Below are 57,671 nucleotides of genomic sequence, written 5' to 3' on the forward strand. Positions count from 1 at the left end.
TTTTTAAGAACAGTTTCTAGTTTAGGCTTCGGTATTTGATTAAAGTGCTGCAGCTATTTAAAGACCAGTTCAATGCTATTTCTTTAATTCAAAATTCTATATTCATTAGGTGTACTGCCAACATGCTGTTTGAAAAAACGAGTGAAATGCTGCGGATATTTAAACCCTAATTCATAAGCTACTTCATTAATAGTTTTTGAAGAATCAAATATTTTGTTTTTGGCTGCATCAATAATTTTATTTTGAATGTATTCCTGAGCCGATTTTCCCGTTTCTTTTTTAATTAAGTCCCCAAAATAATTTGGAGATAAATTAAGTTCTCCAGCATAATAGGCAACAGAAGGCAGTCCTATGATATTAGGCTTGTCAGAAGAAAAATAACTGTTTAGCAATTCCTCAAATTTTTCAACAATTCCTTTGTTGGTAGTATCTCTGGTAATAAATTGGCGGTCATAAAATCTTTCGCAATAATTCAAAAACAGCTCAATATTTGAAGTAATAAGTTTTTTGCTATGCTTATCAATAGATTGCTTTAATTCAGTTTCAATTTTAGAAAAGCAGTCGAAAACAAGCTGTTTTTCTTTTTCTGACAAATGCAGTGCTTCACTGGTGTTATAACTGAAAAAATTGTATTCATTAATATTTTTTGCTAGCGATGTACCGCGAATTAAATCAGGGTGAAAGATCAATCCATGTCCTGCTGGCTGATAGTAGTCGGTTTTGTTTTCAACATCAATTGTCTGACCAGGTGAAATAAACACTAATGTTCCTTCCTGATAATCGTAATAATTACGGCCGTATTTTAAATCACCGCAATTCACTTGCTTTAAAAATATACAGTAAAGTCCAAAGTTCATTTTACAACCGGTTCTTTCCTTTGCTTTTGAAAAATCAATAACACTAACTAATGGGTGTAATGTTTCATGATTGTTGAAAGTATTGTATTCACTAATGGTTTCAAAGTTAAATACCTTATCCATGTCTTTATTGTTTGTTAAACAAATTTAGGTATTTAAGTATAGGTATAACAGTAATTTGTTATTAATCAGTAATCTTGGTAGGAGATTCAGTAATCCGTATACCAATGCCGTCGTATTTTGTTTGGAAATTTGTATTAACCAGTTGGGTGTAATTCATAAAATTTTCATTTAACACATAGAAACATAGATTTTACTTTAAAAAAGAGTGCAAAAAAGAAATACATTTCTTTCACATAGTGAGCTATGTGTCTTTTAAAAAAGTGAAACGCCTATTTTTGAGCTTATAAAATCTATGTTTCTATGTGTTGAAAATAATTACGCCAACGGGTTTGTATTAATAAAATATGACTATCCGCAACTTGTACCTTTTGTTTAATTACCTTATATTCGTGGCAGAATAAAAACTAAACAGTTATGAATTTGCGTAAATTCTTTGAAAAATATCCTGATGAAGCTTCTTGTATTGAAGGCTTCAAGAAAAAACGTCTTGAAATGGGTATTGTCTGCAAAAAATGCCAACACACAGAGCATTCTTTTCGTAAAACTGATTTAAAATTTCAATGTAAAAAGTGTGGTAGCCGAATTAGTCTTCGCTCAGGAACGGTAATGGAAAATTCGAATTTACCTTTCCAATATTGGATGCTTTGCATTGAACTTATGACGCTCTCAAAAAAGAGTTTTTCAGCATTAGAAATGCAACGTATCTTGGGGCACAAGCGTTATGAACCAATTTGGTTAATGATGCACAAAATACGCAGAGTAATGAGTAAACGTGATGAGAAATATAAATTGGAGGGTTGCATTGAATTTGACGAAGGATTCTTTGAAAGAGTTGACAACAAAGATGTTATAGACGACAAAGATGATAACAATGGTGACAATCCTAAACAAGGCAAAAGAGGTCGTGGGAGTGAAAGACAAGCAAAAGTGCTAGTGATGGTAGAATCTGAACCTAGTATTTCTGCGCCAAAAAAAGGAAAACCAAACAGGAAAGTAGGCTACTTGAAAATGGTTGTCATGGAGGATTTGAAGTCCGAAACAATTAATAAAGAGGTTCAGAAGTCAGTAGAAAAAACAGCTTCTGTACTCTCCGATGGCTATACAGGATATTCTAAACTAAAAGAAGTAATAGCAAAACATCAGGTTGTTGTAGAGCCTGACAAGAAGAAATCTGCAAAAGTTTTTCCTTGGGTAAATAGAACAATCAGTAATGCAAAGAAAGTGATTTTAGGAATCCACCACAATTGTATAAATCAACAATATGTACAAAATTATCTCGACGAGTTCTGTTACAAATTTAACAGAAGATATTTTGGAGATAGACTATCTCAGAGGCTTATGATTGCTGCCTTAGAAACAACTTGGTATTAGTTACGGATAGTCATGTAATAAAATTATTAGAAACTTTAATTACAAAATTACTATGTACAATGTAAAATTAAATAACGGTGTTGAAATGCCTATTTTAGGTTTTGGCGTATTCCAAATGCAGGACATGGCTGAATGTGAACAAGCTGTAACAGATGCAATTGAAACAGGATATAGATTAATTGATACTGCAGCTTCTTATATGAATGAACAGGCTGTTGGGAATGCTGTTAAAAGAAGCGGTATTGCAAGAGAAGAACTTTTTATAACTACAAAACTCTGGGTAAGTGATGCAGGTTATGAAAACACAAAAGAAGCTTTTCAAAAATCTTTAGAATTACTGCAGTTGGATTATCTGGATTTATATTTAATACATCAGCCTTATGGTGATATTTATGGTTCTTGGCGAGCCATGCAGGAGTTGTATCATGAAGGAAAAGTTAAGGCGATTGGTGTTTCTAATTTTCATCCCGACAGAGTGATGGATCTAGTAGTCAATACTGGTTTCATTCCTGCAGTAAACCAAATTGAAACACACCCTTTTCACCAGCAGAATGAAACACAAAAATTTCTTAAGGAAAACAACATACAAATTGAATCTTGGGGGCCTTTTGCAGAAGGAAAGAATGGTATTTTTAAAAATGAAATTCTAACTGCAATTGCCCAAAAACATGATAAATCAACAGCACAGGTCATCCTGAGATGGTTAACCCAAAGAGGAGTAGCAGCTATTCCAAAATCAGTTCGTAAAGAAAGAATGGCAGAGAACTTCAACATTTTTGATTTTGAATTATCTCAAGAAGATATGAGTGCTATTCAAACTTTAGATACTAATGCAAGCCTGTTTTTTGATCACAGAGATCCTAATATGGTAAAAAGGCTCAGCGAACATAAATTGAGCAGATAAATCATAAAATAAAAATATTCCAAAATGAATAGACGATCAATATTAAAAACAGCAGGTTTAGCATTAGCTGGAAGCGCATTGCTGCCATTTCGCTCTCTTGCTCAATCTGGCATTCAGGAAAACTCAGAAGAAAAAAATAAATTTCCATTACTTGCATCTGATAAACGAAAACTGGGTAACTTAGAAGTTTCCAGCATCGGCATCGGTGTGCAGAATATGAGCCGTACCTATCAGACCACAATTCCTTCACGTTCTGAAATGCACCGAATCATCCGCACAGCTTTTGATAATGGCGTTACTTTTTTTGATGCAGCAGAAGCCTATGGACCTCTAGAGGTTGAAAAAATTCTTGGCGAGGGTGTTCAATCTTTTCGTGATAAGATTGTCATCGCTACAAAATTTGGATGGAATATCGATCAGGAAACAGGAAAGCGGTTACCGGGTTTAAACAGCCGTCCTGAACATATTAAAGTAGTGGTTGAAGGAATGCTGAAACGCCTTCGCACTGACCGAATTGATCTGTTGTATCAGCATCGCGTAGATCCAAATGTACCGATTGAAGATGTTGCTGGTGCAATCCAGGATTTGATAAAAGAAGGTAAGCTGCTTCATTACGGACTCAGTGAGCCTGGTCTGCAGACTGTAAGGCGTGCACACGCTATTCATCCAATAACTGCCATTCAAAATGAATATTCATTATTGTGGCGCGGTCTTGAAAAAGGAATTCTTCCTTTATGCGAAGAACTCGGCATTGGTTTTGTGCCATGGAGTCCGCTTGGTGTTGGTTTTTTAACAGGATCTATTGACAGCAATACACGATTTGCATCTGGTGATATTCGTGGTATGGAATCAAGATTTTCACCTGAAAACCTTCCTGTCAATATGGCTCTGGTTGATTTGATCAAGAAATGGAGTGAGCTGAAGAAAGCTGCACCTGCCCAAATTTCTTTGGCTTGGCTTCTTGCACAAAAACCTTGGATTGTACCAATTCCTGGGACGACCCAAATGGCACACATGCTGGAAAATACAGGAGCATCTCAAATAAAATTTTCCTCAAAAGAAATGCAGGAATTCAATGCAGCATTAAATGGTATTAAGATTGTTGGGGAAAGATTACCTGCTGGAGTACTGGCTTTCTCTGATGTTGAAGCTCCGGAAAAAAAGAAGTAATTTTAATGATTAAAAATTAATAAAATGGAAAAAAGAATTTTAGGGAATAAAGGACTTGAAGTGTCTGCAATAGGATTGGGCTGTATGGGATTGAGCTTTGCTTATGGTCCCGCAATGGACAAAGCGGAAGCGATAAAATTAATCAGAGAAGCCTACGAACAGGGAATTACTTTTTTTGATACCGCAGAAGCTTATGGTATTGCTAATGAAGAATTGGTGGGAGAAGCACTTAATCCGTTTCGGAAAGAAGTTGTAATTGCTACTAAATTTGGCTTTAAAGACGGAATTGCTTTTAACGGACAAGACAGCCGGCCAGAAAACATTAGAGCTGTCGCTGAAGAATCTTTAAGACGGCTAAAAACAGATGTTATTGATTTATTTTATCAGCATCGAGTTGACCCAAATGTTCCTATGGAAGATGTTGCAGGAACCGTTAAAGAGCTTATTAAAGAGGGAAAAGTAAAACACTTCGGACTATCAGAAGCAGGTGTAGAGTCTATTCGGAAAGCACATGCAGTACAGCCTGTTACGGCTTTACAAAGTGAATATTCTATTTGGTGGCGGGAACCAGAATTGGAAATATTACCAGCACTTGAAGAATTAGGAATTGGTTTTGTTCCGTTTAGTCCATTAGGCAGAGGATTTTTAACTGGTGCAATCACTGAAAACACAAAATTTGACAGTACAGATTTTAGAAATACTTTACCTCGTTTTAGTGAAGAAAACAGAACGGCAAATCAAAAACTGATTGATTTACTTGGTGGAATAGCTTCTCAAAAAGAGGCAACACCTGCGCAGATTGCCTTGGGCTGGCTGTTGGCACAGAAACCATGGATAGCACCAATTCCCGGCACAACAAAATCACACCGTTTGACAGAAAATATTGGAGGAGCATCCATTCATTTAACCGCTTCTGATATTAAAAAAATTGACGATGCTTTTGCTCAAACTGCCATACAAGGTGACCGCTATCCTGCTCATTTACAAAAAGCGGTAGGGAAATAAAAAAGAGAGGAATCATAAAAAATTGTTTTTATGATTCCTCTCTTTTTAAATTTTTTGCAATCTGCTTAAAATTTTAGCTGATTGAGATTGATGCAGTACATCGGATTTATTTATTTGATGATGTTTTGATTGTTATACTGGATCCAGTTAGACCGGATGAGCTGGCTTTTAGGGTAATGGCACCTGTTTTATGAGTGCTTTTAATAACAACCTGTGCACGTCCATTCCATGCTTTACAAGTATTCCCAGCATATTGATCGATATCTTTTATGTTTGCATTTCCCACACCGGCAATAGTTCCTTCGCCCTGTATATCAAACTGCAGTTTATTTGCAGCATTGGGTACAGTATTTCCGTTTTTATCAATTACTTCAACGGTTAAATAGGATAAATCCTGACCATTTGCCATTATGGTTTTACGGTCAGCAGTAAGTTTAATTGTAACTGGATTATCAGCTGTTTTCAGTGTTTTGAATTCCACTTCCTTATCATTAATTACACCGGCAGCTCTCAATACCCCTGAGGAGTAAGGCACTGCAAATTTAGCCTTAAACTGCTGTTCTTGGCTTGTTTTTTCTTGACCAATGAGTTTGTCATTTAAATACAGTCTGACTTCAGGATATTTGGAATACACTTCTACTTCAATGTTTTTATGTTCAAAACCAGACCAGTTCCAGCTTTCCCATGTGGGCCAGACTGACCACATTGTCTCTTTGATCTCCAAATTTTCTACATTCGGTTCACGAACTGCCATGTACAATTTTTCATTTTCGTTGTACAGCATGCTTCTATAATGTGATATCGGTTTTCTCCATCCGGTTAAATCAACATCACCGCAATAAGCACCATGCCAAGGGAACAATTCACCTTCCCAGTGTTCGCCTGTTTTTTCACCATTATAAAACCAGCGCCCAATGCCGGACTCGCCTAAATAATCCAAAGCTGTCCATACAAAATCGCCAATGATATAATTGTTTTGCTGTACCAGTTTCCAGTTCTCGAAGGCGTCTCTTGGATAGGATTCTGTTTGTACAATAACTCGCGAAGGAACTCTGGCATGATCCGATGGAGCACGCTGCAGCTGATAATTATAACCGCCAATATCCTGAGCAGCAAATAAAGGGTCGAATATTTCCCAATCCTTATCCCAAGTGGTCATAGCAGAAGTTATAGGGCGGGTAGTATCTATTTTTCGGATACATGCTGCCATCATCTTAGCAGTCAGGACTGCATCTGGACTTTTTCTTTCAATTATTTCATTTCCTATGCTCCACATAATAATGGAGGGATGGTTACGGTCTCTTAGTATCATTGATTCCAGATCACGCTGCCACCAGTCATTAAAAATTGATGCATAGTCATGTGTTGTTTTGCTTTCTTTCCATCCGTCAAATGACTCATCTATTATTAATATGCCTAATCTGTCGCAGGCATTCAAAAAAGCTTCAGAAGGAGGGTTATGAGAAGTTCTTATTGCATTGAATCCTGCCGATTTCATCATTTCTGCTTTTCTTTCTTCGGCTCTGTCATAAGCGACAGCACCTAAGATTCCATTATCGTGATGTACGCAGCCTCCGTTAAGTTTCATAGTTTTGCCATTGAGCTGAAAACCATTCTCAACAGTAAATTTTATTGAGCGTATTCCAAAGGTTGCAGCTGTCTGGTCAATTATTTTATTTTCTTTCAGAATTTGTATCTGAGCCTGATATAAATGCGGTTTGTGTAAATCCCAAAGCTGCGGTTTTGAAACCACAATCATTTGTTCAACTTCTTTTTCACCTCCGGCTGCAAGATCAATTTTTAATTCAGCATTTCCAGATTTTCGGGTTTTATCATCAAATAACTGTGTGTTAAGTGTTAACTGCTGTGCGGTATTGGATTCATTCTTAATTTTTACTTTTACTGCTACTGTTGCTTTTTCGGCAGTTATTTCTGGAGTGCTGATTCCAATTCCTTGATGTGCAATGTGCAGTTCATCTGTAACTGTCAGCCAGACATGGCGGTAGATTCCTGAGCCGCTATACCATCGGCAATTTTGCTGCTGCGAATTATCAACTTTGACCGAAATAATATTTTCTTTAGAAAAATCCAAATAGGGAGTAAGGTCATAAAGGAAAGAGGAGTAACCATAAGGATATATGCCAAGTGATTTTCCATTGATAAAAACCTCCGAATTCATATACACACCTTCAAAGTATATCGAAACCTGTTTTCCTTTTAACGAAGAAGGAATGTTGAATGTCTTGCGGTACCAGCCAATTCCCGCCGGAAAGTAACCACCGGCACCGCGGGTTGGATTGTCGCTGCTTATTTTTCCCTCAATGCTCCAATCATGAGGCAAATCCAGTGAACGCCAAGTTTTATCATCAAAATTCAGGTTTTTTGCCTGTGGCATATCGCCTAATGAAAATTTCCAATTGTCATCAAAAAGTAATTTTCGCTGCTTGTTTTCCTGTGCTGTAAGATTGAAAGAAAAATAAAGAAGCAGGATTGATAAGAATTTTAAAGTAGTCGGCATTTGACAAAGTTAGGATTGTTGAACTAAGTTTTTTATCTCAAAATATTAAGTGTCAAATATACACTTTTAAAATAAAACAAGATAATTTTTTAAAGACAATCTTAATTTAACTGTTCAGTGCTTTTCATTCTTAAACATTGTTCAGTTCCTAAGTAGAGTGGGTTTCCATGTTTTTCGGACCAAAAACCATCCAAAAAGTCTTTGGTTATGCATCGATAAACAGCGACTCCTTTATACGTTTTGTTGTCTTCTCCCTTATAACTGAAATTGATTACCAGAATGTTGTTTTTAAAGAAACCGCAGCCTTTTTGTTCGTCTGTGTTGTTAATAACCCATTTAGCTATAATTCGGTTGTTTTTATCTAAGGATAAATTCAAAATACCTTTGTAGGTTATTTCATGGCAGTCATCTTGATTTTTTCCAGAAATTGAATAATCACCTATTAAATCTTGTATAATCATTTTTTTCGATACAAAAATTAGCATCCAGTGTTTACTGGTATTAACAGATTATGGCGTACCAATAAAGTACAAATCTGAAAAAATAATAGCACAAAGTAAAAAATAAACTTTTATCTATTATTTTAATTGAAGGATATTATTTTGTTAGTCTGTGGTACTATATTTTTTAAAGAACACATTAAATCTGTAGTTGAAACAAAGGTATAAAATTCATTTGATAGAGAAAGGCAGTGTATTTATATTTCGAGGTGATCCTGAGATACAAATTTCAAGCCATTTTCTCCATGATTTGAAGAAACTAGCACATTATAAAGTTAATTCTATAAGATAGATTTTGAAAATATTCAAAAAGGCGGTTTGATGTACTGTTGAGGTTAAAACGTTAAAAAGTCTCAACTCTGTAAAATATTTTATGGTTCGAATTCCTTATCGTCGACCAAAATTTAGAAACCTTTAATGTCATTTATAGTATTCTTAAATAATCCGCATCCTAAATATAATATGGTTATATTTTTAATAATATACTCACTCAGTTTTTACGATGCCAACTGGTTTTGGCATTAGTAAATTATTTTACATTTTGTTACCGTTTGGTAATGGCTTGAGTTCCATATTTCTTAAACTTTGTTCTGGATTCTAATGTGAAATAGAAGCTGCTCATCAAATAATTTTTTCAACGGAAATGAAATTGTCTTCATAAATCGGATAGTTTTTAAACTGTCATTTAAATCCTGTTATTTATAAAAACAGCATTGTTTTACCGGCTCAGCACATTTTTTATTCTTTATGTAACGTAGTGTAAAGTATCTGTAACGTAGAGATAGCTGATATCTGTTTTTAACAAATACTTTTGAATCATCTAATTTTTTTATTGATATGATAATAATTCAGTATTTATTTTTTGATACCATAATTATATTGTTAAATCCTAAATACTAAATAATGAACACTATTCTTATTCTTTCTAAAGACTGATTTTATTAGAATAAATCTTTTTAAAATGAAAAACAGAATCAAATGTTTAAATTTTAAATAAGTGCTGCAGTGAAAAAATTGCATTAAGGAATTAAAAAAATAACCAAAACAATTAACCAAGACTTTATTAACCATTATGATCAAAATTTTACTTTTTCGGAAAACTTTTTTAAGAGAAGGTTTTTTTAGACAGTCTTTAGCCCTCAAATCTTATGAGGAATACAAAAGCAATAAGGCACAAAAAACATTCAGGAATCTTTTACTTAACAACTGGTGTCTGGCCGTAGGCAGCTTTGTCAAGACAATTTATCATTCACGAATTCAAATGATTTTACTTAAGCAGTTACAGGTTTGAATATGGCAATATAAATAGCAGCCTGAATTAAAGTAAATGCATTATCAATTTCCGGCTGGAAAAAATATAAAATTAGTTTAATCAAGTCTGTATCTGTTTATCGGCAGTATTGATAACAGTATAAAGTATAGATCAAGTTCAAAATATTTAAATAACATGAAAATAAAATTATCTAAAATTCTAAACGGAGCTATGTATCTGCCTTTAGGAATTTTGTTTCAATTTTTGTTTACGGGTGAGCTGTCAGCTGCTGAGAAAAATATCCCAGTTTCTGTGACAGATGTAAGCGTTAAAATTAAACAGCAAATTAAAATTTCTGGAAGGGTAACATCGTCAGAAGACGGCAATGGAGTGCCGGGAACTACAGTTTCAGTCAAAGGGGTAGCTAATTCAAGTGTTTCCACTGATTTCGATGGAAGATATACCATTAATGTGCCTTCGGATGCTGTTTTGGTATTCACCTTTGTTGGGTTTAAAACTGTTGAAAAGCAAGTTGGCGGTAACAAAGAGATTAACGTGGTGCTGACACCTGAGAAAACATCATTAGATGAGGTTATTGTAGTTGGATATGGCAAGCAGAAAAAAGCAAGTTTAGTAGCAGCAATTACCCAAGTTTCCGGAAAAATTCTGGAACGTGCCGGCGGTGTTCAAAGTATAGGTTCCGCATTGACTGGTAATGTGCCAGGTTTGATAACATCGGCTAGTTCAGGTATGCCTGGTGAGGAAGATCCTCAGCTTTTTATACGCGGTGCAAGTACCTGGAATAATGCACAGCCACTTATTCTTGTTGACGGTGTAGAGCGGCCAATAAACAGTGTTGAGATTACTTCTGTTGAATCTGTTTCGGTATTAAAAGATGCATCAGCGACTGCAGTTTATGGAGTTAGAGGTGCAAATGGAGTAATCCTTATTACTACTAAACGAGGCCAATCTGGTAAAGCACTAATAAGGACTACTTTTAATACGACTGTGAAAACTCTTTCTAAACTGCCTGCTAAGCTAGATTCTTATGACGGGTTAATGGTTAAAAACAGTGTCATCGAAAACGAGCTGGCATTAAGTCCATCGAGCTGGGCTGATTATGTTCCTCAGGCTATTATTGATAAGTACAGATATCCAGCAAATGTACAAGAATCTGAGCGCTATCCTAATGTAGACTGGCAGAAGGCTTTATTTAATGACTATGCAATGTCTTATAATGCGAGTTTAAATGTAAGCGGCGGCACTAAATCTGTAAAATATTTTGCAAGTGCTGATTTTTTAAGTGAAGGCGATATGTTTAAAAAATATAACAATAATAGAGGATATGATCCTGGATATGGTTATAACCGTCTGAATGTTAGAAGTAATTTAGATTTCCAAGTTACCTCTAGTACAGTGTTTAAAGTAGGTCTTGCTGGTTCCCGTGGCGTGAAAAAAAGCCCTTGGGGTGCTTCAGGAGGCGAATATACTATATGGGATGCAGCATATTCAACAGCTCCAGATGTTTTCCTGCCTTATTATGAGGATGGTTCTTGGGGGTATTATGCTCCAAATCAAGGAAAAGCATCAAATTCTGTAAGGAATCTTGCGATAAGCGGTGTTCAATTTGTAACAACAACAAGACTAAACACCGATTTTACACTCGAACAAAATTTTGACAAATGGCTGAAAGGGCTAAGTTTTAAAGGAATGGTTGCCTTAGACAACTCATTTGTAGAAGGAGACAGAGGAATAAGTGATTTATTTAATGATGTGCAGGAAAAGTATATTGATCCCGTTACTGGCGTAGTCCTTTTCAAAAAAGCTTATGATTCTAATAACAGGTTTGATTTTCAAGAAGGCGTAAAGTGGAGTACTACAGGAGGATCTGTGCGGGATTGGAATACTTACCGTAAACTTTTTTATCAATTACAGTTAAATTATCAAACAAAAATTGCTGATAATCATCATGTAACCGCTTTGGGACTTTTTAGCAGAGATCAGCAGGCTATGGGAAGCGAGATTCCTCATTATAGAGAAGACTGGGTATTCCGTACTACTTATAATTATGCCGATAAATATTTTATAGAATATAATGGGGCATACAATGGATCTGAAAAGTTTAGCGCGGCCAATCGTTTTGCATTTTTCTCTTCTGGTGGTCTAAGCTGGATTGTTTCCAAAGAAAATTTTATGAAGAGTACTGAATCGTTCCTTGATTTATTAAAGATTAGAGCTACTTATGGCGAGATTGGTGATGATAATATTAACGGGAGATTTCTTTATCAATCCCAATGGGCATACGGCGGTAATTCTGTTTTAGGAACAACTGGAGAGGCAGCAGAGGGAAGCCCTTATACTTGGTATAAGCAGGCAACCGTTGGTAATGAGGATGTGCACTGGGAAAAAGCAAAGAAAAGCGACATAGGTGTTGATTTTGCTTTCTTTAAAGGATTTGTCACTGGCACTTTTGATTATTATAAAGAAGACCGAACAGATATTTTATTAGCTGGCGGCAGCAGGGCAATTCCTTCTTATTATGGAGCTGTGGCACCGGTTGCAAATTTAGGTCAAGTTCAAAATAAAGGTTATGAATTAGAATTAAAGTTCAATCATACTTTTGGGAATGACTTGAATTTATGGTGGACAACTAATTTCACTCATTCAAAAAATAAAATTATAAGCGCTGATAATCCTGAATTACTGCCAGATTATCAAAAAAGTGAAGGATATTCTATTGGTCAGGCTCATTCGTATGTAAGTCAAGGTTATTACAATACTTGGGATGAGTTATATGCCAGTACAGTTCATAGTACAAATGATGCTGCAAAGCTTCCTGGTAATTATAATATACTAGATTATAATGGTGACGGTGTCATTGATTCTAAAGATAATATCCCTTTTGGCTATACAGGAACACCACAAAATACTTACAATAATACTGTTGGTATTAATTGGAAAGGTTTCAGTGCGTTTGTGCAGTTTTATGGTGTAAATAATGTTACCAGACAAGTTGTTCTTACAAGTTTATCAGGACAAAATCATGTTGTATATGATCAAGGTTCATACTGGTCACAAGATAACACGAACGCAGATCAGCCAATGCCTCGCTGGCTTGCTACAGCTAGTGAATATAACAACGGGAGCAGGTATATGTATGACGGATCCTACCTTCGTTTGAAAAATGCCGAGATTGCTTATACTTTCGACGGAAAAACAAATTGGATAAAATCGTCAGGGCTACAAAGCATTCGATTTTATTTAAATGGAAATAATTTGTTTTTATGGTCTAATATGCCCGATGATAGAGAAGCAAATTATGCTGGAACGGGCTGGGCATCACAAGGTGCTTATCCAACTGTAAAAAGGTTCAATTTGGGGGCTAACATTATATTCTAAAAATTTAACTATGAAGAATTATATTAAAATAATATCAAAGTACAGCTTAATTATAGGCTTGCTTTTACTTTCAGGATCCTGCAATGAATATCTTGAAAAATCTCCTGATTCAGATATATCTCCTGAAGAGGCTTTCAAAAATTTTGAAAATTTTCAAGGATTCACTGAGGAATTGTACCAAAGCATTCCAGATTTTACCAATGGATATTGGACAAATTCATGGAATTGGGGAGAAGATGAAATTCAGTCTACAGCCCGTGATTTTCACTTTATATGTAAGATAGATAAAGGGGATTTTTGGGGCTGGCAAAGAGAGTATGACGGATGGCAGGCTGGCTGGATGAACAGAAACAATGTCAGCACCGATAATGACCGTATGCATAAGGATTTGTGGACATTAGGCTGGGCTGGTATTCGTAAGGCAAATATTGGTCTTGCCAATATTGATAAAATGACCGAGTATACCCAAGAAGAAAAGGATTTAATCAAAGGGCAATTGCTGTTTTTTAGAGGATGGTTTCATTTTGAGTTTATGCAGTATTTCGGCGGGCTTCCTTACATTGATGAAGTGCTTCCAAGTGATCAGCCGCTTAAATTGCCAAGACTTAGCTATCAAGTATGTGCTGATAAAGCCGCTGCTGATTTTAGAGCCGCTGCAGACTTGCTTCCTGTTAATTGGGATAATACTGTTATCGGAAAAAGAACATTAGGGAAGAATGAGCTTCGTATTAATAAAATAATGGCTCTTGGGTATTTAGGTAAAAATTATTTATGGGCAGGAAGTCCGCTTATGAATAAAGTGTCTACAGGAAATGCTTCTTATAATGCTGAATACTGTAAAAAAGCAGCTGCAGCTTTTGCAGAATTATTAAATATTACTGAAAGCGGTACTTCACAATATAAATTAATGCCGTTTGCAAAATACAGTGATAATTTTTATACAACAGGAAGTAACTGGAAAATGCCAGGCGGAACTGAAGCTATTTTTAGAGGTCCTTACTGGGGAGCAAACGGATCTAACTGGGGTACTTCTAAGCAGTATCAGCCTGCACCTCAAATATGCGATGGGGATGTGAAATTCCTGCCTACAGCTAATTATGTTGATAATTATGGAATGGCGAATGGAAAACCTATTAAAGATATAACTAAAGCAGATGCAGATTCAGGATATGATCCAAGATATCCTTGGAAAGGCCGTGATCCCCGTTTTTACAATGATATTGTATATGATGGTGTAAAATGCGTTACAGGTTCTATTCCGGCTGCTGAAGAAAGTAATCGTTATGCAAATCTTTATACTAACGGTAGCTACCGAAATATAAGCACAGGAAGCCGAACTGGTTATTTGCTTTATAAGTTTATTCCGAGAAGTGCAAATAAGTTTGATGATGGTTTTGGTTATGGCAACAATTTAAATATTCATCTTCCTTGGATGCGTTTGTCTGATATCTACATTATGTATGCTGAAGCTGCCGCGCAGGGTTACGGTACTGCAACAGGAAAAGATCCAAAATATACAGGAACTGCTGTCGATGCTATAAATATTATTCGTGATAGAGCCGGAGTTGGACACGTCGCAGCGGAGTACTTGGGTTCATTAGATTCTTTCATGAACGAGGTTAGACGTGAACGTGCTGTTGAGTTGAGCTTTGAGGGACACCGCTTTAATGATTTACGCCGCTGGTTATTATTGATTCAAAGTCCATATACGATTAAAAAATCTATAGAATTTGACCGTGCTTCTACATTTGATGCAACAAAACCAAGCGAAAATAGAGTTATTAATATTCGTGAGGAAGTAATTTTGGTGAGAAATTTTAGCGAAAAGCATTATTGGCTTCCGTTAAAAAATGCAGATGTAAATATGTATTTAGAATTTTCACAAAATCCTGGATGGTAATTAAAATGATTATTTTAAAAAATTTAAAAATAAAATTATAGAATAATGAGATATATACAACTTAAAATAGTGTTATGTTTTGTGCTATTTGCTTTCTTACCTGCCAAGATTTTCGCTCAAATTGATCAGAAATTAAATTTAGCTGGAATTGTTATTGGAGCAGGCGGGAAGCCACTTGAGAATGTAACTGTTGTCAGTAAAAAAGATAATATTACAACTGCTACCGATAATAAAGGAAGCTACTCAATAAGCGTAACAGCAAACACAGACATCGAGTTTAGCGTTGCTGGCTATACTACATTGGTAGTAAAAGCAACAGCTGCTGTAAGTGACGTAAATTTAAATAAAGAAAATTCAAATTTAGTTCAGGTTGCTTTCAAGAAAGAAGAAAGCAGGGATTTAATGGGAGGTATTTCTTTTGTAAACCTGCCAGAAATTTTAGAAAAAAACTATACAACGTATAGTTTAGATGGAGTACAGGCTTTAATCGGTGGACTTAATGGTAACATCTGGGGAATGAACGGCATTTTAGTGCTAGTAGATGGAGTTCCCCGCGATATTAATTCGGTATTGTCTACCGAGGTTGAGCAAATCACTTTTCTAAAAGGGGTTTCTGCGGTAGCACTTTACGGTAGCCGTGCTGCAAAAGGAGTAGTTTATATTACAACAAAAAAAGGTAAAGTACAAAAACAGCAAATTACAACAAGATTTGATAATGGAGTATTCGTGCCTAAGAGCCTTCCAAAATATTTAGGTTCTGCAGAATACATGCATTATTATAACCAAGCTCGTGTTAATGATGGTTTGGATCCAACATATTCTGATGAAACCATTTATAATTATGCAGCTGGCAAAAATCCATATAGATATGCTGATGTTAATTATTATGCACCAAAATACGTGAAGGAGTTTTATTTTAATTATGATGCAAATGTTGAGATAACAGGAGGAAATAAATCGGCAAAATACTATACAGTAGTTAATTTTTCGTCTCAGCAGGATCCTCTGCAAAGTTTTGGAGAGGCGGCAAATAACAACAGTAATAGATTTAATGTTAGAGGAAATGTAGATCTTCAGATTAATGACCGCTTTTCAGCAACAATTGGTGCAAATGCTATTTATAGTACTTCCAGAGGAGTAAATACAGATTACTGGGGCAGCGCTGCTACATTGAGACCATATTTATTTAGTCCATTAGTGCCAATCAGTATGATTGAATCTAGTGATGATGCATCAATGGCTCTTGTAAATAACAGTAATTATATAGTTGACGGACAGTATTTATTAGGTGGTACACAGCTTAATCCTACTAATCCTTTTGCAGCTATATATGCTGGAGGACATAACACTTATTCAAGCCGTCAGTTTCAGTTTAATACGGGGATTAATGTAGAGTTAGGCGACGTCATTGACGGGCTGACATTTCGTACTGATTTTGCGGTTGATTATTCTAATGCGTACAGTCAATCCTATAATAACAGTTATGCGACTTATGAGGCATCTTGGAATAACTATGCAGGCATTGACCAGATTACTTCTTTAACGAAGTATGGAAAAGATTCAAAAACAGGTATTGAGAATTTAAGCGGAAGCTCTCTTTTTCAGACGGTTGCTTTTTCCGGGCAATTTAATTATGTAAAAAAAATAAAAGAACAGCATAATTTATCGGCAATGCTTATTGGTTCAGGATATCAGCAAAGTCAGTCTGCTGTTTATCATAAAACAAGCAATGCTAATTTAGGTCTAAATTTATCTTATAATTTTGATCAAAAATACTACGCAGAATTTAATGGAGCATATGTACATTCTGCCAAATTTGCAGAAGGTAACCGTGAAGGATTTTCTCCTACAATGTCTATTGGATGGAAATTATCTGAAGAAGATTTTATGAAGGATGTGACAGCTGTCAATAATTTAAAATTAAGTATTTCAGGAGGTATCTTAAATACAGATTTAGATGTTTCAAATTATTATTTATATGAAAGTATATATACTCAAACTGACGGACAATGGTTCAGCTGGAGAGACGGTGCTCTTAACAGAAGTACTGACGTTAGAAGAGGTGAGAATTTAGATTTAAGCTTTGCAAAAAGAAATGAGCTGAATGTTGGATTAGAAGGAGCATTCTTTAAAAACCTGATTACCTTAAATACTAACTTTTTTGTTAATGAAATTACAGGAAATGTTATTCAGGCTTCAAGTTTATATCCAAATTATTTTGTTACGGGCTTTCCTAACACTTCATTCCTACCTTATATTAATTATAATAATGATAAACGTATTGGATTTGATTATGATGTAAGATTCAATAAAAAAATTGGAAATGTTGATTTAGCTCTTGGATTAACAGGGACTTATGTGGATTCAGAAGCAACTAAAAGAGCTGAATTATTTGATGACAGTTATCAAAACAGACAAGGCAGACCTTTAGATGCACTTTGGGGTCTAAGAAGCAATGGCTTTTTTATGGATGCGCTTGATATTACGAATTCACCTTCACAGACTTTTGGACAGGTTAAACCAGGAGATATAAAATACATTGATCAGAATGGTGATGGCATTATCGACAATAAAGACGAAGTTTATTTAGGTAAAGCAGGCTGGTATGGAGCTCCATTTACATTTGGTATTAATTTTACTTCAAAATGGAATAATTTCACATTTTTCACAATTTTCACAGGACAAACAGGTGCTAATGCAATGAAAAACAACACCTATTTTCAAATGGATGGAGAAGATAAATATTCTATTAACGTAAGAGACAGCTGGACAGAAGAAACTAAAGAAACAGCAATTTATCCAAGGGTATCTTCATTGAGCAGTGATAATAATTTCCGTTCGTCAGATTTCTGGATGTATAGTACTAACAGAGTAAATCTTTCGAAAGTGCAGCTTACTTATGATTTTCCTAAAAAGATGCTTCAAAAAACTTTTTTTACTGAGCTTAGTGTTTATGCACTTGGATCTAATCTGTTGACTATTTCTGAAAACAGAGATGTTATGGAATTAAACATCGGAGGCGAACCACTAACCAGATATTATAATCTGGGTGTTAAAGCATTATTTTAAATTTAAAACACACACTTAATTTAATTATTATGAAACTAAAAATAGTATTATTTCTATCCGTTCTGTTTGTTTTTTACAGCTGTGATGATTTGATTGATCCGGCAATAGAAAACAATAGAGGGCTTGAAGATATGTATGCAGAGGCTGAATACGCACAAGGAATTCTTCTTAATGCTTATACAAGACTGCCTGGGAATAGCTGGTCATTTAATGATGTAGCAACGGATGATGCTGTAACAAATAATATATCCAGCAATTATCTTAAGGTAGCAACAGGTCAATGGACTTCAAACTTTAACCCGTTAGATCAATGGTCAAATTCAAGAGCAGCCATTCAGTATTTGAATATTTTTCTTTCTGAAGCTGGTAAAGTGCAATGGGCAAAAGATGAAAAAGTAAGTCTTTTGTTTAGAGACCGTTTGATGGGAGAGGCTTATGGGCTAAGAGCTTTATACATGTATTATCTGCTGCAGGCTCATGCAGGTACAGCTACTAATGACCAGCTATTGGGAGTGCCAATCCTTTTGGAGCCGGAAACGGCTAGTTCAAACTATAATGTTGGACGTTCCTCTTTTGAAGATTGTATGAAACAATTGTACAGTGATGTAAAAAAAGCTACGGAATTGCTTCCATTAGATTTTGAAGATGCTTCAACGTTACCTCCTGGATACGATAATTTAAGTGATTATAACCGTGTGTTTGGTCAATATGCCAGACAAAGAATGTCTTCTAGAATTGCACAAGTGGTAAGAGCACAAGCGGCCTTATTAGCAGCTAGTCCAGCTTTTAGTGCAGGAAACACAACAACTTGGGAAGTTGCGGCTAAATATGCCGGCGAATTGCTGAACCTGAATGGTGGAGTTTCTGGTATTGCTTCTAATGGATTGAACTGGTACAGCGATGTCGAAGAGTTAAAAGCAATGGGCGCTGGGATCAATCCGCCGGAGATTCTTTGGAGAGGCGATATAGCTGATAGTAATACTTTAGAAAGCGATAATTTTCCTCCAACTCTTTTTGGAAAAGGACGTGTCAATCCAACACAGAATTTAGTGGATTCTTTCCCAATGGCAAATGGTTATCCTATTACTGCTGCGGGCAGTAATTATGATGCTGCAAAGCCTTATGATAACCGTGATCCTCGTTTGAAAAAATTTATTTTAGTAAACCAGTCAACTGCCGGAGTGAGTAATACTGTAATTACTACAGCTAGTGATGGTACTACAAATGACGCATTAAACAAGGTTGGTACATCGACTCGTACGGGTTATTATATGAGAAAATTATTGAGACAGGATGTGAATTTGAATCCAACGTCTATTAATAATCAGAGACATTATAAACCAAGAATGAGATATACTGAATTGTATCTTATTTATGCAGAAGCTGCAAATGAAGCATGGGGACCAACAGCTACAGGATCTATAGGATTCTCTGCCTATGATGTTGTTAAAGCGTTAAGAAAAAGAGCTGGAATAGTACAGCCTGATCCTTACTTGGAGTCAATTAAAGCAGACAAAACGGAAATGCGCAACTTAATTAGAAACGAGCGTCGTTTGGAACTATGTTTTGAAGGATTTAGATTTTGGGATTTACGCAGATGGAATTCAAATTTAAATGTTTCAGCTGATGGGGATAAGATCCAAGGAGGTATTCATCAAAAAATCACTGTTGAAAGCAGACTTTATAAAGACTATATGAAATTTGGACCAATTCCATATTCAGAAGCCCTTAAGTTTAACGCTTTACTGCAGAACAAGGGATGGTAGAACATTAAGATTCTACTTAATGTATTAGGAAATTTAATAATTAAAGAAAATGAAAAACAAAATATTTTTAATGCTAACAGCTGTACTTGTCTCTATGGTTTCATGTACTAATCAAGATGCTGAGTTTGATAATTTTGATCATCAGTCGGTTTATTTTGCTTATCAATACCCTGTCAGAACTATAACATTGGGAGAAGACATATTTGATACTACTTTGGATAATCAGCACAAGTGTAAAATAATGGGGACTTTAGGCGGTGTTTATAGTAATGATAAAGATGTAACCATTGATATCGCAGTTGCAAATTCGCTGCCTGCCGGTTTCTTATTTAATGCTGGCGAAAATGAAATTGTTGCTATGCCAAGCAGCTATTATACACTTTCAAGCAATCAGATTGTTATTCCAAAAGGCCAGATTACTGGAGGTGTAGAGGTACAATTGTCTGATGCTTTTTTTGCAGATCCTCTTTCAATAAAAAAGACCTATGTTATTCCTATTGAAATGAAAAAAGTAGTTAATGCTGATACTATTCTTTCTGGAAAGGCTCTAGTGTCTAATCCATTAAAACTATTAAGTACAGACTGGAGTGTTGCACCAAAAGATTATGTTTTATATGCTGTAAAGTATGTAAATCCTTGGGATGGCAATTATTTAAGAAGAGGTAAAGATGTCATTGTTGGAAATAATGGAAATACGGCTCTTAATAAAACACTTGTAAGACATACAACTTATGTAGAAACTGATCAAGTTTCTAAAATTAATACTCGATCATTAAATACTATTGATTTTCCAGTTACTGTAAAAGATGCTTTTGGGGTTAATATCAATTTTAATCTGACACTAACATTTGATAACGAAAATAAATGCATAGTCTCCGGAAGCAGTGCATTGTTTACAGCAAGCGGAACAGGTAAATTTGTGAAAAAAGGAGAAAAAAATAGTTGGGGAAGTAAGGACAGAGATGCCCTTTATCTTGATTATAAAGTAAATTTCCAAGATTTTAATGTAGCTACAAAAGACACATTAGTATTGCGTGATAGAGGAGTAACTGCAGCTGTTTACAGCCCGGTTAAAAAATAATTGAAAATTTTATTAAAAATTAAAGATTTAAAGAAGATGAATAAATTATATAAAATATCGCTATTGTCTTCAGTTTTGATGATGGCTGCATCCTGTACAAACGATAATGCTTTAAAGTACGATTATGAAAAACCCGCCAGCATTGCCAATCAGGAAGGAATTGATGTCTATTCTGATTTAAAAACCTATGTAGACAGAACGGCTAATCCTAATTTTAAATTAGGTGCTGGTATTTCATTGAATGATTATACAAGTAAAAGCTTGATGTATAGATTAGTTAACAAGAATTTTGATGAGATTACTTTGGGCTATGAAATGAAACATGGCGCAATAGTACAGGCAGATGGGAGTCTTGCTCTTGACAATGTCAATAAATTGCTAACCACAGCCAAAGAAGCTAATGTTTCTGTTTTTGGTCATACACTCTGCTGGCATGCGAATCAAAATGCAGCATATCTTAAAAAACTAATTGCTCCAGATGTTCTGTCATCAACAGGTCCAGGCTGGGATGTGATAACTGCAAATGATTTTGAGACTGCTGATGCATCAAATTATCAGTTCAATGGAAATGTAACATCATCGTTTACAGCAGCAGGGCAGGGTGCTAAGGGAGTGGGAAGAGCACTTAAATTAACAAATGCCAGTGTGCGTGCTAATGAATGGGATGCACAGTTTTACGTTAAGTTTTCTCCAGGGGTACAAATAGGCGAAAAATATAGGCTTACTATGGATATTCGTGCTGATGCTCCAGCAACTTCTCCGACACAGGCACAATTAAATGTAGGAGGTTATAAGCATTGGGATTTCTTTGGTAACCTTTCTTATACTACCGCATGGACAACTTATATTAAAGAGATTACCGTTTCTACAGAAATGGCAACTTGTAATACAATCGCCTTTAATCTTGGGAAAACTGCCACTAGTTTTTACTATGATAATCTCAAAATAGAAAAGTATAGCGCAACCGGCAGTATTCAGACAAAAGATAAAACACCGGAACAGAAGAAAACTATCATTGGTGATGCACTGGATAAGTGGATAACGGGTATGGTTAAAAATTGTGCTCCGTATGTCAATGCATGGGATGTTGTCAATGAGCCAATGGATGACGGAAAACCGTATGAATTAAAAACAGGTGTGGGTAGAACAAATATGGCCGCCGATGAATTCTACTGGCAGGATTATCTAGGGAAGGATTATGCAGTTGAGGCATTTAGACTTGCCAGAAAGAGTGGCAATCCAACCGATAAATTATTCATCAATGACTACAACCTTGAGTATAGTATGGATAAATGTAAAGGCCTTATTCAGTTTGTAAATTATATTGAAAGCAAAGGACAAAAAGTGGATGGAATAGGTACGCAGATGCATATTACGATCAATTCAGATAAAGCCAAAATTGAAACAATGTTTCAATTACTTGCCGCTACTGGCAAACTTATAAAAGTTTCTGAACTGGATGTGGCAGCAGGTCTTAAACCTACAAAACTGGATCTTCAATTGCAGTCGGATATGTATAAATATGTTGTGGATATGTACATGAAATACATTCCGGCAAATCAGAGATATGGTATTACTGTTTGGGGATTAACAGATAGTAAAGCTGATTCTTCATGGCTGCCTGGTCAAAATCAAGGTTTATGGGATCTTAAGTTTACTCGTAAAGCATCTTACGCTGGTTTTGCTAATGGTCTTAAAGGGAGTAAATAGTAGTATATGAAATTCAATTTAATAATTACAGGAATAATTTTACTTGTATTTTTAAGTTGCGGAAAGGACGATGTTCCTGCAAAAGAAACATCTCCAACTGAGGCTGCGGTATCGTGGCCTCAAAAAACGCCGCGGCTAAAAGTAGAAGGCAGGTTTTTGAAAGATCCTTGCGGCAATAAAGTTATATTGCATGGAGTAGCAATTACGCCCAGCCCTTGGTTTAATGGTGGTGCTGTAGGTGAATGGCGCTGGAATAATTATGATGTTGCAGGCTGCTTGCAATATAATAATGCAATAATGGATAAATTATCTGATGCAAAACAAGGTTGGTATCTTAATTATGTAAGATTGCATATAGATCCTTATTGGACAAACAATTTAGGAGTTTCTGGAATATCTGAAAATGATATTTCTCAATTTAATTTTGATAGATTTAAGCAAGCTGTTGATAAAGTTATTCTGCCGCTTATTGCACATGCAAAAACAAGAGGAATGTATGTTATTTTACGTCCGCCCGGTGTTTGTCCAGAACAGATTGCGGTTGGCGGAGCGTATCAGGATTATCTAAAATTAGTTTGGGATTATGTATCGAAACACCCATCGCTGAAAAATGCTGAAAATGTAATGTTCGAACTAGCTAATGAACCAATAAAGATTAAGTTGACCGATGGTTCAGTTGGTGCAAATACTCAGGCTCATTTTGATCAATTAAAATTGTTTTTCCAGCCAATTGTTAATATGATTAGGACTAATGGAGCCAATAATATTCTTTGGATCCCAGGTTCAGGCTGGCAGTCTCAGTATAAAGGTTATGCAGTTAATCCTATTGAAGGGACAAATATTGGTTATGCAGTACATATCTATCCGGGATACTGGGGCAGAGACAATAATGATCCTATGGTTTTTAGAGCAAATTGGAACGAAAATATTAAGCCAGTTGAAAACTTCGCCCCTATAGCAGTTACAGAAATTGATTGGGCTCCTGAGCAATATGCAGTATGGGGCAAAGGCGGGGTTACTGGAAAAGCCGGACAAAGGGGATTTGGTGCTAATTTTAAAGTTTTAGTCGATGAGTCAGGAAATGTAAGCTGGAATTTATTGTCTCCAGAAAATCTTATCGATAAAGGATCTTTGAATGGCGGTATTGCTTACAATAGTGATCCTGAAGCTTGTGCATTTCCAGTTCATAATTGGTTTAAAGAATATGCAAAGAGCTTAGCCATTTGTAATTCAGGCAAATAATAATTCTATTTGCTTTTCCAATTGTATTCAGAAATAATGATTTAGAGATTCCATATTAAATCCAATTATTGAATTTGAATACTAGTAGAATCAAAAAAGAACTGCGTTTTTATTTTTTTAACGCAGTTCTTTTTAATTTAGAACTAACATTTTTTCTCTATTTTTTTTACCACTATAACTCACAACTTTTTTCAAACTGGTTGGCAGTACAATAGTAAACTTTCGGTTCAGTAACATCCTTTAATATATCACTCCTTTCTATTTGAAAGAATTAATTTCTTTGATGCATCTTTCTTTCCATAGAAAATCATTTATGGATAGAAAGCTTTTTCATTGCTGTAGGTAGGTATTAAACTCATTTTCATAAAGGGTAAAAGACCTGTTTGCACCAAGGCATATTTTTATCTCTAGATTTTCCAGTTTTTTTAGTAGCAAATTGTACTTGGTAGTCAATAGCAATAATTGTTCCTGATAGATGAACAATGCTCTCATAAATCTGTGCAATAAATAGATAGTAAATTGTTTTCGTTTATTAGATATTTGATGAGGATGAAAAAACAGACTTGTTTTAGAAAATAAAATTAAGTAAAGAATTCAGACAGATAGTTGGTTCCGATACCCACTGAAACTGAGATTACCATGGCTGCTATTAAATACCATCATCTTCAGCATCATCTTGATTATCTTCATTTTTTTTAAGATTTTTTACCATGTATGATTTTGGAGACAGACCATAAAATTGCTTAAAACATGTCGAAAATTTTGAGATACTCGAAAAACCAACAAGGTAAGCCACTTCAGAAATATTAGTCTGTTTCGAAGCCAATAATTCACCTGCTTGTTTTAATCTTATATTGCGAATAAGATCCCGTGATGATTGATTCGTCAGTTCTTTTAATTTTCTATGTAGATGGACACGGCTAATACCAATTTCAGCAGCAATCATTTCTACATTCAGACTGGAATTATTTAGGTTATTATTGATAAAATGCATTATTTTATGGATAAGCTTTTCATCGACTGATTCCATTGTTATTTTTTTTATTTTGTCTTCCTGTGCCTGATTGCCACTATAATTGTTTTTTAATAATTCTCTTGTTCGGATAAGATTAAGAGCAGTCTTTTTCAAAATTTCCATATTAAATGGTTTAGTGATATAAGCATCTGCACCAATATTAAGACCTTCCAATTGATCGTGTTCGTGCGATTTTGCAGTTAACAAAATAACGGGAATATGATTCAGATTAATGTTTTTCTTTACTTTTCGGCAAAATGTGACCCCATCCATTTTTGGCATTTTGACATCACTGATAATTAAGTCCAAAGGTTCTTTTAGAACTATATCCAGAGCATCTTTTCCATTGGAGCTGGTAAGTACCCTGTAGTGAGTTGATAATTCTTTATAGATATACTCTCTGATTTCTTCATTGTCATCAACAATCAATACTTTTCGTTTACTGGTTGTATTATTGACAAGCAGTTTATTTTCCTCTTCTAGTGTAATAGTCTCTATACCAGACTCGAAAGAATTGTCGTTAATTTCTTGACTATCTGTTATTATTTCTTCTTTTATATGTTCTTTTTGCACTGGTATGCTAATGATAAAACGGCATCCCGGGGCTTCAGTATTGTTTTCGGCTGTGATGCTTCCGTTATGAAGCTCAACTATGGATCTCGTTAAGTGTAAACCAATACCAGTACCTTCTGAGTATTGAGGTTTATTGTGTTTAACCTGATAAAACCTGTCGAATATTTTGGATATTTCTTTCTCAGCGATGCCTATTCCATTATCGGCAATGGTAATGACAAAATTAGACACATGATCATCTATGAAAATATCAATCTTTCCGCCATTATGAACAAACTTAATGGCATTGGAGAGTACATTTTGTATTATACGATCAAAATATTTCGGATCTACGCAAGCATATAAATTTGGCTTTAGATAATGTAATTCTAATTGGATGCTTTTTGCTTGAACCTGATCTTCAAATAATAAGCAGAGTTCTTCAATGGAACCAATAATATCTGTTCTTTCAAAGTGTAAAGAAATTTGTCCCTGATCAATTTTACGAACATCCATAGCTTGATTTACAAGTTGAAGAATTTTCTCTGAATTTCGGCGCATTACTTGATAATATTTTTGCCTTGCAGTATCCTGATCTGAATTTATTAATTTAATCAAGGGGTTAATAACCAGTGATATTGGAGATTTTATATCATGTGAAATGTTTGTTAAGAATTGAAGCTTAGCTTCATTTATCTGCTTATTTTGTAAATGCTCCTGTATTTTCTTTTTAGTTTTTTCCCTTTGTCTGGCTTGATGGACTACTGCATATATGACAGCTAGAAGCAGAATCCAATAGATGCATTTTGCCCAAAACGAAAAATACCAAACTGGATGTATTGTGATGACAAGCTGACGCACATCTGAATATTTACCGTAGATTTCTGCTTTGACCTGAAAATTATAGGTTCCTGGTTCAAGATTATCGAATGTTACATTATTAACACCTTGTTGTAATTTGTTCCATTTGTTATGTTCCAAAGAATAAAAATAGGTGATGTGCTGCTGCGTATTAAAATCCATGGTTGAAAACTCAATACTAAAAGAATTGTCGTCATAACCCAGATCTACTGTTTTAGCATCAATAAGAGCGCTGTTGACAATATTAAACTGATCCGATTTCATTCCTTTCTTTACAGACTTGTCTTGAATATAAAATCCTGTAATATAAACAGTAGTACATTTAGCGTTGTCTTTTATTTTAGCGGGATAAAAAGAAGTAACGCCTTTCATTCCGCCAAATATAATTTGGTCCTCTTTATCTATAAATGAAGCATTTTTACTGAACTCATTCCCCTGAAGTCCGTCATCAAAATAAAAATTAAAAAATTTCTTGCTGTGCAGATTGAATTTCGAGATACCGTGGTTAGTGCTAATCCATAAATTATCACTTTTATCTTTTTCTATTGCACAAATTATGTTGCTGGGTAAATTATTTTCTGTCGTATAGAGAGTGGCAGGCGACCCTCCCTTTGGCTGATATATTAAGCCTTCAGATGAACCGATCCATAAATTACCCTGATCATCTTCCTCTAAAGCATAAATAACTTTGTTTTCTAAAGTATGATTTAATCCGTTTTTTTTAATATAACTTTTGGTTTTAAGATCTAGGCAATAAAGTCCGTCATAGGTTCCAACATATAATGTATTGTTTTTAGCAAATAAGAGACAGTTGACATACCAATTTGTTAGTACGTTGTCATTATTTTTTGGCTTTGAATCATTATTAATCACCTGATGTGTTTTCAAATCCATTGTATAGAGACCTGAGCCTAATGTCCCAATCCATAAATGCTTGTCACGGTCTTCGGTAATGCTGTATATACTCTCTACAGGTTTGTTTTCTTTGTCCAATATATTGTGGATAAAATCAAACTTATTAGTGCTTCGATTGAGTTTTGCCATTCCATGCAAATAAGTTCCGATCCACAGGTCATTATTAGAATCCTCAAAAATGCACATAATAGTCAATCGTCCGAAACCGTTTTTTTCAATATTATAATGATATTCTTTTTTGTTTTTTGATGAAATGCCATACAAACCATCACCATCCGTTCCTACCCATAAAATGCCTTTTTTATCCTTGTAAACTGACATAACACAGCTGGAACCAATAATATTATTGGCCACGGATTGGAATCCTAAATAATTAAAATTATTCTCTTTGGGAGGTAATAACAATACTCCTTTTTGAAATAAACCCATCCAAAGATTCCCAGCTCTATCTTCCAAAATTGTATGTACTTTGGACATTGAGAAATCAAAATTTGGAACATTATAATTCACAAAGGAGAGTTTCTTCTTTATCGGATCATAAGAATACAGCCCCATTCCGTCTGTACCAACTAATATTTTATTATTTTTATCCAGAAACAATTTTTTTATAGGAAGGGGAATTGAAGGATTAAAAGAATCAAATTTTTGTTCAGACTTGCTGTAAATAAAAAGCCCGGAGTTTAGTGTGCCAACAAAAAGATTCCCTGCTTTATCTTCACAAATGCTGGTAACATTCGTCAAGTGTTCTTTTGAAAGGAAAAACTGTTTTACATTATTGTTGATATCAATTCTCCACAGTCCTTTATCTTGTGTCAAAATCCAAAGATTCTGATCTCTATCCTCATAAAGTTCATAAATAAGCGTACTTGATATACCGACAGATAATGGTTTAGCGATGGGTTTAGCTTTTTTTAAATCAGCTTTGAAAATTCCAAAACCAGAAGTACCTATTAAAATATCTCCATTTCTTTTCTGAAGCATGCAGCTTACATGAGGATTAAATTTTCTGTTTATAGAGCCTGTTATCGGGACATCACTGAAGGAATCCGTTGCATGATTATAGATTTGTAATCCATTAATGAAACCAAAAAATAAATTTTTGTCTTTATCTTCAAAGATTGATTTTATGTAATTGTTGAGGGGAGAACCGGGCGTGTTTTTTTTGCTTTTGTAAATAACAAATTTTGCTCCGTCATATCTGTTTAATCCATCCTCTGTAGCAACCCAAATATATCCTTTACTATCCTGAAATATAGAGTTAATTAAACTGCTTGACAGCTGTAAATCAGATGTGTATAACTTACCTGATTGAGATCTTGCAGTATAAGATATCAAAAGGAGGATAGCTGTTATTATTTTTAAGTTTTTCAAAATGAAACACAATTAATTAAAATAATTTTGATCTAAAAAAGCAACTAACAGCGATTTTAAAAATGATATTTGGAGTATTTTTAAATATAGTGCAGTTGACTACAAGTTTAAGAGATATATTTTATTCCAACAAATTTTTTCTAAAAAAAATAGTTACATATTTTATATTTCATTCATTATTTTGACATTTAAATTTTATTTTAAATAGTAAAATAGTAAAAACTTTAAATTTTATTCAAATTTAATTATTAAATGTGTAAAGCACATTTAATTTATGCGATAACTTTATTAATTTATTAAAAATTGTGTAATTCTCTACAAAATATCTTTTTTGTAAGGTAGATTATGTTTAAAATTGTCTTTATGACTATAATGAAGTTCTTTGTAATAGCAGACTAAATTTTAGAGGCGGGTAATATTGTGAAATCAAAAATTTTGAAGTAAAATTTGTTAATGGGATTTAGTATAAACACTTGAAAGTGCAGGATCATGTATTATCAAATGACAATATGATCTCCTGTGGTGTCAATACTGCGCTGGTATCTTTTGATAAATCTTATTTTGGTAAACGTGTGAAGAGGGGGTGTATGGAGAAAGCTCAATTCTTAAATTTAATTTTTATTATTGTCATGATGACTATAATATATTGGTTAGCATGTTAAAATTCGAAACTGAATCCTTTTTTAGTCAGCTTTTGATAAATCTCAGGGTCAAATTCATAAAGCTGGGCAGCTCTGTATTTAACATTTTGCTGTTTTTCAGACAGAGGCTTTAGCAGTTTCATGTTAAGAAATTTACGCCTGAAATTAGGTTTGTCCATTTCGTATCCTAAAATTTCTTCATATAAACGCATAAGTTCAAGCAAAGTGAATTTTTTTGGAAGCAATGAAAAACCTATAGGTGTTTTTTTAACTTTTTTCCGAAGTCTTTTGAGGGCATATTTCAATATTTTACTGTGATCGAAAGCTAGTTCAGGCACATCATTAATACTATACCATTGCGCGTCAGAGGCGCTGCCACCTGCTGTGATGCTGTAGTCAGTGCGTTTGATTATGGCATAGTAGCCTATTGTGACAATTCGGGCTGCGGGATAACGATCAGGAGCACCGAAAGCTTTTAGCTGCTTGAGATAAATGTTATCAAGTCCTGTGACTTTTTTTAGCAGTCTGTAAGCGGCTCCTTTTATATGTTCTTTCTCCGTAATCCAACCTCCAGGAAGCCCCCATTGGTTCATTGATACTCCTTCGCCATGCTGGACTAAGAGTATTTTAAGGCTTCCATTGTCATATCCAAATACTGCACAGTCAATGGTTATGTCTCTCATTACCCATGTAGTATCATTGCTCACAAACTTGTTTTTAATTTTATTTTCTGCCACAATATGCTTTTTTAAAGATATAATCGGTATTTTCTCTCAATTTATTTCGCAAAAATATTAAAAATGATACATGTATTGTCATAATGACTATTTTATTATTCAAATTCGTTTTTTTTCTGCTGAGAATATAGTAATTGTAAAAAAATACACTTAATTTTTTTATTTTTATAGAAAATACGATGTTTTTACACAAACGATTGTGTGAAGAATATTTTTTTTGAAATATTTTATACAGAGTTTTTTATTGATTTGTCTACTGAATGTTTTAAGTCAAGAAAATTTTGTTAGTGAATTGTAAGAAAATTAATTAAATAAAATTTATGAAATCAAAAATTATTTTAGTTCTAGTTGTTATATTTTGTTCTGGTTTTTCTTGGTCACAAAAAGCAGTACTGCAATCCCCCAATCAAAAAATTGTGGCAGCATTGTATGCTATCAATACTAATAATAATGGGGAATGGTATTTGAAAGTGTCATATCATGCAGATAAAAACACATCCGAGATTCTTCCCAAAGTAAAACTTGGGCTTTCTCGAAGCGATCAAGATTTTTCGAAAGAACTCATTTTTTTAAAAGCCAGTAAGCCAAAAATAATAAAGGAACATTATATGCTTCCTTTTGGTAAAAAGTCATTACGGGACAATACAGCAAATGAAATAACGATTTCATTTGAAAATCCAAATAAAGCAAAATTGAACCTTATTATTAGAGCCTATAACGACGGGCTTACTTTTCGATATGAATTTCCAGAAAAACAAGGCTCGTTTAGTATAATAGATGAATTTACTGCTTATCAAATACCAAAAGGAAGCGAGCGATGGCTGGAAAAATGGAATACTGCAAATGAAGGTTTATATGCTGCTTCCAGCGACGATAAAATACTTCAGCAAGAATGGTGTTATCCTGCACTATTCAACTCTGCCGACAAAGCATGCTGGTATTTGCTTCATGAGGCAGATTTAAGCCGAACGTATTGCGGAACAAAGTTAAGTAATACTCAAGATATAAATACTTATAAGCTTACTTTTCCAGACCCTAAAGATGGTAGAGGCACTGGAGAATCAAATCCAAGTATTTCGCTTCCATGGCAATCGCCTTGGAGGGTAATCAGCATTGGCAGTTTAGCCGATATTGTGGAAAGCACTTTGGTTGAAGATGTGTCAGCTCCCACTAGTTTCAAAAGCGTTGATTGGATAAAACCTGGTAAAGTGTCTTGGAATTATTGGTCAAGTAATCACGGAACCAAAGATTATAAAACCGTATGCGAATTTACCGATTTGGCTGTAAAAATGAATTGGCCTTATACTCTTTTAGATTGGGAATGGGATGCTATGGCAAATGGCGGAAATCTTGAAGATGCTTTAAAATACATACATTCCAAAGGAATAAAACCTCTGATGTGGTACAACTCTGGAGGTAATCACACCTGGGTTTCATCTACTCCAAAAGATCGTATGCTTACTCATGAAAACAGGGTTGAAGAATTTACCAAACTCAAAAAAATGGGAGTTGCTGGGGTCAAAATTGATTTTTTTGAAAGCGAAAAACAGGATATGATTAAATATTATCTTGACATTTTAGAAGATGCAGCACAATTCGAAATGATGGTATATTTTCATGGCTGTATTGTACCGCGCGGATGGTCACGCACTTATCCTAATTTAATGACTTATGAAGCAGTGCGAGGAGCAGAATGGTATAATAACGGTCCGGAATTTTCGATTACAGCACCAGAGCATAATACAGTTTTGCCTTTTACAAGAAATGCAGTTGGAGCAATGGATTATACTCCAGTTACCTTTACCAATTCTCAATTTCCACATCATACCTCTTATGGACATGAGCTGGCTCTTTCCGTGATTTTCGAGTCTCCTTTACAGCATTTGGCAGACAGACCGGAAGGTTATTATGAACTGCCAGATGAAGCTAAAACTTTTTTGAAAGAAGTACCGACAGCTTGGGATAATACAAAACTTATTGATGGTTATCCAGGACTGGAAGTTACTATGGCACGCCAAAAAGGTGATTCATGGTTTGTTGGAGGCATTAATGCCTCAGAGCGCCAAGAAAAGACAAAAAAAATCAAGCTAGATTTTTTGAAAGAAGGGGTTAACTATCGTGCAGTGATCATTGCCGATGGTAATCATGATAAGGATTTTAATTCACAAGTAATGGCAGTAAATAAAAATAGCACTATTGAGGTAAAACTGCTTCGCAGAGGAGGTTTTGTCATTTCTTTAAACCCAATATATAAATAGCTCATAATTTTTAAAAACAATTTATATGCGGAGATTCATATACATTTTATTCTTAGGATTGCTGTCTGCATCCATTAGTGCACAGCAATATAAAAATTATGTTTTAATGAAAGATAGATTATCTATAGATTTATCAGAAGAAGTGCTAAGTATAATTCCTCTTACCAACAAATCAATAGGGGTACAATATCAAATTGGAGATGTAAAAGAAGTAAGAGTTTGTCTTAATAAACAAACCTAATGCCCCCAGTTTTACATTGAAAGAAAGCGCAGCAAATTTACAGCTTATCACAATAATCCACATCCTGCTGGATAGTAACGCTTTTTTGCTTATTATATTTATGTTTCTAAGACAGTTGTTTCATTTATTCTTTAAAAACTCACAAAATATTCAATTTAAGATAATATAGTATTTGGTTAGGATAAAATATGGTTGTCCAAATTATAATAATTGCCTTTAAATTTACATATATTAATAATGTAAAAAACACACTCATTGAATATTAGGTGACAAGTATTAATTTATGAGGTTTTAAAAATAAAAAACAAAGACTGCAAGGTTTTATAAATATTGAAAATTAATTAATTATGAAATTACACAAGCTTTTTATATGTGCAATGTTAGGTTTTGGTTCTCTGAATACAGCATCCGTTTGGGCACAAGATGGTGACCAGATTTTAGATGGTATTGGCGAAACTGGATTAATTGCCCGTTATGTGTTTGATGGAGATGCAAAGGATTGGTCACGAAATAATTTACACGGCAAATCGGAATCGAAATTAAATTTTATAAATGACGATCTGTTTGGTAAAGTACTTTCCTTAACACCAGATAATAAAACTTTTGTTGCAATTCCGGGAGAGGCGTTTGCTGGTGAAGAATCACTTAGTATCTCAGGATGGATATATTTGCGTTCGGTGCAGCGCAATCAGCATTTTTTTGATTTTGGAAAAAATGCTAAATCACATTTTTTTGTTGTACCAGCGGGAATCAATAATGATGCTGGCTTTCATTCTGAAATTATCACAGGTTCAGGAGGAAAATATAAAACGGATTCACCAATTTTAGAAGCTAATAAGTGGAATCATGTAGCAATTGTTATTGATATTCCTTCACAATCATTAAATGCTTATGTAAATGGTGTCCTTGTAAGTACAACTAAGAATGTAAATCTCAAATTAGAACAATTATTCGATAGTAATGCGGGTAAAAATAATATGCTTTATATAGGGAAATCGTTTTTATCTGAGGGTTCTTATCTAAATGCAAAATTGCATGATTTCAGATTGTATAGAGTTCCTTTAAATGAAAAACAAATTGGAAAAATTTACCATAATTCCTTGAAAGAAGAAGGGGAAGAGGAAGAAGAAACAGAAGAGGCTGTAGGCGATTTACCAAAGTTCTCCAAAACTACTCCTCAATTATATAATCAATATCTCACTAGTGTGTCCGACGTTAAAATAGAGACAGTAGTTGGCAGTCTTCCAAGATTACCGCGATATGTTAAGGGGGTTTATCGAAATGGAATTGAGGGACCAGAAGTACGGGTTATTTGGCCAGCTCCAACAGATAACAATTCAGTGCTTAATGCTGGGCAATATACGGTAATAGGGAGTGTAGCAGGTACTGATTTAAAGCCGAAAGCCGTTGTTACAGTAAAAGTTGCCAAAGAATCTGCCACACCAGAACTTAAGCTGAAAGCTTTCCATTTGGATGAAGTATCATTGGACTCAGATCTCCATGGGCACAATACAAAATTTATTGAAAATCGTAATAAGTTCATAAAAAATCTCGCTAAGACAAATCCGGATTCTTTTCTCTATATGTTTCGAAATGCCTTTGGACAAAAACAGCCCGAAGGAGCAGATGCATTAGGAGTATGGGATACTCAAGATACCAAATTACGTGGACATGCCACAGGACATTACTTGACAGCAATTGCTCAGGCCTATGCCAGTACTGGATATGACAAGGAATTACATGCTAATTTTGCTAATAAGATGGAGTATATGGTCAATACGCTTTATCAATTGGCACAGATGTCTGGACAACCGCAAACCGCTGGAGGAACTTATGTATCTGACCCTACCGCAGTTCCTAAAGGACCAGGCAAAGCAGATTATGATTCGGATTTGAGTAATGAGGGTATTCGTACTGATTACTGGAATTGGGGAAAAGGTTTCATTAGTGCCTACCCGCCAGATCAGTTTATAATGCTGGAAAAAGGCGCAACTTATGGTGGTCAGAAAATACAAATTTGGGCACCTTACTATACTTTGCATAAAATTCTTGCGGGTCTAATGGATATTTATGAGGTGAGTGGCAATAAAAAAGCCCTTGAAACGGCCAAAGGCATGGGAGATTGGGTTCACGCAAGAATGAAACAGTTGCCAAATGAAACGCTTATCAGTATGTGGAATCGATACATTGCGGGAGAGTTTGGAGGAATGAATGAAGCTATGGCACGTCTTTACAGAATAACAAATGAACATCGCTATCTGGAAGTAGCCCAATTATTTGACAATATTAAAGTGTTTTATGGAGATGCTAAGCATTCCCACGGGTTGGCCAAAAATGTTGACACTTTCCGTGGATTGCATGCTAATCAGCATATACCCCAAATTATGGGAGCACTGGAAATGTATCAGGATTCTAATGCTCCTGATTATTACCGCATAGCTGACAATTTTTGGTACAAAACCACAAATGATTATATGTACAGCATTGGGGGAGTTGCCGGAGCAAGCAATCCCGCAAATGCCGAATGCTTTATCAGTCAGCCTGCTACAATTTATGAAAACGGTTTTTCGGCAGGGGGGCAAAATGAAACTTGTGCAACGTATAACATGCTGAAATTGACCAGTAACTTGTTTCTTTATGAACAGCGCGGGGAATTAATGGATTACTATGAGCGCGGGCTGTATAATGACATTCTTGCTTCTGTAGCAGAAAATACGGCTGCAAATACGTATCATATACCATTGCGTCCAGGTTCGATAAAACAGTTTGGTAATGCAAAAATGAATGGTTTTACGTGCTGTAATGGAACGGCTTTAGAAAGCAACACGAAATTCCAGAATTCAATTTATTTTAAAAGCATTGATAACCAGGTTCTCTATGTTAATCTGTATGTACCCTCAACACTAAAATGGACTGAAAGGAATGTGACAATTGTGCAAAAGACAGATTTTCCAAATGAAGACCATACACTTTTAACAATAAAAGGCGAAGGAAAATTTGATGTTAATGTGCGTGTCCCAAATTGGGCCACTAAAGGTTTTTTCGTAAAAATAAATGGTAAGGAAGAAAAAGTAAAAGCTGTTCCGGGAAGCTACCTTACATTAAGCCGTAAATGGAAAGATGGGGATACAATTGAGCTGCGTATGCCATTTCAATTTCATTTGGATCCAGTAATGGATCAGCAAAATATTGCCAGTTTATTTTACGGACCTATTTTGCTGGCGGCTCAAGAATCAGAACCATTAAAAGAATGGAGAAAAGTAACATTAGATGCTAAAGACATAAGTAAATCGATAAATGGTGATCCAGAGAAATTACAATTTGTTATTGATGGAGTTATTTTTAAGCCTTTTTATAACACCTATGGACGTCATTCGGTTTATTTGGATGTTACGCTAAAATAATTAGCGATAAAACTTCTAAGAAGTTATTACGATATTAACCAAAAACTAAAAAGTATATAAACACAATGAAAATGCAAATCACAAAAAAGTTTAGTTTATTATTGATTTTGATAGGAACCATGAGTGTTCAAGCTCAAGATTACTGGAGCAGAATTGAAAAAAAAGAACCCACTTTGGGTATTGCCGAGGTGTATCAAAAATTCAGCACACCCACTTTTCAATTAAAATTAGTGAAAGCATCACAAACGGTCGCAGGTTTAAGATCTAATAAAAACCTGAATTTTGATTTTACGCCTAGTGACAGACTTGAAATTAGAGACAAAGATGGTTTGTATCATTTAGGTGATATAAATTTAAGAATTAAAGAAACTAACAGTGATTGGAAAAGTTATTCAACGGCTGCAAAACGTGGAGTAATTACACCTTTAGAAACTTCTCAAAAAATTTTAGCGGCTGCTGATCTAGCCAATACATTGCCTGCAGATATTCCGGTTACGATTAAAAGATATTATGAAACCAATGGAAATGATTTAATATTAAGATTTGTAATTACTAATAAAACTGCTAATAATATTGAGATAGGAGCTTTAGGTATTCCTATGATATTCAATAATATTTTAGAAGGGAGATCACTTAATGAAACGCATGCTCAAAATGTGTTTTTCGATCCATACATTGGAATGGATGCTGGGTATTTAGAGGTTAAAAGATTAAGCGGAGAAGGACCAGCATTAGTTGTTATGCCTGAAGAAAATATGGCTTTTGAAGCGTATCGTCCCCTAAATGATGATCCAACACCAAGAAGCATCGTTTTTGAAGGATTTCATGAATGGATGGTGTATAGCAAAGCCTATGCTGATAATGAATGGAAAGGTGCGGAGCAATGGAACAAGCCGACATCATTAATTTTGAAACCTAACGAATCCAAAAGTTTTGCTTTAAAAATGGCATTGTCAGAAGGGATTGAGGATATCCAAAATACGCTTGTAAAAGAAGAAATTCCTGTAGCGACAAGTATACCTGGATATGTTCTTCCTCAAGATATCAAATCGCAGTTATTTTTAAATTACAAAAGCGATGTAAGCTCATTTGAAATTGAACCTAAAGGCACACTTCAAATAAAAGAAGATGGAAAAACGGCTAAAGGTCTAAAAAAATATACAGTTAGTGGTGTAAAATGGGGAAGAGTTAGATTAACTGTCAATTATAAAAATGGAGTAAAACAAACCATAAATTATAAAGTTATCAAGCCTGAAACCGAAGTTATTAAAGATTTTGGACATTTCTTGACAACGGCACAATGGTTTGACCAGCCCGATCCAATTTTTAAAAGAAATCCTTCGGTAATCAGTTACGATTACGAAACCAAAAAACAATTAACTCAAGACAGCCGAGCTTGGGTTGCAGGTTTAAGTGACGAAGGCGGAGCAGGAGGCTGGTTAGCGGCTATAATGAAACAGCTTATCCAACCAGATAAAGAAGAAATTAAAAAGTTAGAGCAATTTGTAGATAAAACGCTTTGGGGTAATATTCAATACAGCGAAGGCAAAAATAAATACGGAGTTAAGAAAAGCGTATTTTATTATGAGCCAGATTCATTGCCAAAAGGTACTTACAGCAAAGATATAGATTATTCTACTTGGGCGGCTTGGAAGCATAAAGATGCAAATGATCCGGGAAGATCGTATAATTATCCCCACGTCGCTGCTGCCTATTGGACATTGTATCGTTTAGCACGATATAATACAGGTTTAGTCAATAGTAAATCTTGGGATTGGTATTTAAAGCAAGCGTATTATACATCGATAGCAATGACTGAGCAAGCTCCATATTATGCTCAGTTTGGTCAAATGGAAGGTTCTGTGTTTTTATTGATTTTAGAGGATTTGAAAAATGAAAACCTTACTGATATGTCATCCAGCTTAGAATCAAAGATGAAAGAAAGAGCGAATCACTGGAGAGCACTCGAATATCCTTTTGGCAGTGAGATGCCATGGGACTCAACAGGTCAGGAAGAAGTATATATGTGGTCTGATTATTTTGGTTATGAAGAAAAGGCAGATGTAACTTTAAACGCAATTTTGGCTTATATGCCTACAATGCCGCACTGGGCTTATAATGGCAATGCCCGCAGATATTGGGATTTTTTATATGGAGGAAAATTATCAAGAGTAGAACGCCAGATTCATCATTACGGGTCTTCATTAAATGCTATTCCAGTGTTGAAACAATACAGAAAAAAACCGGAAGATTTGTATCTGTTAAAAGTGGGTTACGGAGGTCTTTTGGGCGGTATTTCAAACATTACCGAAGATGGATTTGGTCCAGCAGCATTTCACTCTTATCCTTCAGAGTTAAGAATTGACTATATATCTGGAGATTATGGTTCTGGTTTTTATGGCTATGCAGTCAATACAGCTACCTATATTACAAAAGAAGATGATTTAGGATGGTTGGCTTTTGGCGGTAATATCACTGCAAAAGGAGATATAGTGGAAGTAAAATTAACAACTGCGGCAAAATCTAAAGTATTTATTGGTCCAAAACAGTTGTGGTTAACATTGGATGCAGGAACTTTTGAAAAAGTAACTTATAATACTAAAACAGATGAGGTAGAGATTACCTTAAATAGTGAAAATGAATTTACTCCAAATGCCTATTTGAGAATTAACAAAGATATCACGTTGCCTTATGCTAAAGTGCGAGGTGCATACGAAATACCTTTGCAAAAGAAAAGTATTCAAATAAAATTACAGCAAAAATAATTCTTAGTGGTTTGAGAGTTATACTGAAGCAAAGGCAATTTTAATATTAATTGCCTTTGTTATTTTTAAGAATAAAAATTGACCAAATGGCTAGGGCTTTAAAAATTAATAATAAAATGATTAAAAAGAACACGTTATTCATCTGCTTTTTACTCTTTTTTATAGTAAGCAGTTATGCTCAAGAAAAAGTAAATGTTAACTTAGTTAATGCTGGAAATCCAATTTTACCAGGCTATTTTGCTGATCCCACTATTAAAAAATTTGGTGATATTTATTATATCTATGCTACTACCGATAATGAAATGCTGGCTTCTGGAACTCCAACGGTTTGGTACAGCAAAGATTTAAAAAACTGGTATAATTATACGATGGAAATTCCTCCGTTTACATCAAAGCCAATTACTAATTTTTGGGCTCCGGATATTTTAGTAGGCAATGACGGTAAATATTATTTGTATTTTGGCAACTGCGAAATTGGCTGTAATATATATGGTTACGTATCTGATACGCCGATTGGGCCATGGAAAAAATTAGACGAAAATGATAAGCCAGTAATTTCTAATGGATACCCAAGAGAAGGTTTTCCATCATTAGACGCACAGTTTTTTACAGATACCGATGGTAAAATATATGGCTATTGGGGGACTTGGGTGCACTATAATGGAGGATATGCTGTGGGCGAGCTAAATGGTGCTACGATGAAAGACATGGTGAATTCAAAAAATATTCCTTTGAGCCAGACTCCTAAGCCTTTTGAAGCGGCTTATATGATGAAAAAGGGCAGTAAGTATATCCTAATGTATTCTGGTGATTCCTGCCACGATGAAACCTATAATGTGAGATATTCTTATGCAGATACACCTTACGGGCCTTTTACAGAAGGCGCTAATAACCCAATTTTAAGTACAACCGAAGATAAAACCACGCATGGTCCCGGACATCATTCGGTTTTACAAGATGGTAATGATTATTATATTGTTTACCATAAACACGATTACCCGATGACTCGTGGCGGTCTTGCAAGGCAGGTTTGTATTGATAAAATGATTTTTGAAAATGACTCTACTATAAAAGCGGTAGTTCCTACTTCTAAGGGGATTGACAATATTGTAAAATCAAATGTGCCTGAAAACATTGCTTTAAACGCAAGTGCAGCCGCATCATCTTATTATCATTTGCAATCTTTACAATACGATTATAAGTACGAACCCAACTTTGCTGTTGATAATAATAATGCAACAATGTGGAAAGCAGGTAATAATACATTTCCACAAGATTTAACGATAGATTTAGGCAGTGCAAAAGAAATAAAAAGGGTAATGACCCAATTTGAGTTTGCAAGCTATTACTATCAATATAAATTGGAATATTCGGCAGATGGCAAAAACTGGAAAGTATATGCTGACAAGTCCCAAAATCATACGTCTGGCAGTCCTATGATCGATGATAATGCTATTTCGGCACGTTATTTAAAGCTAACAGTATTAGGTACGGAAAAAACAGGGCTTTATGCTGCAGTTTGGAATATTAAAGTATATAGTTCTTTGTTTGAGATTCCTTTGCAATTAGAAAATAAAAAATCAAATAGAGAACCTGCTGCTGTAAGTTCTCATAAAATGCTGATTGACCTTGATATTATTGGAGAAAAACAAACAAACTCTTTGGTTAAATTACCTAATAAAGGTTCTATTGGAGGCACTTTTGCAAAAGAGGGAAAAGTAACTTTAGAAACAGATGATGAAGGTATAAAAGCAATCAAGTTTACCAATGGCACTTTAGTATTAGACAAACCTGTTCCAAAAAGTTTAGCTTGGAATGGATCGTATACTGTTGCAACTTGGGTAAAGAATCCGGAAGTTGACAAAGAGGGAGAAATTTTAGCATCATGGTGTGACAGAAATCAATACAATCTGGCAAATTCATACAATGCATTAGCTTACAATAGTGGTCATTATGGTGCTGCGCCACATTTGGACGGGCATTTTGATATGAAATACAATCAAGTTCCTGAACAAAATAAATGGCATCATATTGTATTGACTTTTGATGGAGTTGTAGAGAAAATTTATGTTGATGGCGTACTGGATAATTCGCAGAACATGATGCTGTCATCTGCAATTGATAAAGCTAAAATTATAATTGGTGCTTCAGATGTTGGAGAAAATTACACTGGTTATATGGTTTCATTAAAGATGTATGATTATGCACTCGGCAAAGAGGAAATAACTAATCTGATGAAAATATCGATGCCAAAAAAGGATAAAGATTCAAAGAAATAAAATAATGTTTAAGTAACAGATTCAAAATAATGAAAAAAAGACTATTCGTTTTATGTGGTTTATTATTAGCTATATATCAAGTTTCCTCTCAAACGTATGAGATTAAATCTCCGGACGGACGCATTCAGATTAAAATAAATAATTCGGGCAAAATTTCATGGACTGCTTCATTAAATGGAAATCTGATTATTGAGAATTCTGAAGCTGGAATGGATTTTTCAGTCAATACTGATTTTGGTTCTAATCCAAAGGTAAAAAAGCATACTATTAAGAGTGTGTCTGAAAATATTCATGCTATCGTATCACACAAGGATGCACAAATAAAAGATGAATATACAGAGCTTTCGATTACGTATCAAGGGAATTACAAACTTAATTTTCGTGCTTATAATGATGGTGTGGCCTATCAGTTTATAGATGAAGCCAAAGTGAAACGCGAGGTGATTTCAGAAAAAGTATCTTTTACATTTCCAAAGGGATCACGTTCTTTATTTCCTCAGGAAGAATCAATGTATTCGCATAACGAGCGTCTGTATTTAGATAAATCTTTACCTGAAATTGCTTCTCAGGATTTTTGCAGTTTGCCAGTTTTATTTACGACTGATAAAGCAAAGGTTTTATTTACTGAAACTGCACTTCACGATTATCCAGGCTTGTTCTTAAAAGGTAATGGCAATACAACTCTGGACGCTATTTTTCCAAAATATGTTTTAGAAGCGGTGGATAAAAACGGAAATTCAGACCGTGTGCAGACCATTACAAAAGAAGCTGATTATATAGCTAAAACAGCTGGAGATAGAGCTTATCCTTGGCGTGTATTTATGATAAGTGATGATGACCGCACATTTGTAGAAAGTAACCTGACGTACCAATTGGCAAAACCAAATGTGATAAAAAATACAGATTGGATAAAACCTGGAAAAGTTGCATGGGATTGGTATAATGCTAACAATATTTTTGGTATTGACTTTAAAGCGGGTCTAAACACAGAAACCTACAAGTATTTTATTGATTTTGCTTCAAAAAATAAAATAGAATATGTTATTCTGGATGAAGGCTGGACAAAATCGACTACTCAAATTCTTGACTTTAACCCATCCATGGATGTCAAAGAACTGATTCAATACGGTAAAGAGAAAGGCGTTGGAATAATACTTTGGGTACTTTGGAAACCCTTAGATGCAAACTTGCTTCAGATTTTAGAGACATATAAAAGCTGGGGAGCAAAAGGAATTAAAATTGATTATATGCAGCGAAATGATCAGTATATGGTAAATTCTTATGAGCAAATTGCCAGAGAATGTGCTAAACTTGAGCTGTTGGTTGATTTTCATGGTGCATTTAAGCCTTCAGGTTTAGAGCGTATGTATCCCAATGTTTTGAACTACGAAGGAGTAAGAGGAAATGAAAATAATAAATGGAGTGATGAAATTACGCCAGAGCATACAGTAACTATTCCATTTATCCGTATGGCTGCAGGTCCAATGGATTTTACGCCAGGTTCGATGGTTAATAAAGAGCCTAATAATTTTGCCATTAGTTTTGAACGCCCCATGAGTTTAGGTACGCGTGCGCATCAGGTAGCGATGTATGTAGTGTATGAAGCACCATTGCAGATGATGTGTGAATCGCCTTCGATTTATTATAAAGAACAGGAAACAGTTGATTTTATTGCACAAATACCAACTGTTTGGGACGAGACAAAAGTACTTCATGGTTCTGTTGGGAATTATATTGTAGTTGCTAGGAAAAAGGCAGATAAATGGTTTATCGGAGGTATGACTGATGCCGATGCAAGAGAGTTACCGATAGATCTTTCTTTCCTTGGCGACGGGTCTTTTTCGATGGAACTATTTGCAGATGGCATTAATGTTGACACATTTGCACAGGATTATAAAAAGGAAATTTTGGAGGTGAATAAAAACTCTAAAGTGACAGCTAAAATGGCTTCAGGAGGAGGCTGGTCTGCAATTATTACCCAAAAGCAATAACGAATGAACAACTTTATAAAAAGCATCGTTTTTCTTTTTTTATCATTTATTAGTTTTGTGAATGCTCAAGAAAATGCTTTAGTTAAAAAATTATACATTCCTGCTAAAGTTTGGTCTGTTCCGGATAATAACAATTATGATTCTCCAGACAGCGATTACAGTTATAGCCGAATGATAGAATCGGATAATATTGCTATTTTTTGGCACAAAGAATACGGCAATGATCCCATGCTAAACGCAGATGTCACAAAACGTTTTGACCCTAAAACAGCGATAGCTGAATGTGAGCGCTTTTATAGTTTTTATGTAAATGACTTAAAATTAGTTCAAAAAGGACAATCAGTAAGCGATAAATTCAAATTGCTGATCTATGTTTTTGGTGGTGATGAAAATACTGCTTTTGGCGGTGGAGAAGAGGAAGTAGGGATTTTGTGGACACCAGCAGCACGAATAAATAAAACTCCTTACGGGGCTTTGGCACATGAAATTGGACATTCCTTTCAATACATAAGTCAAATTGATACTAAAACCGGATTCGATGGGACAATTATGGAAATGTCTGCACAATACATGCTTTGGCAAGTATATCCAGAGTGGATGACATTTGAAAATTATCATCTAAAAGATTTCTTGAAAGGTACTCATTACGCATTTCTGCATCCTGCAAATATGTACCATTCTCCTTATGTGCTTGAATATTGGTCTAACAAATATGGTATAGAATTTTGGGGTAAATTAAACAGATCAACCCAAGCAGGAGAAGATTTAGTTATGACCTATAAAAGAATTAATGATTTATCACAAGAGCAATTCAATGATGAGATGTTTGATGCATCTCGAAAGTTCATTACTTGGGACATGAAAAGGGTAGAGGATGTGGCAAAACCATATCGGAATTTGCATACAACAAAATTGAACCAAACGGAAGATGGATGGTACCAAATAGATGCCTCTAATTGTCCGCAGGATTATGGTTACAATGGCATAAAACTTAGTGTGCCGGTAACAGGAACAAAAATAAAATTAAACTTTAAAGGTTTGGCTGGAGCCAAAGGATATAATGCTGTTTTAAAAGATAAAGCGGGCTGGCGCTATGGTTTTGTTGCATCACTAAAAGACGGAAATCGAATTTATGGCGAAGCTTTTAAGAACAATGAGGGTAAAGCTGAATTTGTAGTTCCAGAAAATACAGAATATTTATGGTTAGTAGTTAGTGGCTCTCCAAATGGGCATGAAAAACATTCTTGGGATAATGAAAAAGAAGTGTATAGAGATTTTCCTTATAAGGTGAAATTCGTAAATACAAAGCCTCTTTAGAACTATAAGATTACAAAAAAATGGAGCTCTAAAGCTCCATTTTTGTATAAACTAATTTAATAATCTTTTCCAAACTCCGTTTAATAGTTTCTTAATGACTCAATATCTTCTGCTTTTTTGGCAAGAGGCTTACCTAATAACCTATAGCTATCTTTTGTAATTAAGAAATCTTCTTCAATGCGAATACCCCCAAAATTTCTGTATGCCTGCACTTTATCGTAATTAATAAACTCGCTGAATTTCTTTTCAGCCTGCCACTGGTCTATCAATTCTGGGATGAAGTAAATACCGGGTTCTACTGTTAGGACAAATCCTTCTTCAAGTTCTTTTCCAAGACGCAATGATTTTAGCCCAAATTCGGTGCTCTTTTTTAATGTATCGGTATAGCCTATGTATTCTTCGCCAATATTTTCCATATCATGTACATCCATTCCCATCATGTGTCCTAAACCGCATTGAAAGAACAGCGTGTGAGCACCTGTGGCAACGGCTTCGTCTAAATCTCCTTTTACTAAACCAAGTGATTTCAATCCAATTAAAATTTCTTTGCAGGCAACGAGATGCGAATCTCTAAATAAAGTTCCCGGTTTAAGAGTTGTTATTGCAGTTTTTTCAGCCTGTAGAACAATGTTGTATATTTCTTTTTGCTGTGCTGTAAAAGTATTGGAAACAGGGAAAGTTCTTGTCATGTCTCCTGCATAGTGCATGTTGTTTTCGGCACCGCAATCACACAAAACCATTTGACCATGCTGTAAAATGTTACCGCCTGCATGATTATGTAAATATTGTCCATTTACAGTTAAAATAGTTGGAAACGCAAGATGACCGCCAAGGCCAGTTGCAGTGCTTTCTACTTGTGCAGCAACTTCGTATTCAGCCATTCCTGGGCGGGCTGTTTGTATTGCTTTCAAATGCATTGCTGCTGTTATATCAATTGCTTTTTCAATTTCAGCAAGTTCTTCATTTGTTTTATAAGAGCGCTGCGCAACTATAGCTTTTGATAGTTTTACAGAAGCTTTTTCTGCCAATGACAACGGAGAAATTTCAAGCCAATTGCTTAGTTTTAAGGTTAGAGCCGAACGGTATGGAGGCAGAAAATGTATAGCCTTTTTTTGCTGTACTCCTTTTTTAATTATCGCTTCCGCAAAAGATAATGGCTGAACCGCACTAATACCTGATTTTTCGGCAGCAATATTCAATGATTCCTGAGGTCCTGTCCAAACGGTTTGCTCGATTGTCAAATCATTTCCAAACAATATCTCAATATTTGCATCGACATCTATTAATAAAAATAGGGAAGGACGGTCGATTCCTGAATAATACAAAAAACTGCTGTCCTGCCTAAAGTGGTAGATATTGTCTCGGTAATTCATGCCAACCTCTTCATTCCCGGGAAATATAATTAGGCCGCTTCCAACTGCTTTTTTTAGGACTTGCCTTCTATGGATATAAGTTTCTTTGCTAAACATTTTTTTTGTGCTATTTGTGTGTGTGAACTAGATTTATCTGCCTCCGCCAGGGCAGTGTTCTCTTAAATATTGAGTGAATAATTGCGCTAGATGTTCAGAGGTTCCTTCTCCTTCATTGATGCTGTGCGTGCGATTTGGATAACTCATCATTTGAAAATATTTACCGTTTTTTACTAATTCGTTGATAAGCATTTCAGCTCCTTGATAATGTACATTATCATCGCCGGTGCCATGAACAAGCAATAGGTTGCCTTGAAGATTTTTAGCATAAGTAATCGGAGAACCTTTTATAAAAGGTGCTGCGTTTTCCTGCGGTAAACCCATGTAGCGTTCCTGATAGATGTTATCATACAATAATTGGTTGGGTACAGATGCAATGGCTATTCCGGTCTTATAAATCTCAGGATATTGAAACAAAAGATTTAAGGTGGTCGATCCGCCGCCGCTCCATCCCCAAACGGCAATTCGGTCGGAATCCACAAATGACCATTTTAATATTTCTTTGGCCGCCATTGCCTGATCCCTAATGTTTAAAATCCCTATTTTTTGATATATAGATTTTCTCCATTCTGCACCTTTTGGAACTGGAGTTCCTCGGCCATCTAAACTTATTTGAATATATCCGTCTGCTGCAATATCTCCATTGTATAAAAAGGTGCTTGCATAACCAGCGGCATCTTTTACGGTTGCTCCTGCGGGTTCGGTATAAACATAAAATACAACAGGATATTTTTTTGTTTCGTCAAATGGAGTTGGTTTAATCATCCATCCGTCAAGAGTTATGTTGTCACTTGTCGTAATCTGAATCATTTCTACATTGCCGCTAGGAGTCTTGTTACTGCTTATTTCCTTAATCGTTTTGTGGTAAGAAAGATTTACCCATTCTGATACTTGCTGGTTTTTATGATTAGAAAAATTATGCATTCCATATTTTGCATCAGCCGATAAATTATAATCATGCGTGCCAATCTCATCGCTAGGAGATACTTTTATTAATTCTCCTTTTCCGTTTAGCAATGTTTTATATAAGTACTGTTGTGTCGCATTTTCAGGCGAAGCTAAAAAATAAGCAAAACCATTCTTTTCATCTATTGCTTCAAGACTTATTATGTCATATTTTCCATTAGTAATTAAAACTTCTTTGCCAGCTTTGTCAATACGGTACAACTGGCGCCATCCACCTTTCTCTGATAGAAAGAGGAAATCTTTTCCGTTATTGATCCATTTCCAGCCTTCATTTTCAGTTGGTAATACATCAATCCATGAATTATTTTGTTCGGAGTAAATTTGTTTTGCTTCACCATTTTTAGGATTACATAAAAAAAGTTTAGCTTCATTTTGTTTTCGGTTTAGCTGTTCAACCAGTATAGAAGAACCATCCGGCACCCATTGCATAAGCGGGATATAATGTTGCTTTGAATCACCGGGAATAGCCATCCAAGTTGTTTGCAGTGTAGGTATATTTGCTACCCCTATTTTGCAGGCAGAAGGGTCTTCACCCACTTTTGGATATTCAACAGGAATTGTGTACGAGTATATAGAATCGGTATTATTGATTAACAGGAAGTTTTTAATTTTAGTAGCATCAATCTGCCAAAACGCAATATTTTTTCCGTCAGGGCTCCAGCGAAAACCATCTCTGCAGTCGAATTCTTCTTCATAAGCCCAGTCAAAAGTTCCATTAATTAAACGGTCAGTCCCATCTGTGGTCAAAGGAGTTATTTTTCCCGAAGCAATATCTTCAACATATAAATTATGCTTGCTCACATAAGCGACAGAATTGTTGTCTGGAGATAGTTTAGCAAACATCAGGGAAGATTCTGGTTTGCCTTTCCCTATCTGATGCAGCTCATTTGTTTCTTTATTGAAAAGCCAGTAATCGCCTCTGGTTTCTCGCCTCCATACTTTTTTTGAATTGGTATAGATTAAAACCAATTTTTCATTTTGACTGAACTCAAAATCTTTAATAGCTAATGATTTTCCGTTTCCTTTTGGAACAAGCTGTGATGCATCAATTATTTTTGTTTGAGTGAAATTTGGTAATTGATACTTGATGATTTCTCCTTTTTCTACAGAATAATAACTGCTGTTGTCATTGCTCCATTTTATTTTTTGTGCATTGGCTGTAATAAAAAACAGATTAAGCAGTAAACAGAAAAATAGATGAGTTAATTTTTTCATTATTTAGGACATTGTAAATTATTAATAGTTATCAAATGATTGGTTTCTATTTTACGACTGTTTTCAAAATTGGATTTATATAATACATTTTGGTAATTGCTTCTGCATTGAATAATGTTTGTTGTTCTTTACTTGCAGAAATATTTTGCCAATCATCAGAAGGTATTATCTTTATTTTTACAGCGTCATTTTTTAAAGTTAAAGGCAGATTAAATCCCTTTACGCAGTTAGTGTAACGATAGAAAATTTTAGTCTTGTCGGCATTAAAATAAAACTCAAAATTTGGAATTTGCGTAGTTCTAAGATATTGGTCGAATACCTTACTATAATCGAAATTAAGGTGTTTTGAAACGTAATTTTCTACCTGTTTAGAAGTAACAGTCTGATGATAAAAATCTTTTCCCAGACTTCTTATTATATTTCGAAACAAGCTGTCGTTATCAATTCCATGGCGTATTGAATGCAGCATATTGCCAGCCTTAGGGTACATATCACCACTTCCTTGAGCATTAACATTGTAGCTAGGGGTGATGGGTCTGTCATTTTTTATTCCTTGTCGAGTCCCAGCATTGTATTCATTTCCAGCTTGTTCTCCAAAAATGTAATCTACAAATAAAGTTTCACTATAATTTGTAAATCCTTCGTGAACCCACATATCTGCCAAGTCATTTGTTGTTATATTATTTCCAAACCATTCATGCCCGCTTTCGTGGATGATGATAAAGTCCCATTTCATTCCCCATCCAGTTCCTGAGAGATCTCTATCTCTATATCCAGGTTTATAATGGTTGCCATAAGAAACAGCACTTTGATGTTCCATTCCAGTATGCGATGTTTCAATGAGCTGATAGCCGTCTTCATAAAAAGGATAAGGTCCCATCCAGTATTCAAATGCATTTAGCATATTATGAACTTCCGTTGGCATATAGTTTTTAGCCTTTTCTAAGTTGTAGTCCAGTACCCAATAGGTCAAGTCTAAATTTCCTTTTACCCCTTTATAGTTTTCCTTAAAGTTTACATACTTGCCTATATAAGGAATAATGCAATAATTGCTGATAGGATTTACAACAGCCCATTTGTATGTTGCAGTTCCATCGTTATTGTCTTTCTTGAATTCTAATCTTCCGTTGGCAATAGCTACTAATGTATCAGGAACGATCATCGTAAGGCTGGCGCCTTGATTAGGTTCGTCGCTTTGATGGTCTTTACAAGGATACCATACTGATGCTCCAAGTCCCTGACAAGCCACTGTCATCCAGGGACGGCCTAATGCATCTTTGGTCCATATCCATCCGCCATCCCAAGGGGCATTAATAGCTTCATGAACCTTTCCGTGATAAAAAATGTCTATTTTATGAGTTATTGCTGTTTTAGATTTAGGCGTTTCAATATACCAGACACTGCCTTCTTTTTTGAAACTTAATTTTTTTCCAGATTGGATTACGCTGTCTATAACCAAAGGATTCTGCAGGTCGATCTGCATTTTGGTGTTGTTTTTTCCATTAGTTACTTTATAGGTTATGGAGTTGCTTCCTTGAATTATTTTGTTGCTGTAATCCGGTTTTACAGTGATGTCATAGCGCAAAACATCCCACCATTGTCTTTCTTTAGTAATGCTTCCTCTTAGTGTATCAGCAAGAGTATACACTTTTGAATTTTGCCCAAAAGAGAGTAGATTTAAACTGAGAAAAATAAAAACCAATATGTGCTTTCTATCCATGCTGTTTTAATTTTGATATGTTTTTATTAAGTTGGCTGCTTTCAAAAGTATGTGGTTTTTTATAGAGTGGATTAGATTTTATTATCAATATCGAATACTATATTACTTGTTTAAGTTTTAAAATTAGAAATTTTGGATATTTTTTATAATGCAGATCTGGCGTCAATTACTTCTATGGATTGGAAAGTGAATTTTTAAATTCAAAAGGCGTTTTCTTTTTTATTTCCTTAAATTTTCTGTTGAAATTTGAAATGTTATTGAATCCGCAGAGTTCTGCTATTTCAATCACGGAGAGTTCCTTGTTTTTTATTAATAGTTTGGCAGCCCGCTCTATTCTTATTTCGATCAGAAACTGAAAAAAGGTTTTGTTTGTTCGGACTTTAAAATATTTGCAGAAAGCATTTTTGGTCATGTTTGCAATTTCGGAGATTTCCTGCAGCGTAATGTTTTTCTGGTAATTTGTCATTACAAAATCAAAAACCATCTGCATTCTTTTACCTTCAGCATCTGTAAATGGTTTGTCGTATACTGAATTAGATAAAGGCTGTTTATCTGCTTGGTCAAATAATTTTAAAAGGTTGAAAAAAATAATAAAGCGGTCAAAGCTATTCGCATTTTTAAATTTATCAAACTTCCTTTTAATAGAAGAAGGGGCGTTTTTAATAAGGATTCCATTTTTTATATCTTTAAAGAAACCATTTGTTTTTTTTAATTCAGGAAGATCAAAAAAATCTTTGCCAAATGCATTTTTCGAAAAAAATATGGTAAGCATAACGGAGAGTGACTGATTTTCTGTTTCTTCAGACCGAAAGACATGAGGCAGATTAATTCCCATTATAAGGATGTCGCCTTTTTCATATTCGGTAATCGTATCACCAACCAAAACTGTTCCTTCTCCTTTTTTTATTAAGCTGATCTGAATTTCTTCATGCTGATGGTATTTGTCATAAAAAACAAATTCTCTGTCTTCTTGATATAAGAATGCTTCTTCGTTAGATTTTGGTATTTTAAACGGAAATACTTTCATACAGATTTATATTTATTTGCGACTAAGTTATAATTAAAAAGTTAGGTAAGGGATAAAGTTAGCCTATTTTTAATTTAATTTGATATAAAATGATAATATAGTATCAAATGTAGATAACAAACCTAATAAAAATATTTGCAGTAACCCTTTACCTTTGGAATAAATATTTAAAAAAAAAGATATGAGTATTCAATGGAAAGGGGTAATGCCAGCCGTTACCACTAACTTCACATCAGAAGATTGTTTAGATTTCAAAATGTTTGAAATCAACCTAAAAGCACAATTAAATGCAGGTGTTGAAGGGATTATTTTAGGTGGTACTTTAGGAGAAGCCAGTACACTTTTAGAAGAAGAAAAAAAAGAATTAGTGCTTGAAACTGTTCGGATTGTTGATGGAAAAGTTCCTGTTATAATGAATATAGCGGAGCAAACCACAAGAGGAGCAATTGATGCAGCGCAAAAAGCAGAATCGTTTGGAGCAAAAGGACTGATGATGTTGCCGCCAATGCGCTACAAAGCTACAGATCATGAAACAATTGTTTACTTTTCGGAAGTAGCAAAAAGTACTTCACTGCCGATAATGATTTATAATAACCCAGTTGATTATAAAATAGAGGTTACTTTGGATATGTTCGAAGAGCTTTTAAAACTGGATAATATTCAAGCGGTAAAAGAATCAACAAGAGATATTTCGAACGTTACGAGAATAATCAATCGTTTTGGAAGCAGACTGAAAATACTTACTGGTGTAGATACATTAGGACTGGAAAGTTTATTGATGGGAGCTGACGGATGGGTTGGAGGTCTTGTAGATGCGTTCCCAGAAGAAACTGTTGCAGTATACAAATTGGCTAAAGCCGGCCGAATTCAGGAAGCGCTTACTATTTACAGATGGTTTCTGCCTTTATTAGAATTGGATATTAATGCACAGCTTGTTCAGAATATAAAATTAGCAGAGGTTGGAGCAGGTTTAGGAACAGAATATGTAAGAGCACCTAGAATTCCTTTGATTGGAAAAGAAAGAGAAAGAGTTCTTGCTATTATTGACGAAGGTTTAAGAACAAGACCAACTCTTCCTGATTATAAAAGCTTGTAATAAATAAAATTTAGAATTTGAACTTTAAAAATTTAAAGTGAATAATAAATTTATTATATATTGAAGCTGTATTCAATTTAATCAAATAATAATTAAAAAAATGATTACTGGAAAAAATTATATAGGGAGTCAGCTGCTAGCGAGTGGAGATAAAGTTTTTAAAACGTTTAATCCACAGCTTAATGTCGAAAACCCTTGGCAGTTTATCGAAGCAACTGCAGATGAAATTAAATTGGCTACAACAATTGCTGATAAAGCTTTTTTATCGTTTCAGAAGTGTTCGGGTCAGGAAAAAGCACTCTTTTTAAAAACCATTGCCGATGAAATATTGGCTTTGGGAGATGCCTTGTTGGACGTATATTGTCAGGAATCGGGTTTGCCAAGAGGAAGAGCAGAGGGAGAGCGAGGCAGAACTATAGGCCAGCTAAATGCTTTTGCAGAATTAGTTGCCGATGGTTCTTGGGTAGAAGCTACAATTGATACAGCCATTCCTGACAGAATTCCATTGCCTAAAGTTGATATTCGTAAAATGATGCGGCCATTAGGAACTGTAGTTGTGTTTGGTTCCAGTAATTTCCCTTTTGCTTATTCTACAGCAGGAGGGGATACAGCATCAGCATTAGCGGCAGGCTGTCCAGTGATTGTAAAAAGCCACCCGATGCATGCGGGTACTAGTGAAATGGTTACTTCGGCAGTTATTAAAGCGGCGCAAAAAGCAAACATGCCCGAAGGTATTTTTTCTAATTTGAACAGCAGCGGTATTGAAGTTGGGGTTCAGCTAGTACAAGATCCTTTGGTAAAAGCAGTTGGATTTACAGGAAGCATAAAAGGAGGCCGTGCATTGTATGATTTAGCAGCAAAGCGCCCAGAACCAATTCCTGTATTTGCCGAAATGGGAAGCATAAATCCTGTTATAATATTACCACAAGCGCTAAAACAAAATGCAGAAAAATGGGCGAATGCCTGTGCAGGTTCTGTAACTCTTGGTGCGGGACAGTTTTGTACTAATCCAGGGTTAATACTTGCAGTGAAAAATGAATATTTAAAAGTATTTACTGACCAACTTGCAAGTGAAATTTTAAAAATTGCACCTACATGTATGCTGAATCCATCAATTCATCTAAATTATAAGATAAACAATCAGGAATTAAGTTCTCAAATTGGAGTACAAGTTATTGCTGCTTATGATGAAAGTGAGAATCCGAATTTTGCATTGCAAAAAATACTTACGGTATCTGGTAAGGACTTTTTAGAAAACCCTGTTTTGCACAAAGAAGTTTTTGGACCTTTTTCAATTGTAGTGCAGTGTGAAAATGAAGCCGAGTTAGTTGCTATAATAAATAAATTAGAAGGGCAGCTGACAGGTACAATCATAGCTGAAGATAATGAAATTAATAATTTTGATGCCGTTGTTGATGCTTTAGGAAATCGTGTTGGACGGATAATTTTTAACGGAATGCCTACAGGTGTTGAAGTGTGTCCGTCAATGGTGCATGGAGGACCTTATCCATCTTCGTCTGATTCTCGATTTACTGCCGTTGGAATTAATTCCATCAAACGATGGGTTAGACCTTTTAGTTACCAAAATTGGCCTGATGCAAATTTGCCGGCAGCACTTCAAAATGAAAATCCTCTGGGGATTTTACGATTAGTAAACAACAAACAAACAAATCTCCCTGTAGTATAATATGGCTAGAAAAACATTTTTTTGTGTAGATGCACACACTTGTGGCAATCCAGTTCGTGTTGTTGCTGGTGGAGGCCCTAATTTGATAGGAGCAAACATGAGCGAGAAAAGGCAGCACTTTTTGAAGGAATACGATTGGATTCGAAAAGGATTAATGTTCGAGCCTAGAGGACATGACATGATGAGCGGGAGTATATTATTTCCGCCGAGTAATCCTGATAATGATTTTGGTATTTTATTTATTGAAACTTCTGGATGTCTGCCAATGTGCGGCCACGGAACTATAGGCACTATAACTATTGCAATCGAAGAAGGCTTGGTTACGCCAAAAACACCTGGCAAAATAAACATGGAAGCGCCTGCTGGTTTGGTAAAAATTGAATACAAGCAGGTAGATAAAAAAGTGGAATGGGTTAAGCTGACCAATGTAAAATCATATTTGGCAGCCGAAGGATTAACCATAGACTGCCCAGAATTAGGCGAATTAGTTTTTGATGTTGCCTACGGCGGGAATTACTATGCCATTGTAGATCCACAAAAAAACTTCTCTGGAGTTCAGAATTTTACAGCGAGCAAGATTGTTCAGTACAGTCAGGAAGTTAGAAAAAGGATTAATGAAAAATATCCCGATCTGTTCATTCATCCAGAAAATGACACCATTCGTGATGTGAGCCATTTATTGTGGACAGGAAGTCCTTTAGATCCTACTTCTTCAGGACGAAATGCTGTTTTTTATGGTGATAAAGCCATAGACCGTTCGCCATGCGGTACTGGAACTTCGGCAAGAATAGCGCAATTGCATGCCAAAGGACTTTTAAAAATGGGCGAAGAATTTATTCACGAAAGTTATATTGGAAGTAAGTTTATTGGCCGTATCGAAGAAGAAACAAATATTGGCGACATTAAGGCAATTGTCCCAAGCATTCAAGGCTGGGCAAAAGTGTATGGTTACAATACAATCATAATCGATGATGAGGATGATCCTTATGCACATGGATTTCAAGTATTGTAGTTTGCAGAAGATTGATAAATATTCCAGCCTTTTTATCTAATAATTATGAAAAATAATTTACCCATTGTTACTTTTTTGATGTTATTTCTAAGTTGTAATTTTTATGCACAAAACAAAGAAATGACAGCTTATCAGCCTTCAAAAGCTGAAATTTTGGAGCGGTACAAACAAGCATTAAAATTGGATGATGCGGTTAAAAATAAAGTTTTTAAAACAAGAGTAAATGCACATTGGCAAAAGGATGGAAGTACATTTTGGTATTGCAATATTCTAAAGGACAGCGTCAGAGAATATATCTTGATTGACGCTTCAAAAGGTGTAAAAAAGAGGTTATTTGATGAGGTTAAACTAAAAAAAGCTTTAAGTGAAATTACAGGAAAATCAGTTCCTTCAAAAAGTTTGCTTATTGATAGTTTAAATTATGATTCTAAGGCGTACTCAATAGCTTTAAAGTATGACAAAAGCTATTTTGAAGTGTCGTTATCAGATTATGGTATTAAAAAAGTTAGCTCATTAGCAAAAGATCTTAAAAAATATCCAAGTTTAAATAATCAATGGGCGAGATGGGAATCTTTTAAAACAGACAGTATTTCGCCCAATAAAAAGTGGCTGGGTTTTATCAAAGAGAATAATGTTTTTGTTAAACCGGTTAATGGAGGAGAAGCAATTCAATTCACAAAGGATGGCACTAAAGAGAAACCTTATGGTTCTTTGGCGTGGTCTCCCGACAGTAAATATATTGTTGGGTATCATATAACTCCTGTTGTTGATTTACCGGTTCATTACGTTTTGTCTTCGACAGCAAATACTGCCCGCGGGCAACTGCATTCACAACCCTATAAACAGCCAGGCGATCCTTTTACAACTTATGAGATGTTTTTGTTTCAAATTGAAAATCAAAAAGTATTAAAAGTAAATACACCTATAATTGATTTTTTTGACGCGCCCGAATTGCATTGGAGGCAGGGTGATGCAGATTATTTTATGTATGAAAAAGTAGATCGTGGACATCAGCGGTTTCGAATAATTGAAGTTAATGCTCAAACTGCCGAAACCCGTTCAATCGTAGATGAAAGCACTAAAACTTTTATTTATGAATCCCGATTATTTACACATTATCTGAAAAAAAATAATGAAGTTGTTATGTCTTCAGAGAAAGATGGTTGGAGACATCTCTATTTGGTTGATGCTTTGAATGGTAAAGAAAATCAAATTACTAAAGGAGAATGGGTTGTAAGAAGTGTTGATAGTATTGATGAAAACAAAAGAGAAATATGGTTTTCAGCAAGCGGGGTGAATACAAACGAAGATCCATATTATGTGCATAGCTACCGCATTGGTTTTGATGGAAAAAAACTAATCAATCTTACTTTGCCAAAAGGAAATCATAATGTTGCTTTTTCGCCAAATAAACAATATTACTTAGATTCTTATTCAGAGCCTAATGTTCCAACAATTATTGAGCTTCATCGCACTTCTGATGGAAAAAAAATATTAGATATTGAAAAATCAGATGCTGCAGCATATTTAGCAACCGGGATGTCGCTTCCGGAACCATTTCATGCAAAAGGCAGAGATGGAGTTACTGATATTTGGGGGATAATATGCCGCCCGGCTAATTTTGATCCCAATAAAAAATATCCTGTAATTGAGAGTATTTATGCCGGTCCGCAGGATTCTTTTGTTCCCAAAAATTTCATGGACCGATATACTACCGAAATGCAGAGTATGGCTCAGTTAGGATTTATTGTTGTGCAGATTGACGGTATGGGAACTGCTAATCGTTCTAAAGCATTTCATGATGTTTGCTGGAAAAATTTGAAAGATGCAGGTTTTGAAGATAGAATCCTTTGGATAAAAGCTTTGGCAAAAAAATACAGTTATGTTGATGATTCCAGAGTAGGATTGTATGGAACTTCGGCTGGAGGACAAAATGCTTTGGGCGGATTGTTGTTTCATCCTGAGTTTTACAAAGCAGGAGTTTCTGCTTGCGGATGTCATGATAATAGAGTTGATAAACAATGGTGGAATGAACAATGGATGGGATATCCGCTTGACAAACATTATGAAGAGCAGTCTAATGTTACCAATGCAGGCAAATTATCGGGTGATTTATTACTGATTGTTGGCGAAGCCGATGAAAATGTACCGCCAGAATCTACCTATCGTGTTGCTGATGCATTAATTAAATGCGGTAAAACTTTTGAATTTCTGCCTTTGCCAGGTGTTGGACATAGTGATGGAGGACCTTATGGAAGAATGAGAAAGCGTGATTTCTTTGTGAAGCATTTATTAGGGGTTGATCCTCCGCAGCGCAACAGCAATGAGCTAAATCAATAATAGCATTAATGAGTATGTAATTATAATTCAAAAATCATTTATGATAAAATTATTTAAAAGTAAAATCGCTTTATTCTTCACGATGCTGTTTCTAATGGTATGGGCATCTGCACCTGTTTTTGCTCAGAATTTCAAAAATGACTTATATCTGCAGACAAGTGAAGTAAATAATACAATGGTGCACTATGAAGCGGATAAAGGAAGCATCATGCGTTTTTATTCGACTAATAGTACAGCGTATACTTTTGGAATTAATAATGACGAGAATAATTACAATACCCCAGAGCGAAGAACACGCCTCCTGCAGCTAATAAGTGATTATAAAAAAGAACTTAAAAGTTTAGATTTTGATGCCATGAGTAACAATGGCAAAGTGGATTATATTTTATTCAATCGAAATTTAAAAAATGAGGAATATGAGTTGCAGCAACAGCAGAAAACTTATGAAAGTATAAAGAAATATTTTCCTTTTGAAGAAAGAATATATGCGCTGGAAAAACCTCGCCGCAGAGGAATTAAAGTAAATGCCGAGGGTGTCGCCAAAGAAATGGATGATTTACGCAAAGTAATTACAGAACAGATAAAAATTGCAGATAAGGCAGAAGGTCTTGATAAAAGAGCTTCAGAATTTGCTGTCTCACACGCAAAAGGACTACAGAATATTTTAAAAAATTATTTTGATTTTTATAATGGTTATGATCCTTTATTTTCTTGGTGGGTACCAAAAACCTATGCTGAAGTTGATGCAGTATTACAAGAATATGGAACTTTATTAAAGTCAAAAAGAAAAGAAACCAGTACCCAAAAAGATGATGGCAGCGGTATTATAGGAAATCCTATTGGGAGAGAGGAAATAATCCGTCAATTGGAGACAGAATTTATTGCTTACTCACCAGAAGAGCTAGTTGCTATCGCCAATAAAGAA

Annotated in this window: 32 protein-coding genes (1 of these 32 running past the window's edge); 23 read left to right on the plus strand and 9 right to left on the minus strand. The window is 35.0% G+C overall.

Features of this window, described 5'->3' with window-relative positions; translation table 11 throughout:
- Nucleotides 1–83 precede the first annotated feature (83 nt).
- Entirely contained in the window at nt 84–980 is an 897-nt protein-coding gene (locus CLU83_RS04385; protein ID WP_100430484.1) for an AraC family transcriptional regulator, read from the minus strand.
- Nucleotides 981–1,394: 414 nt separating this feature from the next.
- Here CLU83_RS04385 and CLU83_RS04390 point away from each other — a divergent pair, with 414 nt between their 5' ends.
- Genes CLU83_RS04390 through CLU83_RS04405 form a run of 4 tightly spaced genes read left to right on the plus strand, consistent with a single transcriptional unit; the run spans nt 1,395 to nt 5,430 of the window.
- Nucleotides 1,395–2,351 carry an IS1595 family transposase gene (locus CLU83_RS04390; RefSeq protein ID WP_100430323.1) on the plus strand — a complete coding sequence of 319 codons (957 nt, stop codon included), beginning with the start codon at nt 1,395–1,397 and terminating at the stop codon, nt 2,349–2,351.
- A gap of 52 nt (nt 2,352–2,403) precedes the next feature.
- Nucleotides 2,404–3,255: an aldo/keto reductase gene (locus CLU83_RS04395; RefSeq protein WP_100430485.1), complete on the plus strand. Its 852-nt coding sequence runs from the start codon at nt 2,404–2,406 to the stop codon at nt 3,253–3,255.
- Nucleotides 3,256–3,279: 24 nt separating this feature from the next.
- Nucleotides 3,280–4,425, plus strand: coding sequence for an aldo/keto reductase (locus CLU83_RS04400; protein ID WP_100430486.1), 1,146 nt, complete (start codon nt 3,280–3,282; stop codon nt 4,423–4,425).
- A 24-nt stretch (nt 4,426–4,449) separates the two neighbouring features.
- On the plus strand, nt 4,450–5,430 hold the full coding sequence (locus CLU83_RS04405) for an aldo/keto reductase (RefSeq protein WP_100430487.1): 981 nt from the start codon (nt 4,450–4,452) through the stop codon (nt 5,428–5,430).
- A gap of 106 nt (nt 5,431–5,536) precedes the next feature.
- On the opposite strand, the gene CLU83_RS04410 is transcribed toward CLU83_RS04405, so the two are convergent.
- Together CLU83_RS04410 and CLU83_RS04415 are read right to left on the minus strand one after the other, a co-directional pair.
- Nucleotides 5,537–7,948 (minus strand): glycoside hydrolase family 2 TIM barrel-domain containing protein, encoded by a 2,412-nt coding sequence (locus CLU83_RS04410; RefSeq protein ID WP_100430488.1) that lies wholly within the window; start codon nt 7,946–7,948, stop codon nt 5,537–5,539.
- A 101-nt stretch (nt 7,949–8,049) separates the two neighbouring features.
- Nucleotides 8,050–8,409 carry a hypothetical protein gene (locus tag CLU83_RS04415; protein WP_100430489.1) on the minus strand — a complete coding sequence of 120 codons (360 nt, stop codon included), beginning with the start codon at nt 8,407–8,409 and terminating at the stop codon, nt 8,050–8,052.
- Between the two features lie 1,486 nt (nt 8,410–9,895).
- On the opposite strand from CLU83_RS04415, the gene CLU83_RS04420 reads away from it, so the two are divergent.
- From CLU83_RS04420 to CLU83_RS04450, 7 genes are read left to right on the plus strand one after another with little or no spacing between them, the layout of a single operon-like run.
- The gene (locus CLU83_RS04420) at nt 9,896–13,099 is read left to right on the plus strand and encodes a TonB-dependent receptor (protein WP_100430490.1); all 3,204 of its coding nucleotides are present in this window, start codon (nt 9,896–9,898) and stop codon (nt 13,097–13,099) included.
- A gap of 10 nt (nt 13,100–13,109) precedes the next feature.
- Nucleotides 13,110–14,999, plus strand: coding sequence for a RagB/SusD family nutrient uptake outer membrane protein (locus CLU83_RS04425; RefSeq protein WP_100430491.1), 1,890 nt, complete (start codon nt 13,110–13,112; stop codon nt 14,997–14,999).
- Between the two features lie 45 nt (nt 15,000–15,044).
- Nucleotides 15,045–18,068, plus strand: coding sequence for a SusC/RagA family TonB-linked outer membrane protein (locus CLU83_RS04430; protein ID WP_100430492.1), 3,024 nt, complete (start codon nt 15,045–15,047; stop codon nt 18,066–18,068).
- 29 nt (nt 18,069–18,097) lie between these two features.
- Complete coding sequence (locus CLU83_RS04435) at nt 18,098–19,834, plus strand: RagB/SusD family nutrient uptake outer membrane protein (protein ID WP_100430493.1); 1,737 nt, start codon at nt 18,098–18,100, stop codon at nt 19,832–19,834.
- A 49-nt stretch (nt 19,835–19,883) separates the two neighbouring features.
- Entirely contained in the window at nt 19,884–20,915 is a 1,032-nt protein-coding gene (locus CLU83_RS04440) for a DUF5627 domain-containing protein (RefSeq protein ID WP_100430494.1), read from the plus strand.
- Between the two features lie 36 nt (nt 20,916–20,951).
- Entirely contained in the window at nt 20,952–22,625 is a 1,674-nt protein-coding gene (locus CLU83_RS04445) for an endo-1,4-beta-xylanase (RefSeq protein ID WP_157801990.1), read from the plus strand.
- A 6-nt stretch (nt 22,626–22,631) separates the two neighbouring features.
- Nucleotides 22,632–23,867 carry a cellulase family glycosylhydrolase gene (locus CLU83_RS04450; protein ID WP_100430496.1) on the plus strand — a complete coding sequence of 412 codons (1,236 nt, stop codon included), beginning with the start codon at nt 22,632–22,634 and terminating at the stop codon, nt 23,865–23,867.
- Between the two features lie 649 nt (nt 23,868–24,516).
- Here CLU83_RS04450 and CLU83_RS04455 read toward each other — a convergent pair.
- Both CLU83_RS04455 and CLU83_RS04465 read right to left on the minus strand, forming a co-directional pair.
- Nucleotides 24,517–28,581: a two-component regulator propeller domain-containing protein gene (locus tag CLU83_RS04455; RefSeq protein WP_100430497.1), complete on the minus strand. Its 4,065-nt coding sequence runs from the start codon at nt 28,579–28,581 to the stop codon at nt 24,517–24,519.
- Nucleotides 28,582–29,239: 658 nt separating this feature from the next.
- Nucleotides 29,240–29,959 (minus strand): NUDIX domain-containing protein, encoded by a 720-nt coding sequence (locus tag CLU83_RS04465; protein WP_369828750.1) that lies wholly within the window; start codon nt 29,957–29,959, stop codon nt 29,240–29,242.
- 320 nt (nt 29,960–30,279) lie between these two features.
- On the opposite strand from CLU83_RS04465, the gene CLU83_RS04470 reads away from it, so the two are divergent.
- From CLU83_RS04470 to CLU83_RS04500, 7 genes are all read left to right on the plus strand, one after another.
- Nucleotides 30,280–32,217, plus strand: a complete 1,938-nt coding sequence (locus CLU83_RS04470; RefSeq protein ID WP_198512245.1) for a glycoside hydrolase family 97 protein — start codon at nt 30,280–30,282, stop codon at nt 32,215–32,217.
- 25 nt (nt 32,218–32,242) lie between these two features.
- The gene (locus CLU83_RS04475; protein WP_100430501.1) at nt 32,243–32,458 is read left to right on the plus strand and encodes a hypothetical protein; all 216 of its coding nucleotides are present in this window, start codon (nt 32,243–32,245) and stop codon (nt 32,456–32,458) included.
- A 347-nt stretch (nt 32,459–32,805) separates the two neighbouring features.
- Entirely contained in the window at nt 32,806–35,862 is a 3,057-nt protein-coding gene (locus tag CLU83_RS04480; protein WP_100430502.1) for a beta-L-arabinofuranosidase domain-containing protein, read from the plus strand.
- 71 nt (nt 35,863–35,933) lie between these two features.
- The gene (locus CLU83_RS04485) at nt 35,934–38,627 is read left to right on the plus strand and encodes a DUF5695 domain-containing protein (RefSeq protein WP_232726976.1); all 2,694 of its coding nucleotides are present in this window, start codon (nt 35,934–35,936) and stop codon (nt 38,625–38,627) included.
- Between the two features lie 116 nt (nt 38,628–38,743).
- Nucleotides 38,744–40,906, plus strand: a complete 2,163-nt coding sequence (locus CLU83_RS04490) for a family 43 glycosylhydrolase (protein ID WP_100433614.1) — start codon at nt 38,744–38,746, stop codon at nt 40,904–40,906.
- A gap of 29 nt (nt 40,907–40,935) precedes the next feature.
- Nucleotides 40,936–42,897, plus strand: coding sequence for a glycoside hydrolase family 97 protein (locus tag CLU83_RS04495; RefSeq protein ID WP_100430504.1), 1,962 nt, complete (start codon nt 40,936–40,938; stop codon nt 42,895–42,897).
- 3 nt (nt 42,898–42,900) lie between these two features.
- Entirely contained in the window at nt 42,901–44,214 is a 1,314-nt protein-coding gene (locus tag CLU83_RS04500) for a DUF6055 domain-containing protein (protein WP_100430505.1), read from the plus strand.
- An 80-nt stretch (nt 44,215–44,294) separates the two neighbouring features.
- On the opposite strand, the gene CLU83_RS04505 is transcribed toward CLU83_RS04500, so the two are convergent.
- From CLU83_RS04505 to CLU83_RS04520, 4 genes are all read right to left on the minus strand, one after another.
- Nucleotides 44,295–45,683: an aminopeptidase P family protein gene (locus tag CLU83_RS04505; RefSeq protein WP_100430506.1), complete on the minus strand. Its 1,389-nt coding sequence runs from the start codon at nt 45,681–45,683 to the stop codon at nt 44,295–44,297.
- 33 nt (nt 45,684–45,716) lie between these two features.
- The gene (locus CLU83_RS04510) at nt 45,717–47,864 is read right to left on the minus strand and encodes a DPP IV N-terminal domain-containing protein (protein ID WP_100430507.1); all 2,148 of its coding nucleotides are present in this window, start codon (nt 47,862–47,864) and stop codon (nt 45,717–45,719) included.
- 46 nt (nt 47,865–47,910) lie between these two features.
- Nucleotides 47,911–49,584 (minus strand): M1 family metallopeptidase, encoded by a 1,674-nt coding sequence (locus CLU83_RS04515; RefSeq protein WP_100430508.1) that lies wholly within the window; start codon nt 49,582–49,584, stop codon nt 47,911–47,913.
- A 172-nt stretch (nt 49,585–49,756) separates the two neighbouring features.
- Nucleotides 49,757–50,611: an AraC family transcriptional regulator gene (locus tag CLU83_RS04520; RefSeq protein WP_100430509.1), complete on the minus strand. Its 855-nt coding sequence runs from the start codon at nt 50,609–50,611 to the stop codon at nt 49,757–49,759.
- A gap of 181 nt (nt 50,612–50,792) precedes the next feature.
- Here CLU83_RS04520 and CLU83_RS04525 point away from each other — a divergent pair, with 181 nt between their 5' ends.
- From CLU83_RS04525 to CLU83_RS04545, 5 genes are all read left to right on the plus strand, one after another.
- Complete coding sequence (locus tag CLU83_RS04525; RefSeq protein WP_100430510.1) at nt 50,793–51,707, plus strand: dihydrodipicolinate synthase family protein; 915 nt, start codon at nt 50,793–50,795, stop codon at nt 51,705–51,707.
- A gap of 100 nt (nt 51,708–51,807) precedes the next feature.
- The gene (locus CLU83_RS04530) at nt 51,808–53,394 is read left to right on the plus strand and encodes an aldehyde dehydrogenase (NADP(+)) (RefSeq protein WP_100430511.1); all 1,587 of its coding nucleotides are present in this window, start codon (nt 51,808–51,810) and stop codon (nt 53,392–53,394) included.
- A gap of 1 nt (nt 53,395) precedes the next feature.
- Nucleotides 53,396–54,406: a 4-hydroxyproline epimerase gene (locus tag CLU83_RS04535; RefSeq protein WP_100430512.1), complete on the plus strand. Its 1,011-nt coding sequence runs from the start codon at nt 53,396–53,398 to the stop codon at nt 54,404–54,406.
- 45 nt (nt 54,407–54,451) lie between these two features.
- Nucleotides 54,452–56,746, plus strand: coding sequence for a S9 family peptidase (locus tag CLU83_RS04540; RefSeq protein WP_100430513.1), 2,295 nt, complete (start codon nt 54,452–54,454; stop codon nt 56,744–56,746).
- 40 nt (nt 56,747–56,786) lie between these two features.
- Nucleotides 56,787–57,671, plus strand: partial view of a DUF885 family protein gene (locus CLU83_RS04545; protein ID WP_198512246.1) — the 5' portion only. The gene runs 906 nt beyond the window's last position; 885 of the gene's 1,791 nt are visible here — the first part of the coding sequence; it begins with the start codon at nt 56,787–56,789; the stop codon falls past the right edge of the window.

The sequence above is a fragment of the Flavobacterium sp. 1 genome (assembly GCF_002797935.1).
GTDB lineage: Bacteria > Bacteroidota > Bacteroidia > Flavobacteriales > Flavobacteriaceae > Flavobacterium.

Excerpts from the sequence above, each read along its gene's own strand:
- CLU83_RS04385 (WP_100430484.1), bottom strand. The coding sequence starts at position 980 with ATGGATAAGGTATTTAACTTTGAAACCATTAGTGAATACAATACTTTC.
- CLU83_RS04390 (WP_100430323.1), top strand. The coding sequence starts at position 1,395 with ATGAATTTGCGTAAATTCTTTGAAAAATATCCTGATGAAGCTTCTTGT.
- CLU83_RS04395 (WP_100430485.1), top strand. The coding sequence starts at position 2,404 with ATGTACAATGTAAAATTAAATAACGGTGTTGAAATGCCTATTTTAGGT.
- CLU83_RS04400 (WP_100430486.1), top strand. The coding sequence starts at position 3,280 with ATGAATAGACGATCAATATTAAAAACAGCAGGTTTAGCATTAGCTGGA.
- CLU83_RS04405 (WP_100430487.1), top strand. The coding sequence starts at position 4,450 with ATGGAAAAAAGAATTTTAGGGAATAAAGGACTTGAAGTGTCTGCAATA.
- CLU83_RS04410 (WP_100430488.1), bottom strand. The coding sequence starts at position 7,948 with ATGCCGACTACTTTAAAATTCTTATCAATCCTGCTTCTTTATTTTTCT.
- CLU83_RS04415 (WP_100430489.1), bottom strand. The coding sequence starts at position 8,409 with ATGATTATACAAGATTTAATAGGTGATTATTCAATTTCTGGAAAAAAT.
- CLU83_RS04420 (WP_100430490.1), top strand. The coding sequence starts at position 9,896 with ATGAAAATAAAATTATCTAAAATTCTAAACGGAGCTATGTATCTGCCT.
- CLU83_RS04425 (WP_100430491.1), top strand. The coding sequence starts at position 13,110 with ATGAAGAATTATATTAAAATAATATCAAAGTACAGCTTAATTATAGGC.
- CLU83_RS04430 (WP_100430492.1), top strand. The coding sequence starts at position 15,045 with ATGAGATATATACAACTTAAAATAGTGTTATGTTTTGTGCTATTTGCT.
- CLU83_RS04435 (WP_100430493.1), top strand. The coding sequence starts at position 18,098 with ATGAAACTAAAAATAGTATTATTTCTATCCGTTCTGTTTGTTTTTTAC.
- CLU83_RS04440 (WP_100430494.1), top strand. The coding sequence starts at position 19,884 with ATGAAAAACAAAATATTTTTAATGCTAACAGCTGTACTTGTCTCTATG.
- CLU83_RS04445 (WP_157801990.1), top strand. The coding sequence starts at position 20,952 with ATGAATAAATTATATAAAATATCGCTATTGTCTTCAGTTTTGATGATG.
- CLU83_RS04450 (WP_100430496.1), top strand. The coding sequence starts at position 22,632 with ATGAAATTCAATTTAATAATTACAGGAATAATTTTACTTGTATTTTTA.
- CLU83_RS04470 (WP_198512245.1), top strand. The coding sequence starts at position 30,280 with ATGAAATCAAAAATTATTTTAGTTCTAGTTGTTATATTTTGTTCTGGT.
- CLU83_RS04475 (WP_100430501.1), top strand. The coding sequence starts at position 32,243 with ATGCGGAGATTCATATACATTTTATTCTTAGGATTGCTGTCTGCATCC.
- CLU83_RS04480 (WP_100430502.1), top strand. The coding sequence starts at position 32,806 with ATGAAATTACACAAGCTTTTTATATGTGCAATGTTAGGTTTTGGTTCT.
- CLU83_RS04485 (WP_232726976.1), top strand. The coding sequence starts at position 35,934 with ATGCAAATCACAAAAAAGTTTAGTTTATTATTGATTTTGATAGGAACC.
- CLU83_RS04490 (WP_100433614.1), top strand. The coding sequence starts at position 38,744 with ATGATTAAAAAGAACACGTTATTCATCTGCTTTTTACTCTTTTTTATA.
- CLU83_RS04495 (WP_100430504.1), top strand. The coding sequence starts at position 40,936 with ATGAAAAAAAGACTATTCGTTTTATGTGGTTTATTATTAGCTATATAT.
- CLU83_RS04500 (WP_100430505.1), top strand. The coding sequence starts at position 42,901 with ATGAACAACTTTATAAAAAGCATCGTTTTTCTTTTTTTATCATTTATT.
- CLU83_RS04505 (WP_100430506.1), bottom strand. The coding sequence starts at position 45,683 with ATGTTTAGCAAAGAAACTTATATCCATAGAAGGCAAGTCCTAAAAAAA.
- CLU83_RS04510 (WP_100430507.1), bottom strand. The coding sequence starts at position 47,864 with ATGAAAAAATTAACTCATCTATTTTTCTGTTTACTGCTTAATCTGTTT.
- CLU83_RS04515 (WP_100430508.1), bottom strand. The coding sequence starts at position 49,584 with ATGGATAGAAAGCACATATTGGTTTTTATTTTTCTCAGTTTAAATCTA.
- CLU83_RS04520 (WP_100430509.1), bottom strand. The coding sequence starts at position 50,611 with ATGAAAGTATTTCCGTTTAAAATACCAAAATCTAACGAAGAAGCATTC.
- CLU83_RS04525 (WP_100430510.1), top strand. The coding sequence starts at position 50,793 with ATGAGTATTCAATGGAAAGGGGTAATGCCAGCCGTTACCACTAACTTC.
- CLU83_RS04530 (WP_100430511.1), top strand. The coding sequence starts at position 51,808 with ATGATTACTGGAAAAAATTATATAGGGAGTCAGCTGCTAGCGAGTGGA.
- CLU83_RS04535 (WP_100430512.1), top strand. The coding sequence starts at position 53,396 with ATGGCTAGAAAAACATTTTTTTGTGTAGATGCACACACTTGTGGCAAT.
- CLU83_RS04540 (WP_100430513.1), top strand. The coding sequence starts at position 54,452 with ATGAAAAATAATTTACCCATTGTTACTTTTTTGATGTTATTTCTAAGT.